The sequence below is a fragment of the Streptomyces sp. NPDC086787 genome, assembly GCF_044745865.1.
Classification (GTDB): domain Bacteria; phylum Actinomycetota; class Actinomycetes; order Streptomycetales; family Streptomycetaceae; genus Streptomyces.
In genome coordinates this window covers 341899-399569 of sequence record NZ_JBIVBC010000004.1, presented here as the reverse complement: position 1 = coordinate 399569, position 57671 = coordinate 341899, and the positions used below count along the sequence as shown (strand labels likewise).

At 70.4% G+C, this 57671-nt stretch carries 45 protein-coding genes (2 of these 45 only partly in view); 25 read left to right on the top strand and 20 right to left on the bottom strand.

What is annotated here, in order from left to right; genetic code table 11:
- Positions 1 to 1439, top strand: the 3' portion of a protein-coding gene (locus ACIPK3_RS13895) for a polynucleotide kinase-phosphatase (RefSeq protein WP_402569312.1). 1108 nt of this gene lie to the left of the window's left edge; 1439 of the gene's 2547 nt are visible here — the last part of the coding sequence; its start codon lies beyond the left edge, outside the window; it ends in the stop codon at positions 1437 to 1439.
- A 49-nt stretch (positions 1440 to 1488) separates the two neighbouring features.
- Here the strand turns inward: ACIPK3_RS13895 and ACIPK3_RS13890 are convergent, their stop codons facing one another.
- Positions 1489 to 2388 (bottom strand): hypothetical protein, encoded by a 900-nt coding sequence (locus ACIPK3_RS13890; protein ID WP_402569310.1) that lies wholly within the window; start codon positions 2386 to 2388, stop codon positions 1489 to 1491.
- Positions 2385 to 3467 carry an SPFH domain-containing protein gene (locus ACIPK3_RS13885; protein WP_402569308.1) on the bottom strand — a complete coding sequence of 361 codons (1083 nt, stop codon included), beginning with the start codon at positions 3465 to 3467 and terminating at the stop codon, positions 2385 to 2387. Before ACIPK3_RS13885 ends, ACIPK3_RS13890 begins: the two co-directional genes overlap by 4 nt.
- A 137-nt stretch (positions 3468 to 3604) precedes the next feature.
- On the opposite strand from ACIPK3_RS13885, the gene ACIPK3_RS13880 reads away from it, so the two are divergent.
- The 3 genes from ACIPK3_RS13880 to ACIPK3_RS13870 all read left to right on the top strand — a co-directional run bounded on the left by ACIPK3_RS13880 (position 3605) and on the right by ACIPK3_RS13870 (position 7577).
- Positions 3605 to 4831 carry an arginine deiminase gene (locus ACIPK3_RS13880; RefSeq protein WP_402569306.1) on the top strand — a complete coding sequence of 409 codons (1227 nt, stop codon included), beginning with the start codon at positions 3605 to 3607 and terminating at the stop codon, positions 4829 to 4831.
- 137 nt (positions 4832 to 4968) lie between these two features.
- Positions 4969 to 6000, top strand: a complete 1032-nt coding sequence (argF, locus tag ACIPK3_RS13875; RefSeq protein ID WP_402569304.1) for an ornithine carbamoyltransferase — start codon at positions 4969 to 4971, stop codon at positions 5998 to 6000.
- Positions 6001 to 6110: 110 nt separating this feature from the next.
- The gene (locus tag ACIPK3_RS13870) at positions 6111 to 7577 is read left to right on the top strand and encodes an amino acid permease (RefSeq protein WP_402569302.1); all 1467 of its coding nucleotides are present in this window, start codon (positions 6111 to 6113) and stop codon (positions 7575 to 7577) included.
- Here the strand turns inward: ACIPK3_RS13870 and ACIPK3_RS13865 are convergent.
- Positions 7534 to 7974: an ATP-binding protein gene (locus ACIPK3_RS13865; RefSeq protein ID WP_402569300.1), complete on the bottom strand. Its 441-nt coding sequence runs from the start codon at positions 7972 to 7974 to the stop codon at positions 7534 to 7536. The genes ACIPK3_RS13870 and ACIPK3_RS13865 overlap by 44 nt on opposite strands.
- 150 nt (positions 7975 to 8124) lie before the next feature.
- Between ACIPK3_RS13865 and ACIPK3_RS13860 the strand changes: the two genes are divergently transcribed.
- Positions 8125 to 8952 carry an enoyl-CoA hydratase family protein gene (locus tag ACIPK3_RS13860; protein ID WP_402569298.1) on the top strand — a complete coding sequence of 276 codons (828 nt, stop codon included), beginning with the start codon at positions 8125 to 8127 and terminating at the stop codon, positions 8950 to 8952.
- Positions 8953 to 8957: 5 nt separating this feature from the next.
- On the top strand, positions 8958 to 11258 hold the full coding sequence (locus ACIPK3_RS13855; protein WP_402569296.1) for a bifunctional salicylyl-CoA 5-hydroxylase/oxidoreductase: 2301 nt from the start codon (positions 8958 to 8960) through the stop codon (positions 11256 to 11258).
- A gap of 7 nt (positions 11259 to 11265) precedes the next feature.
- Here the strand turns inward: ACIPK3_RS13855 and ACIPK3_RS13850 are convergent, their stop codons facing one another.
- Together ACIPK3_RS13850 and ACIPK3_RS13845 are read right to left on the bottom strand one after the other, a co-directional pair.
- Positions 11266 to 12078, bottom strand: a complete 813-nt coding sequence (locus ACIPK3_RS13850; protein WP_402569294.1) for a PaaX family transcriptional regulator C-terminal domain-containing protein — start codon at positions 12076 to 12078, stop codon at positions 11266 to 11268.
- 15 nt (positions 12079 to 12093) lie between these two features.
- Positions 12094 to 13686, bottom strand: coding sequence for an AMP-binding protein (locus ACIPK3_RS13845; protein ID WP_402569292.1), 1593 nt, complete (start codon positions 13684 to 13686; stop codon positions 12094 to 12096).
- A gap of 138 nt (positions 13687 to 13824) precedes the next feature.
- Here ACIPK3_RS13845 and ACIPK3_RS13840 point away from each other — a divergent pair, with 138 nt between their 5' ends.
- Positions 13825 to 14976 (top strand): acyl-CoA dehydrogenase family protein, encoded by a 1152-nt coding sequence (locus ACIPK3_RS13840; protein WP_402569290.1) that lies wholly within the window; start codon positions 13825 to 13827, stop codon positions 14974 to 14976.
- Entirely contained in the window at positions 14973 to 15371 is a 399-nt protein-coding gene (locus tag ACIPK3_RS13835) for a RidA family protein (RefSeq protein WP_402569288.1), read from the top strand. The genes ACIPK3_RS13840 and ACIPK3_RS13835 overlap by 4 nt, the downstream gene beginning before the upstream one ends.
- Positions 15372 to 15406: 35 nt before the next feature.
- Here ACIPK3_RS13835 and ACIPK3_RS13830 read toward each other — a convergent pair whose 3' ends face one another.
- Positions 15407 to 15598: a DUF5999 family protein gene (locus ACIPK3_RS13830; protein ID WP_402569286.1), complete on the bottom strand. Its 192-nt coding sequence runs from the start codon at positions 15596 to 15598 to the stop codon at positions 15407 to 15409.
- A gap of 247 nt (positions 15599 to 15845) precedes the next feature.
- Between ACIPK3_RS13830 and ACIPK3_RS13825 the strand changes: the two genes are divergently transcribed.
- On the top strand, positions 15846 to 16271 hold the full coding sequence (locus ACIPK3_RS13825; RefSeq protein WP_402569445.1) for a DUF6299 family protein: 426 nt from the start codon (positions 15846 to 15848) through the stop codon (positions 16269 to 16271).
- Between the two features lie 111 nt (positions 16272 to 16382).
- Positions 16383 to 16961 carry a flavoprotein gene (locus ACIPK3_RS13820; protein ID WP_402569284.1) on the top strand — a complete coding sequence of 193 codons (579 nt, stop codon included), beginning with the start codon at positions 16383 to 16385 and terminating at the stop codon, positions 16959 to 16961.
- Here the strand turns inward: ACIPK3_RS13820 and ACIPK3_RS13815 are convergent.
- Positions 16918 to 18447 carry a helix-turn-helix domain-containing protein gene (locus ACIPK3_RS13815; RefSeq protein WP_402569282.1) on the bottom strand — a complete coding sequence of 510 codons (1530 nt, stop codon included), beginning with the start codon at positions 18445 to 18447 and terminating at the stop codon, positions 16918 to 16920. The genes ACIPK3_RS13820 and ACIPK3_RS13815 overlap by 44 nt on opposite strands.
- Positions 18448 to 18746: 299 nt before the next feature.
- On the opposite strand from ACIPK3_RS13815, the gene acnA reads away from it, so the two are divergent.
- Positions 18747 to 21476 (top strand): aconitate hydratase AcnA, encoded by a 2730-nt coding sequence (acnA, locus tag ACIPK3_RS13810; RefSeq protein WP_402569280.1) that lies wholly within the window; start codon positions 18747 to 18749, stop codon positions 21474 to 21476.
- Positions 21477 to 21599: 123 nt separating this feature from the next.
- Here acnA and ACIPK3_RS13805 read toward each other — a convergent pair whose 3' ends face one another.
- A complete protein-coding gene (locus ACIPK3_RS13805; RefSeq protein WP_402569278.1) occupies positions 21600 to 24371 on the bottom strand; it encodes a SpoIIE family protein phosphatase in 2772 nt (923 codons plus the stop codon).
- Positions 24372 to 24767: 396 nt separating this feature from the next.
- Positions 24768 to 28511: a GH92 family glycosyl hydrolase gene (locus ACIPK3_RS13800; protein ID WP_402569443.1), complete on the bottom strand. Its 3744-nt coding sequence runs from the start codon at positions 28509 to 28511 to the stop codon at positions 24768 to 24770.
- Between the two features lie 397 nt (positions 28512 to 28908).
- On the opposite strand from ACIPK3_RS13800, the gene ngcE reads away from it, so the two are divergent.
- From ngcE to ACIPK3_RS13750, 10 genes are all read left to right on the top strand, one after another.
- Entirely contained in the window at positions 28909 to 30405 is a 1497-nt protein-coding gene (gene ngcE, locus ACIPK3_RS13795) for an N-acetylglucosamine/diacetylchitobiose ABC transporter substrate-binding protein (RefSeq protein WP_402569276.1), read from the top strand.
- A gap of 70 nt (positions 30406 to 30475) precedes the next feature.
- The gene (locus tag ACIPK3_RS13790) at positions 30476 to 31411 is read left to right on the top strand and encodes a carbohydrate ABC transporter permease (protein ID WP_402569274.1); all 936 of its coding nucleotides are present in this window, start codon (positions 30476 to 30478) and stop codon (positions 31409 to 31411) included.
- Between the two features lie 17 nt (positions 31412 to 31428).
- Positions 31429 to 32352, top strand: a complete 924-nt coding sequence (locus ACIPK3_RS13785) for a carbohydrate ABC transporter permease (protein ID WP_402569272.1) — start codon at positions 31429 to 31431, stop codon at positions 32350 to 32352.
- Positions 32353 to 32494: 142 nt separating this feature from the next.
- Positions 32495 to 33694, top strand: coding sequence for an ROK family protein (locus tag ACIPK3_RS13780; RefSeq protein WP_402569270.1), 1200 nt, complete (start codon positions 32495 to 32497; stop codon positions 33692 to 33694).
- Positions 33695 to 33815: 121 nt separating this feature from the next.
- A complete protein-coding gene (locus ACIPK3_RS13775) occupies positions 33816 to 34907 on the top strand; it encodes a sugar ABC transporter substrate-binding protein (RefSeq protein WP_402569269.1) in 1092 nt (363 codons plus the stop codon).
- Between the two features lie 248 nt (positions 34908 to 35155).
- On the top strand, positions 35156 to 35947 hold the full coding sequence (locus ACIPK3_RS13770) for an ATP-binding cassette domain-containing protein (RefSeq protein ID WP_402569267.1): 792 nt from the start codon (positions 35156 to 35158) through the stop codon (positions 35945 to 35947).
- Complete coding sequence (locus ACIPK3_RS13765) at positions 35944 to 37275, top strand: sugar ABC transporter permease (RefSeq protein ID WP_402569265.1); 1332 nt, start codon at positions 35944 to 35946, stop codon at positions 37273 to 37275. Before ACIPK3_RS13770 ends, ACIPK3_RS13765 begins: the two co-directional genes overlap by 4 nt.
- Before the next feature lie 192 nt (positions 37276 to 37467).
- Positions 37468 to 39387, top strand: a complete 1920-nt coding sequence (gene dxs / locus ACIPK3_RS13760) for a 1-deoxy-D-xylulose-5-phosphate synthase (protein ID WP_402569263.1) — start codon at positions 37468 to 37470, stop codon at positions 39385 to 39387.
- 168 nt (positions 39388 to 39555) lie between these two features.
- The gene (locus ACIPK3_RS13755) at positions 39556 to 41073 is read left to right on the top strand and encodes an amino acid permease (protein ID WP_402569261.1); all 1518 of its coding nucleotides are present in this window, start codon (positions 39556 to 39558) and stop codon (positions 41071 to 41073) included.
- Between the two features lie 68 nt (positions 41074 to 41141).
- Positions 41142 to 42587: an ArnT family glycosyltransferase gene (locus tag ACIPK3_RS13750; protein WP_402569260.1), complete on the top strand. Its 1446-nt coding sequence runs from the start codon at positions 41142 to 41144 to the stop codon at positions 42585 to 42587.
- A 22-nt stretch (positions 42588 to 42609) separates the two neighbouring features.
- Here the strand turns inward: ACIPK3_RS13750 and ACIPK3_RS13745 are convergent, their stop codons facing one another.
- The 6 genes from ACIPK3_RS13745 to ACIPK3_RS13720 all read right to left on the bottom strand — a co-directional run bounded on the left by ACIPK3_RS13745 (position 42610) and on the right by ACIPK3_RS13720 (position 49842).
- Entirely contained in the window at positions 42610 to 42990 is a 381-nt protein-coding gene (locus tag ACIPK3_RS13745) for an NTP pyrophosphohydrolase (RefSeq protein ID WP_402569259.1), read from the bottom strand.
- A gap of 183 nt (positions 42991 to 43173) precedes the next feature.
- On the bottom strand, positions 43174 to 45303 hold the full coding sequence (locus ACIPK3_RS13740; protein WP_402569257.1) for a 3-hydroxyacyl-CoA dehydrogenase NAD-binding domain-containing protein: 2130 nt from the start codon (positions 45301 to 45303) through the stop codon (positions 43174 to 43176).
- Positions 45300 to 46517 carry a thiolase family protein gene (locus ACIPK3_RS13735; RefSeq protein ID WP_402569255.1) on the bottom strand — a complete coding sequence of 406 codons (1218 nt, stop codon included), beginning with the start codon at positions 46515 to 46517 and terminating at the stop codon, positions 45300 to 45302. The genes ACIPK3_RS13740 and ACIPK3_RS13735 overlap by 4 nt, the downstream gene beginning before the upstream one ends.
- Positions 46518 to 46715: 198 nt before the next feature.
- Entirely contained in the window at positions 46716 to 48005 is a 1290-nt protein-coding gene (locus tag ACIPK3_RS13730; protein ID WP_402569254.1) for a ribonuclease D, read from the bottom strand.
- Positions 48006 to 48163: 158 nt separating this feature from the next.
- Positions 48164 to 48826 (bottom strand): LuxR C-terminal-related transcriptional regulator, encoded by a 663-nt coding sequence (locus ACIPK3_RS13725; protein ID WP_402569252.1) that lies wholly within the window; start codon positions 48824 to 48826, stop codon positions 48164 to 48166.
- 338 nt (positions 48827 to 49164) lie between these two features.
- Positions 49165 to 49842, bottom strand: a complete 678-nt coding sequence (locus ACIPK3_RS13720) for a DUF3000 domain-containing protein (RefSeq protein WP_402569250.1) — start codon at positions 49840 to 49842, stop codon at positions 49165 to 49167.
- Between the two features lie 109 nt (positions 49843 to 49951).
- Here ACIPK3_RS13720 and hemE point away from each other — a divergent pair, with 109 nt between their 5' ends.
- On the top strand, positions 49952 to 51019 hold the full coding sequence (gene hemE, locus ACIPK3_RS13715; protein ID WP_402569248.1) for a uroporphyrinogen decarboxylase: 1068 nt from the start codon (positions 49952 to 49954) through the stop codon (positions 51017 to 51019).
- Between the two features lie 8 nt (positions 51020 to 51027).
- Here the strand turns inward: hemE and ACIPK3_RS13710 are convergent, their stop codons facing one another.
- From ACIPK3_RS13710 to ACIPK3_RS13700, 3 genes are all read right to left on the bottom strand, one after another.
- Positions 51028 to 51852: a rhomboid family intramembrane serine protease gene (locus ACIPK3_RS13710; RefSeq protein WP_402569246.1), complete on the bottom strand. Its 825-nt coding sequence runs from the start codon at positions 51850 to 51852 to the stop codon at positions 51028 to 51030.
- A 192-nt stretch (positions 51853 to 52044) separates the two neighbouring features.
- Positions 52045 to 52275, bottom strand: coding sequence for a hypothetical protein (locus tag ACIPK3_RS13705; protein ID WP_402569244.1), 231 nt, complete (start codon positions 52273 to 52275; stop codon positions 52045 to 52047).
- Between the two features lie 104 nt (positions 52276 to 52379).
- Entirely contained in the window at positions 52380 to 52769 is a 390-nt protein-coding gene (locus ACIPK3_RS13700; protein ID WP_402569243.1) for a hypothetical protein, read from the bottom strand.
- Between the two features lie 187 nt (positions 52770 to 52956).
- On the opposite strand from ACIPK3_RS13700, the gene ACIPK3_RS13695 reads away from it, so the two are divergent.
- Positions 52957 to 53241, top strand: coding sequence for a hypothetical protein (locus ACIPK3_RS13695; RefSeq protein ID WP_402569241.1), 285 nt, complete (start codon positions 52957 to 52959; stop codon positions 53239 to 53241).
- Between the two features lie 155 nt (positions 53242 to 53396).
- Here ACIPK3_RS13695 and ACIPK3_RS13690 read toward each other — a convergent pair whose 3' ends face one another.
- Positions 53397 to 54275, bottom strand: a complete 879-nt coding sequence (locus ACIPK3_RS13690) for an SDR family oxidoreductase (protein WP_402569239.1) — start codon at positions 54273 to 54275, stop codon at positions 53397 to 53399.
- Between the two features lie 66 nt (positions 54276 to 54341).
- On the opposite strand from ACIPK3_RS13690, the gene ACIPK3_RS13685 reads away from it, so the two are divergent.
- Positions 54342 to 54803 (top strand): MarR family winged helix-turn-helix transcriptional regulator, encoded by a 462-nt coding sequence (locus ACIPK3_RS13685; protein ID WP_402569238.1) that lies wholly within the window; start codon positions 54342 to 54344, stop codon positions 54801 to 54803.
- Between the two features lie 37 nt (positions 54804 to 54840).
- Here the strand turns inward: ACIPK3_RS13685 and ACIPK3_RS13680 are convergent, their stop codons facing one another.
- Positions 54841 to 56232, bottom strand: a complete 1392-nt coding sequence (locus ACIPK3_RS13680; RefSeq protein WP_402569237.1) for an FAD-dependent oxidoreductase — start codon at positions 56230 to 56232, stop codon at positions 54841 to 54843.
- Between the two features lie 73 nt (positions 56233 to 56305).
- Here ACIPK3_RS13680 and hemG point away from each other — a divergent pair, with 73 nt between their 5' ends.
- A protein-coding gene (gene hemG / locus ACIPK3_RS13675) for a protoporphyrinogen oxidase (RefSeq protein ID WP_402569235.1) crosses the window boundary here: on the top strand, positions 56306 to 57671 show its 5' portion. 131 nt of this gene lie beyond the right edge of the window; 1366 of the gene's 1497 nt are visible here — the first part of the coding sequence; the start codon lies at positions 56306 to 56308; its stop codon lies beyond the right edge, outside the window.

The following is a 57671-nucleotide window of genomic DNA, read 5'->3' as shown; positions in this document are numbered from 1 at the left end:
TCTACGGCCACACCCCGGTCCCGGACGCCACCTGGCTGAACAACACCATCTGCCTGGACACCGGCGCCGTGTTCGGCGGCAAACTGACGGCGCTGCGCTGGCCGGAACGCCAACTGGTCGACGTAGCGGCCGAGCAGGTCTGGTACGAGCCGACCAGGCCGCTGCGCGCCGAGGCGCCCGGCGGCCAGGACGGACGGCCGCTGGACCTCGCGGACGTGCACGGCCGACGGGCCGTGGAGACACGGCACGCGGGCCGGGTCGCGGTGCGCGAGCAGAACGCGGCCGCCGCCCTGGAGGTCATGAGCCGGTTCGCGGTCGACCCGCGCCTGCTGCCGTACCTGCCGCCGACCATGGCGCCCACGGCCACCTCGCGGGTGGACGGCTATCTGGAGCACCCGGTCGAGGCCTTCGCGCAGTACGCGGCGGACGGCGTCGCGCGGGTCGTGTGCGAGGAGAAGCACATGGGCTCCCGGGCGGTGGCCCTGGTGTGCCGGGACGCGGAGGCGGCACGCACCCGGTTCGGTGTGGAGGGCCCCACGGGCTCGCTGTACACCCGCACCGGACGGCCGTTCCTCGACGACGAGAAGGTGACCGAGGAGATCCTCGGCCGGCTGCGCACGGCCATCGCCGACGCCGGGCTGTGGGACGAACTCGCCACGGACTGGCTGCTGCTGGACGCCGAGCTGATGCCCTGGTCGCTGAAGGCGTCCGGACTGCTGCGCTCGCAGTACGCCGCGGTGGGCGCCGCCTCCGGTGCGGTGTTCCCCGGTGCGCTGGACGCCCTGGACAGCGCGGCGGCGCGCGGTGTGGACGTCACGGAGCTGCTGTCCCGGCAGCGTGAACGCGCCGCCGACGCGGCCGCGTTCACCGACGCCTACCGACGCTACTGCTGGACCACCGACGGTCTCGAGGGGGTGCGCCTCGCGCCGTTCCAGATCCTCGCCGTGCAGGGCCGCAGCCTCGCCGCGCTGCCGCACGACGAGCAACTGGCGCTGATCGACCGGATGGTGGAGCACGACGGCACCGGACTGCTCCAGACCACCCGCCGGCTGTACGTCGACACCGGCGACCCGGAGTCGGTGCGCGCGGGTGTCGACTGGTGGCTGGAGATGACCGGGCGCGGCGGTGAGGGCATGGTGGTCAAACCGGTCGGGGCGGTGGTCCGGAGCACGGAGGGCCGACTGGTCCAGCCGGGCATCAAGTGCCGCGGCCGCGAGTACCTGCGGATCATCTACGGCCCGGAGTACACCCGGCCGGACAACCTGGCCCGGCTGCGGCAGCGGTTCCTGAACCACAAGCGGTCGCTGGCCATCCGCGAGTACGCCCTCGGCCTCGAGGCCCTGGACCGGCTCGCGGAGGGGGAGCCGTTGTGGCGGGTGCACGAGGCGGTGTTCGGGGTTCTGGCACTGGAGTCGGAGCCGGTCGACCCGCGGCTGTGACCTCGCTGACGCCCCGCCCGACGCACCTCCCGGTGCGGCGGGCGGGGCGTCAGCCGACCAGCCGCAGCCGCTGTCCGCACACCCCGATCCGTACCGTCTGACCCCAGGTGAGTTCCAGCGCGTCGCTCTCGATCCCGTCGCCGAAGGCGGTCAGCCGGTCGGACTCGACGGTGACCGACAGGGCTGCGGAGGACGGGAGTTCACCCGCCACCAGTGAGGTGCCGGTGGCCGGGGACGGCCAGGCCTCCCGTACGAACCACAGGAGCCGGTCCTCGGTGGGGGAGGGCAGCGTCAGGCGGCTGGCCCGCTCCTGCCACACCGACCGGAGCCATCCGGTGGCGCCCGTCCCGGTCCCCACCAGCACACCCGACGACGCCTGGGTCTCCACGGCGCCCCCGTCGCCGTGGAGACCCAGGCGGTAGCGGGCCGTCTGGTGCCCGGTCGCGCCGAGATAGATCTCGTTGAGCGCCACCAGCCGCTGTGTGTCGTCCGCGACAGCCTCGACCATGGTGAGTTCGTCGACGCAGGTGCTCCGGGTGAGGGCGGCCGGCAGCAGGGTCCCGGCGTCCGTGGGCCGGTGCCGTACGAGCACGCCGGTGTTGCGGCCGGGATCGGCGTCGATGCCGACGACCGGCTGGCCCGCGAGGTACTTGGCGGCGTTGGCCACCAGCCCGTCCTGGCCCACCACGACCACCACGTCCTCGGGCGCGAACAGAAACCGGTGCAGGTCGGACCGCTCCACCTGGCTCTGCCGCCAGGACAGCGGCACCGCCGAGGCGACCTCGGCGAGCGCCCGGCGGGCACGCTGGTGGCGCTCGGCGACCTCGGCGATGTCCCGGCCGCGGGAGGCGAGGAAGAACGCGGCCTGGCCGTGTGTGCCGTGCCGGGCCACCAGTTCCTCGTACTCGGAGGTGCGATGGACCAGCACGGCACGCGGGGCCAGGCTCACTGCGCGTCTCCCGGGCCGCCGAGCCTGGCCAGCAGGCCGGTGAGCACGTCCGGCGACAGGGTCACGCTGTCGATCCGGGGCAGGTTCTCCGCGAGCCGGGTCGCGGTGAGGGCGTGCAGCGTCGCGGCGCCGTCGACTCCGGCGTCCGCGTGCGCCCGCAGCCACGCGGCCTGGGCCTGCGCCCGCGCCTCGCCGACCTCGCGCGCGCCCTCGGCCTCGGCGCGGGCGAGCCGGAGTGCGCGGTCCGCCTCGGCCTCGGCGAGTCTCACCGACCGGTCCGCCTCCGCCTTGGCGAGCCGGACCGTCCGGTCCGCCTCGGCCTGTGCGCGCACCGCGTCCGCCGCCGCGTGCTCCTCCGCCTCACGGCGGGCGTTCGTGCCGCGCTGGTCGACCAACTGCTCTTCGCGCCTGGCCAGTTCGATCTGGCTGGCCAGCTCGTTCTCGGCGATGGCGCGTTCCCGCTCGACGGCCACGGCCCGCCGTTCGTAGGTGGCCCGGTCGGCCTCCTGCTGGATCTGCTCGCGGGCCGGAGTGCGCAGCGCCCGCTCCACCTCGGGCTCGGGCCTGAGCGCCACCACGCGGACCGCGACCACCTCGATGCCGGTGGCCGGCAGCCGGGGCTCGGTGCCCAGTCCCTCGGCGACCCGCTCCCGCACCGAGCTCACCCCGTCGACCAGCGCCGCCGACAGCGGTGTGCGGGCCAGCACGGCAAGCGCGTGCTGCTGGGCCGTCTCCGTGAGCAGCGTGCCCAGTTGCTCCAGCGGTGTGCCCCGCCAGCCGCCGGTGTCGGGGTCTATCGAGAAGTCCAGGCGGGCGGCGGCGACGGCCGGGTCGCTGATCCGGTAGGTGACCGTCGCCTGCACGGTCACGTCCTGGAAGTCGGAGGTGCGGGCGTGGAAGGCCATCGCCAGCTCCCGGTCGTCGACCGGTACCTCGGACAGCGCGGCGGTCAGCGGCCGGAACCAGAAGCTGAGGCCGGGCCCGTCGTGCGCGAGCTTCCCCGAGCGGTGGTGCCGTATGTGCGCCGTCGGAGCGCCGCGCAGATGACGCCATCCCAGGCGCCGGGTGATGTCGGCCATGGGGCCACCCCCTCGTTCCGTTTTCGTCATGTGGACGATAATGGAGAACTCTGATTTTCGTCAAGGAGACGAAAACAGAAGTCGCAGAAACGGTCGAGCCGGGGGTGAAGACGGTCGCCGATGGTCAGGATGGAGACATGGGATTCCATGTCGACTCCGAGGCCGGGCGGCTGCGCCGCGTCATCCTGCACCGGCCTGATCTAGAGCTCAAAAGGCTCACCCCCAGCAACAAGGACGCCCTCCTCTTCGACGACGTCCTGTGGGTGCGCCGCGCGCGCGCCGAGCACGACGGATTCGCCGACGTGCTGCGCGACCGCGGTGTCACCGTCCACCTCTTCGGTGACCTGCTCACCGAGGCGCTGGAGATCCCGAAGGCGAGGACGCTCGTCCTCGACCGGGTCTTCGACGAGAAGGAGTACGGCCCCCTGGCCACCGACCACCTCCGGGCGGCCTTCGAGGCCCTGCCCGCCGATGAGCTGGCCCAGGCGCTGGTCGGCGGCATGACCAAGCGGGAGTTCCTGGACGCCCACCCGGAGCCGACCTCCGTCCGCTTCCATGTGATGGACCTGGACGACTTCCTCCTGGGCCCGCTGCCGAACCACCTCTTCACCCGGGACACGTCCGCCTGGATCTACGACGGGGTGGCCGTCAACGCCATGCGCCTGCCCGCCAGGCAGCGCGAGGCCGTGCACTTCGAGGCGATCTACCGCTATCACCCGCTGTTCCTCGACGAGACGTTCCGGGTCTGGTCCGAGGGGCAGGCCGACTACCCGTCCACCATCGAGGGCGGCGACGTCCTGGTGATCGGCAACGGCGCCGTCCTCGTCGGCATGAGCGAGCGCACCACCCCGCAGGCCGTCGAGATGCTCGCCCACAAGCTGTTCGCGGCGGGCTCGGCCCGGACGATCATCGCGCTCGACATGCCCAAGCGGCGCGCCTTCATGCATCTCGACACCGTGATGACGATGGTCGACGGCGACACCTTCACCCAGTACGCGGGCCTCGGCATGCTCCGCTCGTACACCATCGAACCCGGCGCCGGGGAGAAGGAGTTGAAGGTCACCGACCATCCGCCGGAGCAGATGCACCGCGCGATCGCCGCCGCCCTCGGGCTCAGTGAGATCCGCGTCCTGACCGCCACCCAGGACGTGCACGCGGCCGAGCGTGAGCAGTGGGACGACGGCTGCAACGTCCTCGCCGTCGAACCCGGCGTCGTCGTCGCCTACGAGCGCAACTCCACCACCAACACACATCTGCGCAAGCAGGGCATCGAGGTGATCGAGATCCCCGGCAGCGAACTGGGCCGGGGCAGGGGCGGCCCGCGCTGCATGAGCTGCCCGGTGGAGCGTGAGCCTGTCCAGTAGCTCACAGTGATGCGTGACGCTCACGGTGATGTCTGAGTGCACAGCGACACATGCCGCCGTATAGAAATGTGGTCCATCGTATAGACTTCCAGTCGTTCCCCCGCCGTCCCGTGTCCCCGTCCCCCTGGAGCGCCCTCATGGCGACAGTCCCGACCGCCCTCGCCGGCCGCCACTTCCTCAAGGAGCTGGACTTCACCGAGGAGGAGTTCCGCGGCCTGGTCGAGCTGGCCGCCGAGCTGAAGGCCGCCAAGAAGGCGGGGACCGAGACGCGGTACCTCCAGGGCCGGAACATCGCGCTGGTCTTCGAGAAGACCTCGACGCGCACCCGCTGCGCGTTCGAGGTCGCGGCCGCCGACCAGGGCGCCTCCACGACGTATCTCGACCCCGCGGGCTCGCAGGTCGGCCACAAGGAGTCCGTCAAGGACACCGCCCGCGTCCTCGGCCGCATGTTCGACGCCATCGAATACCGCGGTCACGGCCAGGGCGTCGTGGAGGAGCTGGCCGCCCACGCCGGTGTCCCCGTCTACAACGGCCTCACCGACGAATGGCACCCCACCCAGATGCTCGCCGACGTGCTCACCATGACCGAGCACAGCGACAAGCCGCTGAACCGGATCGCCTACGCCTACCTCGGCGACGCCCGCTACAACATGGGCAACTCCTACCTCGTCACCGGCGCCCTGCTCGGCATGGACGTCCGTATCGTCGCCCCCCGGCTGCTCTGGCCGGCCGACACCGTCGTCCAGGTGGCCCGGCAGCTCGCCGAGACGTCCGGCGCCCGGATCACCCTCACCGAGGACGTGGCCGCGGGCGTGCGCGGCGCCGATTTCGTCGCCACCGACGTATGGGTGTCCATGGGCGAGCCCAAGGAGGTCTGGGACGAGCGCATAGCGCTGCTCGGCCCGTACGCCGTGACCATGGACGTGCTGCGCGCCACCGGAAACGCCGACGTGAAGTTCCTGCACTGCCTGCCCGCCTTCCACGACCTCGGCACCGCCGTGGGCCGCGAGATCCACGAGCGGCACGGTCTGACCGAACTGGAGGTCACCGACGAGGTGTTCGAGTCCGAGCACTCCGTCGTCTTCGACGAGGCGGAGAACCGTATGCACACCATCAAGGCAGTCCTGGTGGCCACCCTCACCCGGCCCACCACACACGACGTTGCCTGACGCCCCTCACCTCCCCTTATCCTGACCGGCGGCCCGGAGCCACCCCCTCCGCGGCCGCCATCGCGCCCGACCCCGGTCGCACCGCACCACCAGAAACGAGCACCACCCGCATGCCCGCTCAGCCCTCCAAGCTGCGAACAAAGTCCCCCGCCCTGCTGGTGGCCGAATCCGGCGCCGACCGCGACGGCCACGGCCTCAAGCGCACGATGGGCCTCTTCCAGCTGATCTGCTTCGGCGTCGGCGCGATCGTCGGGACCGGCATCTTCGTCGGCCTCTCCGACTCGGTCGCCCAGGCCGGCCCGGCCGTCGTCGTCTCCTTCATCCTCGCGGCGATCACCTGCGTCTTCACCGCCTTCTCCTTCGCCGAGCTGGGCGGCGCGATCCCGGTCTCCGGCTCGTCGTACTCCTTCGCCTACGCCGGCCTCGGCGAGACCACCGCCTTCCTGGTCGGCTGGTGCCTGCTCCTGGAGTACGGCATCTCGATCTCGGCCGTCGCCGTCGGCTGGAGCCAGTACGTCAACGAACTGCTCGACAGCCTCTTCGGATGGCACTTCCCCCGGGCGCTGTCCGGCGGTCCCGCCGAGCACGGCGTCGTCAACCTGCCCGCCGTGATCGTCATCGCCATGGCCTGCGTGCTGCTGGTGCGCGGAGTGCGCGAGAGCGCCCGTGCGACCGCCACCATGGCCGCGGTCAAGCTCGTCATCCTCGTCGCCTTCTGCGCCATCGGCTACAGCGCCTTCAAGGACGGCAACCTCACCCCGTTCTCCCCGGCCGGGCTCGGCGGCATCGGCGCGGGCACCACGGCGGCCTTCTTCTCGTACATCGGCTTCGACGCGATCACCACCGCCGGTGAGGAGGCGAAGAACCCCCGCCGTGACATCCCGGTCGCCATCCTCGTCTGCATGGGCATCGTGACCCTGCTGTACTGCGCGGTCGCCGTCGCCGCCATCGGCGCCATCGGCGGTGACCAGGTCGCCGACCGGCCGGCCGCGCTGTCGTACGTCGTCAACCAGGTCACCGGCTCCACGGTGGGCGGCGGGGTCATCGCCTTCGGCGCGGTCGTCGCCATCGCCTCCGTGGTGCTCGCCGTGATGTACGGCCAGACCCGCATCCTGATGTCCATGTCCCGCGACGGACTCGTCCCCCGCGTCTTCGAGAAGGTGTCCCCGCGCACCTCCACGCCCGTGACCGGCACCCTGATCGTCGCCGCCGTCTTCGCGCTCCCGGCCGCCTTCGCGCCGCTGGACGCCGTGATGAACCTGTGCACCATCGGCACGCTCGCCATCATGGCCGTGGTCAACATCACGGTGATCGCCCTGCGCCGCCGCGAACCGGGCCTCGCCCGCAGCTTCCGGGTGCCGCTCTACCCGGTCGTGCCGGTGCTCGGCGTCGGCTTCTGCCTGTACCTGATGTACGAGACGGGCTGGCGGACCTGGATCCAGTTCGCCGCGTTCCTCGCGGCCGGGTTCCTGGTGTACGTCCTCTACGGACGCCGGAACTCCACGCTGACCAGGACGGCCGCCGCGGCCGGGGTCACGCCGGTCGACGCCGCTGAGCGGGAACCACAGGGAGTCTGAACCACACGGCCTTGCCCGACTCGGTCGGGCGGTGACCGCAGGACGAGCTGAGGGCGCGGATCAGCAGCAGACCGCGCCCGTGCTCCTGCCACGGGTCCGGCGCCTCGAGGACGGGCCGGGCCAGCTGACCGGGCGGCGCCGGGTCCGGGTCGTGCACCTCGACCTGGCAGCCGGTCGGCAGCATCTCCACCACCAGCTCGATCGGGCCGCTCCCCGTGGCGTGCTCCACCGCGTTGGCGACCAGCTCCGCCGTGAGCAGCTCCGCCGTGTCGCTGTCGGCCAGGTGCCGCTGGTCCGCCAGCGCCGAACGCACCAGGGCACGCGCCACCGGCACCGCGGCGGCGGTGTGCGGCAGCGCGACGCGCCAGGAGGCGGGGACGGGTCCGGGATCGTGCACGAGGAGATGGTACGGCCCCGAACTAAAGAAGCCCTCGTGCGGGTGCCTCTGTTGCGTACTCGTGACGACAGTCACAAATGGGTGATAGCTTCATGGGGTAGAGCATGTGCAGAGCAACGTGAGGCAGTGCCCCCGAGGAGGCCGCCCGTCATGAGTCCGTTCACCGGCTCCGCCGCCCGCACCGCCCACTGGGAGCATCTGCGGGTCGAGATCGCCGAGGGAGTGGCCACCGTCACCCTCGCGCGCCCCGAGAAACTCAACGCCCTCACCTTCGGTGCCTACGCCGACCTGCGCGACCTGCTCGCCGAGCTGTCCCGCGAGCGGGCGGTGCGCGCCCTGGTGCTGTCCGGCGAGGGGCGCGGCTTCTGCTCCGGCGGCGACGTCGACGAGATCATCGGCGCCACCCTGTCCATGGACACGGCCCAGCTGCTCGACTTCAACCGGATGACCGGCCAGGTCGTGCGGGCCGTGCGCGAGTGCCCGTTCCCGGTGATCGCCGCGGTGCACGGCGTGGCCGCCGGGGCCGGAGCCGTGCTGGCGCTCGCGTCGGACTTCCGGGTGGCGGACCCGAGCGCGCGCTTCGCCTTCCTCTTCACCCGCGTCGGTCTCTCCGGCGGGGACATGGGCGCCGCCTATCTGCTGCCCCGGGTCGTCGGCCTCGGCCACGCCACCCGCCTCCTGATGCTCGGCGACCCTGTGCGGGCGACCGAGGCCGAGCGGATCGGCCTGATCAGCGAACTGGCCGAGGAAGGCCACACCGACGAGGCCGCCCAGTCCCTGGCCCGCCGCCTGGCCGGCGGCCCGGCCCTCGCGTACGCCCAGACGAAGGCCCTCCTCACCGCGGAGCTGGACATGCCCCTGGCGACCGCGATCGAACTGGACGCCTCCACCCAGGCCCTGCTGATGAACGGCGAGGACTACGCGGAGTTCCACGCGGCGTTCACGGAGAAGCGGCCCCCGAAGTGGCAGGGCCGGTGACTCCCATGGCCGACACGCGGATGCCGACCTCACCGGCGCGACGAATCGCGATCATCGGCGGCGGCCCGGGGGGTCTGTATGCCGCGGCCCTGCTGAAACGCCTGGACCCCAACCGGGAGATCACCGTCTGGGAACGCAACGCCCCGGACGACACCTTCGGCTTCGGAGTGGTGCTCTCCGACGAGACCCTGGGCGGCATCGAACACGCGGACCGGGCCGTGTTCGAGTCCATGCAGAGGGACTTCGTCAGATGGGACGACATCGACATCGTCCACCGCGACACCCGCCAGACCTCCGGAGGACACGGGTTCGCCGCCCTCGGCAGGAAGCGCCTCCTGGAGATCCTCCACGAGCGCTGCCGCGACCTGGGAGTGGAGCTGCGCTTCCGCGCCGAGGCCCCCCACCCGGACCGGCTCCGCGAGGCATACGACCTCGTCGTCGCCGCCGACGGCGTCAACAGCAGCACGCGCGAGGCATACGCCGAGGTGTTCCGGCCGCACGTGACCACGCACCGCTGCCGCTACATCTGGCTCGCCGCCGACTTCGCCTTCACATCGTTCCGTTTCGAGATCGCCGAGACCGAGCACGGCGTGATGCAACTGCACGGCTACCCCTACGCGGCCGACGCGTCCACCGTGATCGTCGAGATGCGCGAGGAGGTGTGGCAGGCCGCCGGCTTCGCGGAACTGGACGAGGAGGGGTCGGTCGAACGCTGCGCCAAGATCTTCGCGGACGCGCTCGGCGGCCGACCGCTGCGCTCCAACAAGTCGGCGTGGACGACGTTCCGCACGGTGGTCAACGAACACTGGTCGCACGGCAACCTCGTCCTGCTCGGCGACGCCGCGCACACCGCCCACTTCTCCATCGGCTCCGGCACCAAGCTGGCCGTGGAGGACGCCCTGGCGCTGGCCGCATGCCTGGAGGAACAGCCCTCCCCGGCCGAGGCGTTGGCGGCCTACGAGCAGGAACGCAAGCCCGTCGTCGCCTCCACCCAGCGAGCCGCCCGCGCCAGCCTTGAGTGGTTCGAGGACATCGCCCGCTGTCTCGACCGGCCGCCCCGCCAGTTCGCGTTCAGCCTGCTCACCCGCAGCCGCCGCGTCACCCACGACAACCTCCGGCTGCGCGACGCCGGTTTCACCGAGGCCGTGGAGCACGAGTTCGGCTGCCCGCCCGGTACGCCCCCGATGTTCACCCCGTTCCGGCTGCGCGGTCTGACCCTGCGCAACCGGGTCGTCGTCTCGCCCATGGACATGTACTCCGCCGAGGAGGGCGTCCCCGGCGACTTCCACCTGGTCCACCTGGGCTCCCGGGCGCTCGGCGGCGCCGGTCTGCTGATGACCGAGATGGTGTGCGTCAGCGCGGAGGGCCGTATCACCCCCGGCTGCACCGGCCTCTACACCGGCAGACAGGCCGAGGCCTGGCGGCGGATCACCGAGTTCGTGCACACTCGGGCACCGGGCACGGCGATCGGCGTGCAGCTCGGCCACAGCGGCCGCAAGGGCTCCACCAGGCTGATGTGGGAGGGCATGGACGAGCCGCTGCCCGACGGCAACTGGCCGCTCGTCGCCGCCTCCCCGATCCCGTACAAGCCCGGCAGCCAGACCCCGCGCCAGCTCTCCCGCGCCCAACTGACCGACATCCGTGAACAGTTCACATCCGCCGCCTGGCGTGCCGCCCGCGCGGGCTTCGACCTGCTCGAACTGCACTGCGCCCACGGCTATCTGCTGTCCGGCTTCCTCTCCCCGCTCACCAACCAGCGCACCGATGCCTACGGCGGCTCGCTCGCCAAACGGCTGCGCTTCCCGCTGGAGGTCTTTGACGCGGTGCGCGCGGTGTGGCCGGAGGAACGGCCCATGACCGTCCGGATCTCCGCCACCGACTGGGCCGAGGGCGGCACCACGGCCGAGGACGCCGTGGAGATCGCGCGTGCCTTCGCCGGACGTGGCGCCGACGCGATCGACGTGTCCACCGGCCAGGTGGTGGCCGAGGAGCGGCCGGAGTTCGGGCGGTCCTACCAGACGCCGTTCGCCGACCGGATCCGGCACGAGGCGGGCATCCCGGTGATCGCTGTCGGCGCGATCTCCTCCTGGGACGACGTCAACTCCCTGATCCTGGCCGGACGCACCGACCTGTGCGCACTCGCCCGCCCCCACCTCTACGACCCGAACTGGACCCTGCACGCGGCCGCCGAACAGGACTACGACGGCCCCGCCGTCAGCTGGCCGTCCCCCTACCGGGCGGGCAGCCGCCGCCCGCAGACAGGGCGCACGGACGCCCCCAAGCCGCGGCTGACCCTGGGGACCTGACGGAGGATCACAGCCCGGCGAACTCGGCCCCGGCGTCCCGCAGTCGCGCGTGCAGCCCCCGGAACACCTCCGTCGAGCGGGCGCCCGGCCAGTCCGCGGGGAGCAGGTGCGGGGGCAGGCCCGGGTCGGTGTAGGGCAGGTGGCGCCAGCTGTCCAGGGCCGGCAGATAGTCGCGGTACGCCTCCTCGGGCGGGGTGTCCGGGCGGGCCTCCCAGGCGTGCAGCACCCGCGCATGGGCGTCGAGGAAGGCCTCGTGCTGCTTGGCGATGGCGGCCAGGTCCCACCAGCGGGCGACCGCCTCCGCCGTCGGCGCGAAACCGAGGTGCTCGCCGCGGAAGAAGTCGACGTACGGGTCGAGCCGCAGCCGTCGCAGGGTGTGCCGGGTCTCCTCGTACAGCCGTGCCGGGGCGATCCACACCCCCGGGGCGGCCGTGCCGAAGCCCAGGCCCGCCAGCCTGGAGCGGAGCACGTGCCGCTTCTGCCGTTCCGACTCGGGGACCGAGAAAACGGCGAGCACCCAGCCCTCGTCCTCTGGCGTAGCGGTCGGGTAGATGCGCCGGTCACCGTCGTCGAGCAACTGACGTGCCTCGGGCGACAGTTCGTAGCCGGCGGCGCCCGCCTCGGTGCGTGCGGGCAGCAGCAGGCCCCGCCGCTTCAGCCGCGACACCGACGAACGCACCGAGGGCGCGTCCACGCCGACCGCGGCGAGCAGCCGGATCAGCTCGGCGACGGGTACGGGGCCGGACACGAAGCGGCCGTACGCGCCGTAGAGCGTGACGATGAGGGACCGTGGTGCGTGCTGCTCGGACACGTTGATCATCTTAGGTCTTCGGAATCACTGCTGGTCCTCGCCGGTGCGCAGCCGGAAGCGCTGGAGTTTGCCGGTCGCCGTGCGCGGCAGCGCGTCGAGGAAGACGATCTCGCGCGGTGCCTTGTAGGGCGCCAGCTCGGACTTCACGAAGCCGCGCAGCTCGTCCGCGTCCCGTTCGGCACCCTCCTTCAGCACGGCGTATGCCACGACCACCTGACCGCGGTCCTCGTCGGGCCGCCCGATCACGGCCGCCTCGACCACGTCGGGGTGGCGCAGCAGCGCGTCCTCCACCTCAGGTCCGGCTATGTTGTACCCGGCCGAGATGATCATGTCGTCCGCCCGGGCGACGTACCGGAAGTAGCCGTCGCTCTCCCGGACGTACGTGTCGCCGGTGACGTTCCAGCCGCCGCGTACGTACTGCCGCTGCCGGGGATCGGCGAGGTACCGGCAGCCGACCGGCCCGCGCACGGCGAGCAGCCCGGGCTCGCCGTCCGGCAGCGGCTCCCCGTGCGCGTCCTGCACGCGCGCCTGCCAGCCGGGCACCGGGACCCCCGTCGTCCCGGGCCGGATCCGCTCGTCGGCGGCGGAGATGAAGATGTGCAGCAGTTCGGTGGCGCCTATGCCGTTGATGATCCGCAGCCCGGTGCGCTCGTGCCAGCCCCGCCAGGTGGCGGCGGACAGGTTCTCGCCCGCGGACACACAGCGCCGTAGCGACGAGACGTCGTGCCGGTCCAGGTCGTCGAGCATCGCGCGGTAGGCGGTGGGCGCGGTGAACAGCACGGAGACCCGGTGCTCGGCGATCGCGGGCAGCAGCTGCCGGGGGCCGGCCTGTTCGAGCAGCAGGGCGCTCGCTCCGGCGCGCATCGGGAACACCACCAGTCCGCCGAGCCCGAAGGTGAAACCGAGTGGGGGACTGCCCGCGAACACGTCGTCCGCGCGCGGTGCGAGCACATGCCCGGAGAAGGTGTCGGCTATGGCGAGCACGTCCCGGTGGAAGTGCATGCACCCTTTCGGGCGGCCGGTGGTGCCGGAGGTGAAGGCGATCAGTGCCACGTCGTCGGCCGCGGTCGGCACGGCGGCGTACGGGGTGCCGGGCGCGGGCCTGCGCAGCAGGTCGTCGGGGGCGTCACCGCCGTAGGTGGCGATACGCAGCCCGGGTATCTCGGCCTTGGCGAGGTCGTCGACGGACCTGACGTCGCACAGCGCGTGCTCCACCCGGGCTATCGAGCAGATCGTGGCCAGCTCGTGCGGGCGCTGCTGGGCCAGTACGGTGACGGCCACAGCGCCCGCCTTCAGTACGGCCAGCCAGCAGGCCGCGAGCCAGGGCGTGGTGGGGCCGCGCAGCAGGACGCGGTTGCCGGGGACCACCCCGAGGTCGCCGGTGAGGACGTGCGCGATCCGGTCGACGCGGGCACGCAGCTCGCCGTAGGTCCAGGAGGCATCGGTGGGCGTGTGGAACACCGGCCGCGCCGGGTCGGCGTGGTCCAGAAGTTCCGCGGCGCAGTTGAGCCGCTCGGGGTAGTGCAGCTCCGGCAGGTCGAAGCGGAGTTCCGGCCACTGGTCGGCCGGCGGCAGATGGTCGCGCGCGAAGGTGTCGACGTGCGCCGAGTCGTACATGACGGTTCGCCCCCTTGCCTGGTGGGCTCGCGGGTGGGGTCGCGCAAGGAGCGTATCGTGTTGGTGACGGCAGTCAACAGTCCGCGATACCGTCGAGTGTGGGCCGGTGGCGGCCCACAGTGGAGGGAGGACCGGCCCGTGCCCGCATTCTCGCTCGGACCCGAACAGACCGCCTGGTGTGCCGAGCTGCGCACCCTGGCCGCACAGCGGCTGCGCCCGCTGGTGGAGAAGGGCGAGCCGGGACACGTCAACCGGCCGCTCCTCGCCGAGCTGGGCCGCCTGGGCCTGCTGTCCAGACTGTTCACCTCCGGCGCCCTCGACCTGTGCCTGATGCGTGAATCCCTGGCACAGGCCTGTACGGAGGCCGAGACCGCGCTCGCTCTCCAGGGCCTCGGCGCCCACCCGGTGCACGCCCACGGCACCCCGGCCCAGCGGGAACGCTGGCTGCCCCGGGTGGCCGACGGCGACGCCGTGGCGGCGTTCGCGCTGAGCGAGCCGGGCGCGGGCTCGGACGCGGCGGCACTGGAACTCAGGGCGGAGCCGGAGAGCTCCGGGCGCTGGCGGTTGTCCGGACGCAAGTGCTGGATCTCCAACGCCCCCGAGGCCGACTTCTACACGGTCTTCGCCCGCACCACCCAAGGCGCGGGCGCCCGCGGCGTGACCGCGTTCCTCGTCCCCGCCGACCGTCCCGGCCTGACCGGCAACGCACTGGAGATGCTCTCCCCGCACCCCATCGGCAGCCTCGACTTCGAGGCCGTACCCGTCACCGCGGACGATGTGCTCGGCGAGGCCGACCGGGGGTTCCGGGTCGCGATGGGCACCCTCAACCTGTTCCGCCCCAGCGTCGGCGCGTTCGCGGTCGGCATGGCACAGGCCGCGCTCGACGCGACCCTCGACCACACCGCCCGTCGCGACGCGTTCGGCGGCAAGCTGATGGACCTTCAGACGGTCGCCCACACGGTCGCGGAGATGGCCCTGCGCACCGAGTCCGCCCGTCTGATGGTCTACGCGGCGGCGACCGCCTACGACGATGCCGCCCCCGACGTCCCCAAGCGGGCCGCCATGGCGAAGCTGCTGGCCACCGAGACCGCCCAGTACGTCGTCGACGCGGCCGTCCAACTGCACGGCGCCCAGGCCCTGCGACTGGGCCACCCACTGGAGCACCTGTACCGCGAGGTGCGCGCTCCGCGCATCTACGAAGGCGCCAGCGAGGTCCAGCGTGGCATCATCGCCAAGGAGTTGTACGCCGCCGCGCGCACCGCGCCGCAGACCGCCGGGGAGGCACCATGACGGCTGAACGCATCAACCCGCCCGAACTCTCCCCGCCCCAGGGGTTCTCGCACGCCGTGGTCGCCACCGGCAGCCGCCTGGTCTTCCTCGCGGGCCAGACCGCCCTGGACACCGACGGCAAGATCACCGGCGACACCTTCCCCGAGCAGTTCGAGAAGGCCCTGACCGGCCTGCTGACCGCCCTGACCACCGCCGGCGGCACCCCCGCCGACCTCGCACGCGTCACCGTCTACGCCACCGACGTCGCCGCCTACCGCGCCCACGCCCGCGAAATCGGCGCCATCTGGCGCCGGTTGGCGGGCCGGGACTACCCGGCGATGGCGGTCGTGGAGATCGTCCGCCTGTGGGACGCGGAGGCACTGATCGAACTGGACGGCTTCGCGGTGCTGCCCTAGGGGGTGTCCGACGGCAGGGCCGGGTTCGTGGACGGTCAGGCGGCGGCCGTCAACGGGTGGTTCGCCGGTGCCCGGTGCGGAGGCACCACGCTTCCGTCGGCGTGCAGTTCGCCCGTGTCGTCGAAGACGATCCCCCCGTCGCACCGCAGGGTCCACCCCTGCTCGGGGTGGGCGGCGACGATGTGCGGGGCGCCGCTGTCGTGGGCTGGGGTCTGGTGAGAACACATGGCGCACCTCCGCGTCGGGTGTGACGGGTGCCGACGGCCAGTTCACCGCCCGGCACGAGTAGACCATGCCCCACTCGTGAACGGCTCGGAACGGGCTGCGGCGCAACGTGACAACACATGGACAATTCCCGGACCGTTCCACGACCGCGGTGACGCGCCACCGACCGAGTGAAGGTCACACCTCGCGCCGCGCCCGCCCGGTACGAGTGGAGTCCCCGCCCGCACGACCCGAAGGGTAGCCATGCCCGTGCCCCCGCGCCCCGCCCTCGCCGCGACCGTCGGCGCCCTCGTACTGCTTCTCACCTCCGCCGCCGCCGCCTCCGCAGGCTCCGGCGAGACCGTGACGGTGGACCCGACCGGCCGCATCGCCTCCGACGGCACGATCACCCTGTCCGGCACCTACCGCTGCACCGGCGGCCGGGGACCGGTGTTCATCAGCTCCTCCGCCGGTCAGAGGGCCCGGTCGGTCCAGCACGCCATCGGCGGCACCGCGGCCGTGTGCGACGGCGCCGAACACGCCTGGAGGAACTCCGGCAAGGTCACCCCCAACCCGCTCCGCCCCGGCAGGGCCCACATCGAGGCCGCCGTCATGGAACTGCGTCCCCTGGGCGGCCTGCCACTGCCGCACTTCCACGCCGAACGTCGGCGGGACGTGACGTTGAAGAGGGGCTGACCGGCCGCCTGCACCGCCGCCCGGTGCCCGAGGCTCCCTTGGCGGCCGACGCGGCCGTCGCCGTACGCTGCCCGAACCGCACCGCTTCAGCAGCCGATGGGGAGTTCCCGCGTGACCGAGCCGACTGCCCCGGACAAGAAACCCTTTCTGTACGTCGTCGTCTGCGCGAGCGGGATCGCCGGCGAGGTCGGCACACTGATCACCGCCGCGCAGCAACGGCACTGGGAGGTGGGAGTCGTCGCCACCCCGCAGGGACTGGGCTTCCTCGACACGGAAGTGATCGAGGCGCGGACCGGCCATCCGATCCGGTCCGCCTGGCGCCGCCCCGGCGAGGCCCGGCCGCTTCCTCCCGCGGACGCGATCGCCGTGGCCCCGGCCACGTTCAACACGGTCAACAAATGGGCCGCCGGGATCTCCGACACCCTCGCGCTGGGCATCCTGTGCGAGGCCTACGGCATGGGTGTCCCCACCGCCGTCCTGCCGTACCTCAACGCCGCCCAGGCCGCCCACCCTGTCTACCGGCAGAGCCTGGCACGGCTGACCGGGATGGGCGTCCTGGTCGGCTCGTACGAACCGCACGAGCCGAAGGCCGGGGGAGGCGTCCAGCGCTTCCGCTGGACGGAAGCGCTGGACCTGCTGGAGCCGGTCAGATATCTCGGAACGTCTCGATCTGCGCCCCCACCGAGTTGAGCCGCTCGGCGAGCTCCTCGTAACCCCGGTTGATGACGTACACGTTGCGCAGCACCGACGTGCCCTCGGCCGCCATCATCGCGAGGAGGACGACCACGGCGGGGCGCAGGGCGGGCGGGCACATCATCTCGGCGGCGCGCCAGCGGGTGGGGCCCTCGACCAGCACGCGGTGGGGGTCGAGGAGCTGGAGGCGGCCGCCCAGGCGGTTGAGGTCGGTCAGGTAGATGGCCCGGTTGTCGTAGACCCAGTCGTGGATCAGCGTCTTGCCCTGCGCCGCCGCGGCGATGGCCGCGAAGAACGGGACGTTGTCGATGTTGAGGCCGGGGAACGGCATCGGGTGGATCTTGTCGATCGGCGCCTCCAGCTTGGAGGGGCGCACGGTCAGGTCGACCAGCCGGGTGCGGCCGTTGTCGGCGACGTACTCGGGGGTGCGGTCGTGGTCGAGGCCCATCTCCTCCAGGACCGCCAGCTCGATCTCCAGGAACTCGATGGGAACCCGGCGCACCGTCAGCTCCGACTCGGTCACCACGGCGGCGGCGACCAGGCTCATCGCCTCGACCGGGTCCTCGGAGGGGAAGTAGTCGACGTCCGTGTCGATGTCCGGCACGCCGTGCACGGTGAGGGTCGTGGTGCCGATGCCCTCGACCCTGACACCCAGCGCCTCCAGGAAGAAGCACAGGTCCTGGACCATGTAGTTGGAGGAGGCGTTGCGGATGACGGTGACGCCGTCGTGCCGGGCGGCGGCCAGCAGCGCGTTCTCGGTCACGGTGTCGCCGCGCTCGGTCAGTACGATGGGGCGGTCGGGGCTGACGGACCGGTCCACCTGGGCGTGGTACTGGCCCTCGGTGGCGGCGATGTCGAGCCCGAAGCGGCGCAGCGCGATCATGTGCGGCTCGATGGTCCGGGTGCCGAGGTCGCAGCCGCCGGCGTACGGCAGCTTGAAGTGGTCCATGCGGTGCAGCAGCGGGCCGAGGAACATGATGATGGAGCGCGTGCGTACGGCGGCCTCGGCGTCGATGGCGTCCATGTCGAACTGGGCCGGCGGCACGAGCTCCAGGTCGGTCCCGTCGTTGATCCACCGGGTCCGTACGCCGATCGAGTTCAGGACCTCCAGCAGACGGTAGACCTCCTCGATCCTCGCGACCCTGCGCAGCACCGTGCGTCCCTTGTTGAGGAGGGAGGCGCACAGGAGGGCGACACACGCGTTCTTGCTCGTCTTCACGTCGATGGCGCCGGACAGCCGGCGCCCGCCGACCACGCGCAGATGCATCGGGCCCGCGTAGCCCAACGAGACGATCTCACTGTCCAGCGCTTCACCGATTCGGGCGATCATCTCAAGGCTGATGTTTTGGTTGCCGCGCTCGATACGGTTCACGGCGCTCTGGCTGGTGCCGAGCGCTTCCGCGAGCTGTGCCTGTGTCCAGCCGCGGTGCTGGCGGGCGTCACGGATGAGCTTGCCGATGCGTACGAGGTAATCGTCTGCCATGAGGTCGAGGCTATCTCAGATATGAGATGGCGCTCGCTGCGGGGGGCTGTTCGGGTGAAGGGGCGTGTCGTCGCAGGTGACATCCGGGGTGGACGCCGGGGTGGGTCCGGGCATGACCATCCGGCCCCGGTGTACTAGAGTTATCTCGACATCGAGATATCTGCCGAGGCGCACCGCAGCCGCACGCATCGTCAGAGTGGCGGTAAGGCTTACCTAACTTAGCCTTACCTTAGCGGATCGGCCAGTACAGCGTGGCGGCAGGATGCGGTGGTACGCGCACATCAATGAAGGAGACTGTCGTGTCGGCGAACAGCTTCGACGCCCGCAGCACGCTGCAGGTGGGCGACGAGTCGTACGAGATCTTCCGGCTGGACAAGGTGGAGGGCTCGGCCCGGCTGCCGTACAGCCTCAAGGTCCTGCTGGAGAACCTGCTCCGCACGGAGGACGGCGCGAACATCACCGCCGACCACATCCGCGCCCTCGGCACCTGGGACTCCCAGGCCCAGCCCTCGCAGGAGATCCAGTTCACGCCGGCCCGCGTGATCATGCAGGACTTCACCGGCGTCCCCTGCGTCGTGGACCTCGCGACCATGCGTGAGGCCGTGAAGGAACTCGGCGGCGACCCGGCCAAGGTCAACCCGCTCTCCCCGGCCGAGCTGGTCATCGACCACTCCGTCATCGCCGACAAGTTCGGCACGAAGGAAGCCTTCGGCCAGAACGTCGAGCTGGAGTACGGCCGCAACAAGGAGCGCTACCAGTTCCTGCGCTGGGGCCAGACCGCCTTCGACGACTTCAAGGTCGTCCCCCCGGGCACCGGCATCGTCCACCAGGTGAACATCGAGCACCTGGCGCGCACGGTCATGGTCCGCAACGGGCAGGCCTACCCCGACACCCTCGTCGGCACCGACTCGCACACCACCATGGTCAACGGCCTCGGCGTCCTCGGCTGGGGCGTCGGCGGCATCGAGGCCGAGGCCGCGATGCTCGGCCAGCCGGTCTCCATGCTCATCCCGCGCGTCGTCGGCTTCAAGCTCACCGGTGAGCTCAAGCCCGGCACCACCGCCACCGACCTCGTGCTCACCATCACCGAGATGCTCCGCAAGCACGGTGTCGTCGGCAAGTTCGTCGAGTTCTACGGCGAGGGCGTGGCCGCCACCTCCCTCGCCAACCGCGCCACCATCGGCAACATGTCGCCGGAGTTCGGTTCCACCGCCGCGATCTTCCCGATCGACGGCGAGACCCTGAACTACCTGCGCCTGACCGGCCGCTCGCAGCAGCAGGTCGCGCTGGTCGAGGCGTACGCCAAGGAGCAGGGCCTCTGGCTGGACCCGGCCGCCGAGCCGGACTTCTCCGAGAAGCTGGAGCTGGACCTCTCCACGGTCGTCCCGTCGATCGCCGGCCCGAAGCGCCCGCAGGACCGCATCGTCCTCGCGAACGCCGCCGAGCAGTTCAAGACCGACGTCCGCAACTACGTCGACACCGCCGACGAGGCGGGCAAGGAGTCCTTCCCGGCCTCCGACGCCCCGGCCACCGCCAACGGCGTCCCGTCCAACCCGGTCGTCGTCACCGCCCCCGACGGCTCGACCTACGAGATCGACCACGGCGCGGTCACCGTCGCGGCCATCACCTCCTGCACCAACACCTCGAACCCGTACGTCATGGTCGCCGCCGCCCTGGTGGCCAAGAAGGCGGTCGAGAAGGGCCTGACCCGCAAGCCGTGGGTCAAGACCACCCTCGCCCCGGGTTCGAAGGTCGTCACGGACTACTTCGACAAGGCCGGTCTGACCCCGTACCTCGACAAGGTCGGCTTCAACCTCGTCGGCTACGGCTGCACCACCTGCATCGGCAACTCCGGCCCGCTGCCGGAGGAGGTCTCCAAGGCCGTCAACGAGCACGACCTCGCGGTCACCTCGGTCCTCTCCGGAAACCGGAACTTCGAGGGCCGTATCAACCCCGACGTCAAGATGAACTACCTGGCCTCCCCGCCGCTGGTCGTCGCGTACGCCCTCGCGGGCTCCATGAAGGTGGACGTCACCAAGGACGCCCTGGGCACCGACCAGGACGGCAAGCCGGTCTACCTGGCCGACATCTGGCCGACCGAGGCCGAGGTCAACGACGTCGTGGCCAACGCCATCGGCGAGGACATGTTCAACAAGTCCTACCAGGACGTGTTCGCCGGTGACGCCCAGTGGCAGTCGCTGCCGATCCCGACCGGCAACACCTTCGAGTGGGACACCGAGTCCACCTACGTCCGCAAGCCCCCGTACTTCGAGGGCATGCAGATGGAGCCGGCCCCGGTCACCGACATCGCCGGTGCCCGCGTCCTCGCCAAGCTGGGCGACTCGGTCACCACCGACCACATCTCCCCGGCCGGCGCCATCAAGGCCGACACCCCGGCCGGCAAGTACCTCACCGAGCACGGTGTGGAGCGTCGTGACTTCAACTCCTACGGCTCCCGCCGAGGCAACCACGAGGTCATGATCCGCGGCACGTTCGCCAACATCCGCCTGCGCAACCAGATCGCGCCGGGCACCGAGGGCGGCTACACCCGCGACTTCACCCAGTCCGCCGAAGGTGAAGGAGGGGCGCCGGTGTCGTTCATCTACGACGCCTCGCGCAACTACATCGAGCAGGGCATCCCGCTGGTCGTCCTGGCCGGCAAGGAGTACGGCTCCGGCTCGTCCCGCGACTGGGCCGCCAAGGGCACCGCGCTGCTCGGCGTGAAGGCCGTCATCGCCGAGTCGTACGAGCGCATCCACCGCTCGAACCTCATCGGCATGGGCGTGCTCCCGCTCCAGTTCCCGGAGGGCCAGACCGCCGAGACCCTCGGCCTGACCGGCGAGGAGACCTTCTCCTTCACCGGCGTCGAGGAGCTGAACAACGGCACCACGCCGCGCACGGTGAAGGTCACCACCGACTCCGGTGTCGAGTTCGACGCGGTCGTCCGCATCGACACCCCCGGTGAGGCCGACTACTACCGCAACGGCGGCATCATGCAGTACGTGCTGCGCAACCTGATCCGCAACTAGGCAGTGCGGTACACAGCGCGGCAAGCGGTGAAGTAAGCGGTACGGCTCAGCCGTTCAGGGCCGCATCCCCGGCAACGGGGGTGCGGCCCTTCGCCGTTCCCGATCCCCGGCGGGGTTCCCCGTTCACGCCAGGGCGTCCAGTCCGTCCAGATCGTCCAGGTCGTCGAGGTCCGCCAGGTCCTCCAGGACGTCCGACGGCAGTTCACAGAGCGCGTCCGCGGTGTCCGCCAGCGTCTGTTCGGCCCAGATGGTCTTGCCCTGGGGGGTGTAGCGGGTGCCCCAGCGCTCGGTCATCTGGGAGACGAGGAAGAGGCCGCGGCCACCTTCGTCGGTGGTGGCGGCATAGCGCAGATGCGGTGACGTACAGCTGCCGTCGGTGACTTCGCAGGTGAGGGTGCGGTCCAGGATGAGGCGCACATGGATGGGCGGCGTGCCGTAGCGGATCGCGTTCGTCACGAGTTCGGTGAGGACCAGCTCGGTGGAGAAGGCGAGGTGGGGCAGACCCCACTCGTTGAGCCGGCGGGTGACGTCGCTGCGCATACGCGACACGGCGGCGGGGTCGCAGGGGATGTCCCACTCCGCGATGTGGTCGGGCGCCAGCGCGTGGGTGCGGGCGATGAGGAGGGCGACGTCGTCCTTGGGGCGGGTGGGCAGGAGCTGGTCGAGGACGGCCTGGCAGGTGTCCTCGGGGGTCCGGTGGGGGTGGCCGTGGAGGGCCTGCCGGAGGAGTTCCATGCTGTCGTCGAGGTCGCGGTTGCGGTCCTCGATGAGACCGTCGGTGTAGAGGACGAGCTGGGTGCCCGGAGTGAGGTGGAGGGTGGTGGTCTGGAAGGGCAGGCCGCCGAGACCCAGGGGCGGACCGGTGGGGATGTCCGGGTAGGTGGTGGTGCCGTCGGGGTGGACGAGCGCGGGAGCGGGGTGCCCGGCGCGGGCGACGGTGCACGTCTGGTTGATCGGGTCGTAGACGGCGTAGAGGCAGGTGGCGCCGATGATCTCCGGGCTGGAGTCGGCGGTGGTCTCGCCCTGGTCGATGCGGGCGACGAGGTCGTCGAGGTGGACGAGGAGCTCGTCGGGGGGAAGGTCGAGGGTGGCGAAGTTGTGTACGGCGGTGCGCAGCCGGCCCATGGTGGCGGCGGCGTGCAGGCCGTGGCCGACGACGTCGCCGACGGCGAGGGCGACCCGGCTGCCGGGCAGCGGGATGACGTCGAACCAGTCGCCGCTGACGCCGGAGTGGGCGGGCAGGTAGCGGTAGGCGACGTCCAGCGCGGTGTGCTCGGGCAGGGCCCGGGGCAGCAGGCTGCGCTGGAGCGTGACGGCGACGGCGTGCTCGCGCGTGTACCGCCGGGCGTTGTCGATGCTGACCGCGGCCCGTGCGACCAGTTCCTCGGCGAGCGACAGCTCCTCCTCGTCGAACGGCTCGGGCCGCTTGGCCCGCCAGAAGTGCGCCATCCCCAGCACCACACCCCGCGCCTTGATGGGCGCCGAGATGAGGGAGTGGATTCCGAACGCGACTATCTCCTGCGCCCGCGGCGGGTCCTGCATCTGCCAGTCCTCCGCCTCCGCCAGGTCCGCGACCAGTTCGGAACGCCCGCTGTCATAGCTGCGGGCCATGGGGGTGAACGGCAGGAAGTCGATCAGCTGGTCCTTGGGGTACAGCGGGGCGTCGTCGCGGATCCCGCACACCGCCACCCGCCGGATCCCGGTGGCCGTGGGGGTCGGCTCCTCTCCCTGGAGCACCGAATCGGCCAGGTCCACGGTCACGAAGTCCGCGAACCTCGGTACCGCGACCTGCGCCAGCTCGTCGGCCGTACGCACCACGTCCAGGGTGGTACCGATCCCCAGCCCGGCGTCGTACAGCAGCTTCAGCCGCTCCCGCGCGAGCTCCGCGCGCCCGGACACCGCCTGGAGCTCGGTGGAGTCGCGCAGGGTCACCACCGTCGTCCCGCAGTCACTGCCGGGGTTGGTCGGACGCTGGTTGACCGCCAGCAGGCGCTCGCCGGCCAGGTGCACCTCGTCCGTGGCCTCACGCCCGGAAGTCAGCAGGGCCACCATCTCGGCGGCCAGGCCCGACAGCTCCCAGACGGGGGAGCCCTCCGCGTCGGGCGGCAGTTCCAGCAGCCGGCGCGCCTCGTCGTTGACGAGCAGCAGCCTGCCGTCCTCGCCGACGATCAGCACCCCTTCGCGCACCGAGTGCAGCACCGTGTCGTGATGTTCATACATACGGGACATCTCGTCCGGGGCGAGGCTGTGCGTCTGGCGCCGCAGCCGCCGTCCCACCATGGCGGTGCCGCCGGTCGCCACCACGAGCGCACCGGCGCCGGAGCCCATGATGATCGGCAGCTGCCGGTTCACCTCGCTGGTCACGTTCTTGACCTTCAGGCCCGCGGACACCAGGGCCTTCACCCTGCCGTGGGAATCGTCGATGGGCACGGTGGCCTGCACCTCGTGCCCGAGCGGGCCGTGGACGCTCTCGGTGTAGACCTTTCCGGCCAGGGAGGGTTCGATCCGGCCGACGAACCGCTGGCCGATCTTGCTCGGCATGGGGTGGGTGTAGCGGATGCCCTTGGTGTCCATGACCACGATGAAGTCGACACCGGCGGCCCTGCGTCCGGCCTCGGTGAGGGGTTGGAGCACCTTCGACGGATCAGAGGTCTTCAGTGCCGCGAGGACACCGGGCGAGTGCGCGAAGGTCTGCGCGACAGCGACGGACCGCCGCTTGGCCTCTTCGCTGGTGTCACGCTCCGACTGCAGAACGAGGGCGATGACCGCGCCGAGGACGAGCAGTACCACCAACGCGACCTGGAGCACGAAAACCTGTCCGGCAACGCTGCGCGGGCTTCTGCCGGTGACTGAACGCAATGAGAAGCGTCGAAACCGGACGAATCTGTCCGCCATAGCGACATTTGTAGCATCGGCGGCTCGCGGTGGCTATGGCCTGGGCAGATTTTGGATTCTTCGTGAGCAGCCGCGAGCCGCCGTGAGCGGCTCTGGGCGGACCCGGTGGCGATGTGCGCACCGGGTCCGCGAGCCGGGCGGATGAGGGGGGTTCGGGCCCGCCCGGAGGGTGCTTCCCCGCTCGGCGGAGCCGAGAGACTCGGGAAGCGTGCTTGTGCCGACTTCGGGCACCGACAACGTTGTCGAGTGATCTGCCATGACTTTACCGCGCCAACCGACAACGATGTCAAGCGACTTCGGGTCGCTCAACAGAGTGAGCCGGGGGCGTGTCGGCGCGGGTGCGCGCGACCCTCCGTGCTACCTGTGTGCGACCCTTTCGTGCCGCTTCGTGCCGGGTCAGGCGAGCAGCTCCACCTCCGCCAGCGTCGACTCACTGTCGAGGACCAGCCGGTACTTCCGGTACGAACCCGGTGCGGCGACGGTGAACGCCCGGGTCTGGCGGTCCCACCTGAACGGTTCGCCGGAGCGGTGGTCCAGGGTCCGCCAGGCCTCGCCGTCCGCGGACCCCTGGAGAGTCCAGCCCGCCGGAGCCGTGGCATGGTCCGCGGACGAGGTCAGCGTGTACTGGACCGCCCTGGTGGCTCCGCTCACCGGCAGGTCCACGGAGGTCACCGCGGCGTCCGTCGCCGAGGTGTCGTCGAACAGGGCACCGGCGCCCCGCAGCACGTCCGCACGTGGCGTCGGCACCTGGTCGTCCCGGGTGACGGAGACCGGGGCCGCGTTCCGTCCGGTGCCCCACTTCGAGGGCGTGGCGCCCATCCGGAACTCCAGCACCCCGCCCTTGGCCAGCAGTGCGTGCGGAAGCGAAGTCGACGTCCAGGCACGGCCGTTGACCGTCAGGCTCTGCACGTACACGTTCTTCGCGCTGTTCTTCGGTGCCTTGATCACCAGGTCCCGGCCGTTCTCCAGGTGGACGGTCGCCTTCCTGAACAGCGGGGAGCCGATGGCGTATTCGCCGCTGCCCATGACCAGCGGGTAGAAGCCGAGGGCCGAGAAGAGGTACCAGGCCGACTGCTCGCCGTTGTCCTCGTCGCCGTGGTAGCCCTGCCCGATCCCGCTGCCCGTGTAGAGGCGGGAGAGCGCCTCGCGGACGTTGCGCTGCGCCTTCCAGGGCTCGCCGGCCGCGTCGTACATGTAGATCGCGTGGTGCGCGACCTGGTTGGAGTGGCCGTACATGCCCATCCGCACGTCCCGCGCCTCGGTCATCTCGTGGATGACGCCGCCGTAGGAGCCGACGAATTCGGGGGAGGCGGTCTCCGGGGTGCTGAAGTACCGGTCGAGCTTGTCGCCCAGTCCGCCGCGGCCGCCGTAGAGGTTGGCGAGACCGCGGCTGTCCTGCGGGACGCTGAAGGCATACCCCCAGCCGTTGGTCTCCGTGTAGTCGTAGCCCCACACCCGGGGGTCGTAACCCGCCGACCCGACACGCCAGTTGCCCTTCGGGTCCCGGCCCTGGAAGAAGCCCGCGCGGGTGTCGAACAGGTCGACGTAGTTCCGGGCGCGGTTGAGGAAGTACGCGGACTCTTCCTGGTAGTGCCGCTCGCCGGTCTTCCGGTGGAGGGCCTCGCCCATCTTCGCGATGCCGTAGTCGTTGACGTAGCCCTCCATCGCCCAGGACAGACCCTCGTCCGTGGCGGTGCTGGTGTAGCCGAGGAAGGGCGAGGTGCTCATGCCCTTGCGGCCCACGCCCGAGGACGGGGGCACCACGGTGGCGTTCTTCAGGGCCGCCTCGTACGCGGCCTTCGCGTCGAAGCGGACGCCCTTGACATACGCGTCCGCGAACGCGACGTCGGAGGAGGTGCCGGTCATCAGGTCGGCGTAACCGGGGGAGGACCAGCGCGAGGTCCAGCCGCCGTCCTTGTACTGCTGCACGAACCCGTCGACCATCGAACCCGCTTGACCGGGTGTCAGGAGTGAGTAGGCGGGCCATGTCGTGCGGTAGGTGTCCCAGAAGCCGTTGTTGACGTATACCCTGCCGTCGACGATCTTCGCACCGGTGTGCTCCGGGGTGTCCGGACCGGGCATGGGGGAGAAGGGCGAGGCGTACCGCTCCCTGCCGTCGGCCTTCTCGAAGCCGGAGTTGGGGTACAGGTACAGCCGGTACAGCGAGGAGTACAGCGTGGTCAGCTGGTCCGGGGTGGCGCCCTCGACCTCGACCTTGCCGAGCAGCCGGTCCCAGGCCCGCTGGGCCCGCGTCCGCACGGTGTCGAAGGAGGTGCCGTCGGGGATCTCCTGGCGCAGGTTGTCCTTCGCCTGGTCGACGCCGATCAGCGAGGTCGCCAGCCGCAGGGTGACGGTGCGGTCGGCGCCCGCGTCGAACCGCAGATGGCCCTTGACGCCGCTGGAGGCGCCGTCCGTCACCGGCTTGTCGAACGTGCCGTAGACGAAGAGCCGGGTCGCGCCCGTCGACAGCCCCGACTTGACGTCGGAGTAGCCGGTGACGATCCCGTGCTCCCGGTCGAGGGTGAGCCCCGCCTGCTCGGTGACGTTGTCGAAGACCACGCTCGCGTCGTCGCCGGGGTAGGTGAAGCGCAGCGCGGCGGCGTGGTCGGTCGGCGTCATCTCGGCCTTGAGGCCGTTCTCGAAGCGGACGCCGTAGTAGTAGGGGCGCGCGGTCTCGCTCTCGTGCCGGAAGGCCAGCGCCCGTGCCGTGCGGCCGGTGGGCGGAGTGCCGGCGGCGGCGGACGGCATCAGCTGGAAGGTCTGCCGGTCGCCCATCCAGGGGCTGGGCTCGTGGCTCACACTGAACGCCTGGATCGTGGGCAGGTTGGCGTCGTTGTTCGCGCGCGCGTATTCGTACAGCCAGCTCAGGGAGGACGCGTTGGTCACCGGCGTCCAGAAGTTGAAGCCATGCGGTACGGCGGTCGCCGGGAAGTCGTTGCCGCGCGAGAAACCGCCGCTGGAGTTGGTGCCGCGGGTGGTCAGCGCGTAGTCGGACAGATGTGCCCTGGGCTTCTCCGGGGCCACCGCCTTGAGCGCGACGTCGTCGATCCAGCCGCGGAACCTCGCGGGCCCGGACGGGGAGTCGTAGGCGAGCAGGATCCGGTCGACGGTCCTGCCCGCCGCCACGGAGCCGATCCGCGCGGCCACGTCGTTCCACTGATTCACGTACAGCGCCTTCGACGCGCCCTGTCCCCGTGGTGACAGCGGGAAGCCGTGCTGGTCGGTCGCGCCCAGGTCGCTGAGGTGGGTGCCGTCGGAGAAGGCCAGGTCGACGGAGACGTTCGTGGCGTCGTAGTCGCGGTCGCCGTCGGCCATGGCCGGGAAGATCCGGTACGACAGCCGGGTTTCGCGGCCGACCCGCACATGCACGTCGAAGACCTTGTTGTACGAGTACGCCCGCCCGGCCGCCGTGTGTCGTCCCGCGTACCGCAGGGCCCTGGTGCCGGTGAAGCCGACGCGGGCCTTGGCCGTCGGCGATCCGCCGGGGCCGTGGTCGACCAGGGACAGCATGTCCTGTGGGATCGGCCCGCCGCTGCCGCCCGTGGAGAACTGGACGTCGGCGAGCTGCACGATGTCCGGGGCGCCGTTGTTCCTCGTGATGTCGAGCCGGAAGTGCTGGTACTCGGCCGGTTCGGCGAGGTCGTACGACACGGTCCGCAGCCGTTCGGAGAAGGACTCGCCCGACCGGGTGTCGAGGGTCTTCCAGTCCTTGCCGTCCGTGGAGCCCTGGAGGGTCCAGTCCCTCGGGTCGCGCTCGGCGTGGTCGTTGGCCGAGGTGAGGGCGTACGTCACGACCCTGACCGGTCTGTCCAGGTCGAACTCGGCCCAGCCGGTGGGCTCGAACGCCAGCCACTTGGTCTCCGGCTCGCCGTCGGTGAGGTTCTCCTTCACCTCGCCCGCGCCCTTGTTCTCGGCGCTCGCGCGTACCTCGGTGACATGGTCGGTCGCGTTGCCGGGGATGCCGGTGGTGTATCCGCCGTCGACTCCCGAGGCGCGCCTGCTTCCGTCCGGTCCGGTGTCGACGGTGTTCAGCCAGTCCGGTGCCGGGTCGCCGGCTTCGAACGAGGATGCGAACTCCCGGGCGGCTGCCGGTGTCTGGGCGGGCAGGGCGACCACGGCGCCCTGCGAGCCCACCGCCATGACGAAGGCGGCCGTGAGAACGGCCGCCGGAGCCCATCTGTGCCGAGTTCTCCGCTGCAAAACGGGTCCTCTCCGCGCGTACGTCGGACAACGTTGTCAAGTTCGTGCGCAGAGACCAGTAGGAGTCAAGTGGTCCTTGATGTCAAGGGTGTTGGGCGTGGCATTCAGGGGTCAATGGGGCGGAACCAGCCGGGGTGGCGCGCGCGGCGGGCTCATATTTCCGCGAGGTCTCAACTCGGAAAAGACCCACGGCCAACCTTGCGCCCGATCTTGCCCCTTCGGCCGGAAGTGGACTATACCTGTCGGCGTTTCCTGCACGCCCCAGCACTACCCCGACAGCGGTGCCGGGAGGGTCCGGTGTACCGCCTGAGTCCTGGAGAAGGCGAGGACTTTGAGCATGGGATCCACTTCCGCAGCGAACGAAGGCACCACTTCCGCAGAGAGCCACGGCACCACTTCCGCGGGGAGCCACGGCACCGACGGTGTGGGCCGTCGCGATCTGATCAGGCGGTCCGTCGCACTCGGCCTGGTCTCCGTACCCGCGATGGGTCTGCTGTCCGCGTGCGCCAGCGGCGGCGGGGGCGACGACAGCGGCGACGGACAGGGCAAGGGCAAGACGTCCAAGGCGAACCCCTTCGGCGTGGAGAAGGGCGGCAAGCTCGACGTCGTGATCTTCAAGGGCGGGTACGGCGACGACTACGCGAAGGCGTGGGAGGCGAGCTTCCAGAAGGATCTCGGTGTCACCTCCACGCACACCGGCACCCAGGAGATCACCGGCAAGCTCCAGCCCCGCTTCAACGCCGGCAACCCGCCGGACATCGTGGACGACTCGGGGGCCCAGCAGATCAAGGTCGACGTCCTCTACAAGAACGGTCAGCTGCTCGACCTCGCCTCGGTGCTCGACGCGCCCTCGGTCGACGACCCGGGCAAGAAGGTCCGCGAGCTGATCATTCCCGGCACCCTGGACGCCGGTATGCAGGAGGGCAAGATCGTCGCCCTCAACTACATCTACACCGTCTGGGGTCTGTGGTACTCCGGCAAGCTCTTCAAGGAGAAGGGCTGGGCGGAGCCCAAGACCTGGGACGACTTCCTCGCGGTCTGCCAGGAGGCCAAGAAGCAGGGCATCGGCGGCCTCGCCCACCAGGGCAAGTTCCCCTACTACATCAACGTCGCCATCATGGACCTGATCGCCAAGAAGGGCGGTCTGGACGCCATGAAGGCGATCGACAACCTCGACCCCAGGGCGTTCGTGGGATCCGACGCGGCACAGGCGGGCATCGAGGCGATCTACGAGATCGTCGAGAAGGGCCTGCTGATGCCCGGCACCAACGGCCTGACCCACACCGAGTCGCAGACCCGCTGGAACCAGTACAAGGCCGCCTTCATCACCTGCGGCTCCTGGCTGGAGAACGAACAGCTCAAGCAGACGCCCGCCGACTTCGACATGAAGTTCATGCCGATGCCGCTGCTGTCCGGCAGCAAGCTGCCGTACGAGGCGATCCGGGCCGGATCCGGCGAGCCCTTCGTCATCCCGGCGAAGGCGGGCAACCTGGCCGGGGCAAAGGAGTTCATGCGGCGCATGCTCTCCAAGGAGTGGGCGACGACGTTCGCCAAGGAGGCCAACTCCCTCACCATCCTCAAGGACGGCGTCGACCCGGGTGTGAAGCTGCGCCCGGGCACCCAGTCCACCGTGGAGGCGTCCAAGGCGGCCGGTGACAACACCTTCCGCTATCTGTACCCCGAGTGGTACAGCGAGATGGACGCGACCATCCAGAACGCGTCGAACGAGCTGATGGCCAAGCGCATTCAGCCGAAGGAGTGGCTGAAGCGGGCCCAGGCCGCGGTCGACAAGCAGGCCAAGGACCCGGCCGCCAAGAAGAACCACCGGGACTGACCGACCGCACGCCGTGTCCCGGGCCGGTCCCGCCGGCCCGGGACAGGCCCATCAGGGGCAGGAAACGCCGATGCGCAAAGGGCAGTACAGATTCGTCACGGGATTTCTCCTCGTCCCCGTGGCGCTTTATCTGATCTTCGTGATCTGGCCATACCTCCAGACGTTCGGCTATTCGCTGACCGACTGGAAAGGACAGTCGCAGACCTTCAAGTTCGTCGGTCTGGACAACTACATACAGCTGTTCAAGGACGACGTCTTCCTCCAGGCCGTCTGGCACAACGCCCTGTTCCTGATCTTCATCCCGGTGATCACCATCCTGCTCGCCCTGTTCTTCGCCTTCATGGTGAACGCGGGCGGTCGCGGCCGGGCGGGCGGAGTGCAGGGCGTCGCCGGATCCCGGTTCTACAAGGTCGTCTACTTCTTTCCGCAGGTGCTTTCGCTGGCCATCGTCGCGGTGCTGTTCAACGCGGTGTACCGGAGTGACGGCGGTGGACTTCTCAACGGTTTCCTGATCAAACTCGGCCTGGTCGACGCAGCGAATCCGGTCGAATGGCTGAACGAGCCCGACATGGTGCTGTGGGCGCTGATGGCGGCCGTGGTCTGGCACGGCGTCGGTTTCTATCTGGTGCTGTTCTCGGCCGCCATGCAGTCCATACCGAAGGACATATACGAAGCCGCGCTCATCGACGGCGCCGGCCGCAACCAGTCCTTCTTCCGCATCACCCTGCCGCTGCTGTGGGACACCGTGCAGACCGCCTGGGTGTATCTGGGCATCGTCGCGATGGACATGTTCGTACTGGTCTCCTCCATGACCCAGAACATGGGCGCCTACGGAGGCGGTCCCGACCACCACAGCGACGTGATGTCGACGGTGATGATGCGCAACTTCCAGTACTTCGGAAAGAGCGGCTACGCCTGCGCCATGGGCGTGGTCATGCTCCTGCTCACCCTGATCCTGTCCGTGGTCATGCTGCGCGCCACCCGCCGCGAGCGCGTCGAGTACTGAGCGGGAGACACGACGACATGAGCGCACCTCTCAAGGAATCCACGGCCGCGTACGACGAGCGGACCGTCGGCAAGGAACCCACCCGGCCCGCCGCCCGGCGCGGTGAGGGCATCGCCCTGAACGTGTTCTCGCACGGCTTCCTCGCCCTGTGGGCGCTGCTGATCGTGCTGCCGCTGCTGTGGCTGGTGATCGGCTCCTTCAAGACCGACGCCCAGATCGGCGGCTCCGCGTTCGGCTGGCCGCACGACTGGTCCTTCGACGTCTTCCGGCGGGCCTGGGACAAGGGCATCGGCGACTACTTCCTGAACACGGTCATCGTGCTGGTCTTCAGCGTGCCGCTGACCATGCTCTTCGGCTCGATGGCCGCGTACGTGCTGGCCCGCTACCGTTTCCCGGGCAACCGGCTCCTCTACTACTTCTTCGTCGCCGGCGCGATGTTCCCGGTGTTCCTGGCCCTGGTCCCGCTGTTCTTCATGGTCAAGCGGCTGGACATGCTGAACACCTACCAGGGGCTGATCCTGGTCTACGTCGCCTACTCGATGCCGTTCACCGTGTTCTTCATGCACGCCTTCTTCCGGACCCTGCCCACGGCGGTCTTCGAGGCGGCGGTCCTGGACGGCGCCTCGCACACCCGGACCTTCTTCCAGGTGATGCTGCCGATGGCGAAGCCGGGACTGATCAGTGTGGGGATCTTCAACACGCTGGGGCAGTGGAATCAGTTCATCCTGCCGACGGTGCTGATGCAGCCGCAGAGCGGCTCGGACCCCGAGCGTTACGTCCTCACCCAGGGCCTCATCCAGCTTCAGCAACAGCAGGGGTACGCCTCCGACCTGCCCGTTCTGTTCGCCGGGGTGACCATCGCGATGGTCCCGATGCTGGTGGTCTATCTGTCCTTCCAGCGGCAGGTCCAAGCGGGCCTGACCTCGGCGACGCTGAAATAGCGCAGAGCCCGCACTGTGTGCAAGACCCCGGAAACCGTTCAACCTCTTGACGGGAGGCGACCCCAACGGCTCAGCTTAGGGTTCACTAGTTGGACATAGACGGGGCCTCATCGCAGCGGTCCCGCGCGCGCAGGAGGTCGTCGTGGAGACTCCGGGGTCGCAGTCGTCACTGCACCGAGCCAACCTGGAGCGGGTCGTGCGCGCCGTGAGGCTCGCCGGTTCGCTCACACAGGCGGAGATCGCCAGGAGCACCGGCCTGTCGGCCGCAACCGTCTCCAACATCGTACGAGAACTGAAGGATGGCGGGACCGTCGAGGTCACGCCCACCTCGGCGGGCGGCCGCCGGGCCCGCAGCGTGTCCCTGAGCGGGGACGCGGGCATCGTCATAGGGGTCGATTTCGGGCACGCGCACCTACGGGTCGCCGTCGGCAACCTGGCTCATCAGGTGCTCGCCGAGGAGTCCGAGCCGCTGGACGTGGACGCCTCCGCAGCACAGGGCTTCGACCGGGCGGAACAGCTGGTCAACCGGCTGATCGAGAGCACCGGCGTGGACCGCGCCAAGATCGCCGGAGTGGGCCTCGGCGTGCCCGGTCCGATCGATCTGGAGTCCGGCTCGCTGGGATCCTCCGCCATCCTGCCCGGCTGGATCGGCACCCGCCCCGCCGAGGAGCTGCGGGGGCGGCTCGGCGTACCCGTGCACGTGGACAACGACGCGAACCTCGGCGCCCTCGGCGAGATGGTCTGGGGCAGTGGCCGCGGAGTTCGTGATCTTGCTTACATCAAGGTCGCGAGCGGTGTCGGTGCCGGTCTGGTGATCGAGGGGAAGATCTACCGCGGCCCCGGCGGCACGGCCGGCGAGATCGGCCACATCACCCTCGACGAGTCCGGCCCGGTCTGCCGCTGCGGCAACCGGGGCTGTCTGGAGACCTTCGCGGCGGCCCGCTACGTGCTCCCGCTGCTCCAGCCGAGCCACGGCACCGATCTGACCATGGAGGGCGTCGTACGCCTGGCCAGGGATGGAGATCCCGGCTGTCGCCGTGTGATCGCCGACGTCGGCCGCCACATCGGCAGCGGCGTGGCGAACCTCTGCAATCTGCTCAATCCCAGCAGGGTGGTGCTCGGTGGCGACCTCGCGGAGGCGGGGGAGCTGGTCCTCGGGCCCATCAGGGAGTCCGTGAGCCGCTACGCGATCCCGAGCGCGGCACGTCAACTCACCGTTCTTCCAGGGGCACTTGGCGGCCGCGCCGAGGTGCTCGGCGCGCTCGCCCTCGCTCTCGGCGAGATGGGCGATTCGACCCTTTTGGACGGTAGTCTGGCCGGGGTCGCACCCGCCTTCACTTAGAGAACGAATGACGCCGTTGCCATCTCGTTAAGTATTTACTTCTTGACGTCGAACTTGCGGCCGAGTTGACTTCGAGCCACCTCGGCCGCAGCGTTGCGGCCCTGTCAGGGAGGCACCCCCAATGAACGCAACGATGCGCAGAGTCGTCATCGGCACCGCCGCGGTATCGATGGCCCTTTCCGTGGCCGCCTGTGGCAAGGCCGGCGACAAGGACAACGACTCGTCGAGCTCCGGTGGCAAGTCCATCGGCCTGCTCCTTCCCGACAGCGTGACCGCGCGCTACGAGAAGTTCGACAAGCCGTACTTCGAGGCGAAGGTCAGCGAGCTGTGCTCGGACTGCAAGGTCGAGTACGCCAACGCCGCCGGTGACGCGAACAAGCAGGCCCAGCAGGTCCGCACCATGATCACCAAGGGCGTCAAGGTCCTCGTGGTCAGTGCCCAGGACTCGGCCGCCATCAAGTCGTCCATCCAGGCCGCCGTCAAGAAGGGCATCAAGGTCGTCGCCTACGACCGCCTCGCCCAGGGCCCGGTCTCCGCCTACGTCTCCTTCGACAACGAGAAGGTCGGCCAGCTCCAGGGTCAGGCGCTGCTCGACTCGCTCGGCGCCAAGGCCACCAAGTCGTCCAAGGTCGTCATGATCAACGGTCTGGACGCCGACCCGAACGCCGCGCTGTTCAAGAAGGGCGCCCACTCCGCCCTCGACGGCAAGGTCGACATCGCCTACGAGCAGTCCGGCGAGTGGAGCGACGTCACCGCCGCCTCGAAGATGAAGACGGCCATCACCCAGCTCGGCGCCAAGAAGATCGCGGGCGTCTACTCCGCCAACGACGGCATGGCCGGCGGCATCGCCACCACGCTGAAGGGCGCGGGCATCAGTGGCATCCCGCTGACCGGCCAGGACGCGGAGCTCGCCGGTATCCAGCGCATCGTCGCCGGCACCCAGTCCAGCACGGTCTACAAGGCGTTCAAGCCGGAGGCCGACGCGGCCGCCCAGCTCGCGGTCAACCTGCTCCAGGGCAAGGACATCAAGTCCCTCGCCACCTCGGAGCAGACCAGCGGCTCCGGCGACAAGGTGCCCTCGCAGCTGCTGACCCCGGTCTCGGTCACCAAGGCCAACATCAAGGACACGGTCGTCAAGGACAAGCTGTACACCGTCGCGGAGATCTGCGCCGGCGAGTACGCGAGCGCCTGCAAGACCGCCGGTCTTCAGTAGTCCCCAGGCCTCCCTGGCCGAGGCTCGTGCGAGCCGCACGAGCACCCGACCGCCCCGGCGGTCCCGCGAAGCCCCTCCGACGCCCGCCCCGGCCTACCTACCCCGCTGCCGGGACGGGCGTCGGACGGAACCGCTGCCCAGTGCCGCGGATTCGCGCACGTTCATCCTGTAAACCTCGTGCCCTGTGCACGTCCCTCCGCGCCTGACTGTCCAAGCGCGGCATCCCCGCCGGTCAGGCGGCGAAGGAGATGGTTCACGTGTCCGCTACGCCCGTGCTGGCGTTGCGCGGAGTCTCCAAGCGATTCGGTGCGGTCCAGGCCCTCACCGACGTCGAGCTGGAGGTCCACGCCGGAGAAGTGGTCGCCCTGGTGGGCGACAACGGCGCAGGAAAGTCCACCCTGGTCAAGACGATCGCGGGTGTCCACCCCATCGATGAGGGCGTCATCGAGTGGGAGGGCAGGCCGGTCGGCATCAACAAGCCGCAGGACGCCCAGTCACTCGGCGTCGCGACCGTCTACCAGGACCTCGCGCTGTGCGACAACCTCGATGTCGTCGCCAACCTCTTCCTCGGCCGCGAGCTGCTGCACCGCGGCGTCGTCGACGAGGTCGAGATGGAGAAGCAGGCCCGTGAGCTGCTGAGCACGCTGTCGATCCGCATCCCCAGCGTGCGCATCCCGATCGCGAGCCTGTCCGGCGGCCAGCGCCAGGTCGTCGCCATCGCGCGCGCCCTGATCGGCGACCCCAAGGTCGTCATCCTCGACGAGCCCACCGCCGCCCTCGGCGTCGAGCAGACCGCGCAGGTCCTCGACCTGGTCGAGCGGCTGCGCGAGCGCGAGCTGGGCGTCATCCTCATCAGCCACAACATGGCGGACGTGAAGGCGGTCGCGGACACCGTCGCCGTCCTGCGCCTGGGCAAGAACAACGGCTCCTTCCCGGTGAAGAGCACCAGCCAAGAAGAGATCATCGCCGCGATCACGGGAGCCACGGACAACGCCGTGACCCGTCGTGCGGACCGTCGCACCACGGAGGCGGCAAAGTGACTGACACGTCCAAGGTCGAGAAGGCCGAGAACGCCGACCCCCTGGTGAAGAGCCAGGACACCGTGGCCCCCGCCGACGACCCCACGGCCGCGCCGGTCGAGGTCGTCGACCCCCGGCTGCTGGTCCGCGACGAGGGCTTCAAGGGCTACATCACCGAGTTCAAGCGGAAGATCAAGGGCGGTGAGCTGGGCTCGCTCCCGGTCGTCATCGGCCTGATCATCATCTGGACCATCTTCGAGCTGAAGAACGACCGCTTCCTCAGCGCCGGAAACCTCTCCAGCATCAGCTACTTCATGGCCGCCACCGGCATGCTCGCCATCGGCCTGGTGTTCGTGCTGCTGCTCGGTGAGATCGACCTCTCCGTCGGCTCGGTCAGCGGTCTGTCGTCCGCGCTGTTCGCCGTCTTCGTCGTGCAACACGGCATGAACGAGTGGCTCGCACTCGTCCTCACGATCGTCACCGGCGTCGGCATCGGCGCCCTGCACGGCTGGTTCTTCGCCAGGATCGGCGTACCCGCGTTCGTCGTCACGCTGGCCGGCTTCCTCGGCTGGAACGGCCTGATGCTCTGGCTGCTGGGCGCCAGCGGCAGCATCAACATCCCGGACGCCACCGGCCCGGCCCACCTGCTCGGCCAGAGCAGCTACTTCATGGACCAGGCCATCATCGGCGCCTACCTGCTGGCGGGTCTCGGTGTGGTGCTCTCGCTCGTCGGCAACTTCGGCGAGCAGCGCCGTCGGCGCGCCGCCGGTGTGCCCTTCCGGCCCACCAGCGAGATCCTGCTCCGCGTCGGTCTGCTCGCCGTCGCGTCCTTCGCCGCCGCGGCCGTGCTGAACAACGCCGAGGGTGTCTCCAACGCGCTGGTGATCTTCCTGGCCGCGCTGGTCGTCGTGGACTTCGTGCTGCGCCGTACGACCTACGGCCGCAAGGTCTTCGCGGTCGGCGGCAGCATCGAGGCCGCGCGCCGCGCCGGTATCAGCGTGCCCATGGTCCGGATCACGGTGTTCGCCATCTCCGGCGGCTTCGCCGCGGTCGGTGGCATGTTCTTCGCCGGCCAGACCGCCACCGCCTCGCTCGGCTCGGGCGGCGGCAACACCCTGATGCTCGCCATCGCGGCCGCCGTCATCGGCGGCACCAGCCTGTTCGGCGGGCGCGGCAGCGTCTGGTCGGCGCTGCTGGGCATGCTGGTCATCCAGTCCATCCAGACCGGTCTCGACCTGCTGAACATGAGCCAGTCGATCCAGTACATGATCACCGGCGCGGTGCTGCTGGCCGCGGTGGTCATCGACTCGGTCTCCCGCAAGAGCCAGAAGGCGGCCGGCCGCGCGTAGCGGCAACGCCCCCTGAGCCTGTGCCCGGCGCCAACGGCGGCGCCGGGCACAGCCGCGTTCGGGAACCACCACGATGGGTACCGCCGTTCGAGTGATGTACGACGCAGAGCCCGGACACCGACCGCCGAGGCGGAACATTAGACTCGACAAGCCCGGCAACTGCTCGATCAGCTCAACTGCAAGGAGGCACGGGTGCCGCTGCTGACCCGCATCAGGGGACCGCGCGATCTGGACCGGCTCAGCCCGGAGGAGCTGGACCGGCTGGCAGAGGAGATCCGGACCTTCCTGGTCGACGCCGTCGCCAAGACAGGCGGCCATCTCGGCCCCAACCTGGGCGTGGTCGAGCTCACCATCGCCCTGCACCGCGTCTTCGAGTCCCCGAAGGACAAGGTGCTGTGGGACACGGGCCACCAGTCCTATGTGCACAAGCTGCTCACGGGGCGACAGGACTTCTCCCGGCTGAAGATGAAGGGCGGCCTGTCCGGCTACCCCTCCCAGGCCGAGTCCGAGCACGACATCATCGAGAACTCGCACGCCTCGACGGTCCTCGGCTGGGCCGACGGTCTGGCGAAAGCCAACCAACTGCACAAAAGGGACAGCCATGTGGTCGCCGTCATCGGTGACGGAGCCCTCACCGGCGGCATGGCCTGGGAGGCGCTGAACAACATCGCCGACGCCAAGGACCGCCCCCTGGTCATCGTCGTCAACGACAACGAGCGCTCGTACGCGCCGACCATCGGCGGCCTCGCCAACCACCTGGCGACCCTGCGCACCAGCGACGGCTACGAGCGCTTCCTGGCCCGCACCAAGGAGGTCCTGGAGCGCACCCCGGTCCTCGGCAGGCCGCTCTACGAGACCCTGCACGGCGCGAAGAAGGGCCTCAAGGACTTCATCGCCCCACAGGGCATGTTCGAGGACCTGGGCCTCAAGTACGTCGGCCCCATCGACGGTCACGACATCGAGGCGCTGGAGTCGGCGCTCGCCCGCGCCAAGCGGTTCGGCGGCCCGGTGATCGTGCACTGCCTGACCGAGAAGGGCCGCGGCTACCAGCCCGCCCTCCAGGACGAGGCCGACCGCTTCCACGCCGTCGGCAGGATCCACCCCGACACCGGTCTGCCGATCGCCAGTTCCGGCGCCGACTGGACCTCCGTCTTCGGCGACGAGATGGTGAAGCTGGGTCACGAGCGGGAGGACGTCGTCGCCATCACCGCCGCGATGCTCCAGCCCGTCGGTCTCGACCGGTTCGCCAAGGCCTTCCCCGACCGGGTGTACGACGTCGGCATCGCCGAACAGCACGGCGCCGTCTCCGCGGCCGGCCTCGCCACCGGCGGGGTGCACCCCGTCTTCGCCGTGTACGCCACCTTCCTGAACCGCGCCTTCGACCAGGTGCTGATGGACGTGGCGCTGCACAAGTGCGGAGTGACGTTCGTCCTGGACCGGGCCGGCGTCACCGGCACCGACGGCGCCTCCCACAACGGCATGTGGGACATGTCGATCCTCCAGGTGGTCCCCGGGCTCCGGCTCGCCGCACCCCGGGACGCCGACCAGGTGCGCGCCCAGCTGCGCGAGGCCGTCGAGGTCGAGGACGCGCCTACCGTGGTCCGCTTCTCGAAGGGCGCCGTCGGTCCCGCCGTACCGGCAGTGGGTCGCGTCGGCGGCATGGACGTGCTGCGCGAGCCGGGCACCGACACCCCGGACGTGCTGCTGGTCTCCGTGGGCGCGCTCGCCCCGATGTGCCTGGAGATCGCCGGGCTGCTCGACAAGCAGGGCATCTCCACCACCGTCGTCGACCCGCGCTGGGTCAAGCCCGTCGACGAGGCCATGGCCCCGCTCGCCGAGCGGCACCGCGTCGTCGTCACCGTCGAGGACAACTCCCGGGTCGGCGGCGTCGGCTCGGCCGTCGCCCAGGCCCTCAGGGACGCCGGGGTGGACGTCCCGCTGCGCGACTTCGGCATCCCGCCGCGCTTCCTCGACCACGCCTCCCGCGCCGAGGTGATGGCCGAGATCGGGCTGACCGCCCCCGACATCGCCCGGCAGGTCACCGGCCTGGTCGCCAGGCTGGACGGTCCCGCCGAACGCGAGACCGCCGAGGTCGAGTCCGCACGCGACTAGGCCTGTCCCACAACGCGCCCATTTGGGCCGGTTTCACCCCTTTCGAGGGTGGTGAAACCGGCCCATTTGCGTGAATCGGTGTGCGCGGGGCATACGTACCACGCCCCCTCTTGATCAGGTCGAGCCGGGTCGAGGCAGGTCGAGGACGACAAGCGTGGGAGGTACCTCGTGAGCAGAACCGTCTTCCGGACGAAGAACGTAGAACAGTCCATCCGCGACACCGAGGAGCCGGAGCACGCGCTCAAGAAGTCCCTGTCCGCGCTGGACCTGACCGTCTTCGGCGTCGGTGTCATCATCGGCACCGGCATCTTCGTCCTGACCGGCAAGGTCGCCAAGGAGAACGCGGGCCCCGCGGTCTCCCTGTCCTTCGTCGTGGCCGGCGTGGTCTGCGGGCTCGCCGCCCTCTGCTACGCGGAGTTCGCCTCCACCGTGCCGGTGGCCGGATCCGCCTACACCTTCTCGTACGCCTCCCTCGGCGAACTGCCCGCCTGGATCATCGGCTGGGACCTGGTCCTGGAGTTCGCCCTCGGCACGGCGGTGGTCGCCGTCGGCTGGTCCGGCTACATGCGCTCACTCCTCGACAACTGGGGCTGGCACCTGCCCGGCTACCTCTCCGGGCGGGACGGAGCCCACGGCTTCGGCTTCGACATCCTGGCCGCCGCCCTCATCCTGGTGCTCACCGCCATCCTGGTGATCGGCATGAAGCTGTCCGCCCGGGTCACCGAGGTGGTCGTCGCCATCAAGGTGGCCGTCGTCCTCATCGTGATCGTAGCGGGCGCCTTCTTCGTCAAGGGCAGCAACTACGAGCCGTTCGTCCCCGAGTCGGCGCCCGCGCCCGCCGCGAGCAGTCTGAAGGCGCCCCTCGTGCAGCTGATGTCCGGCTTCACGCCCTCCAACTTCGGCGTGATGGGCATCTTCACCGCCGCCTCCGTGGTGTTCTTCGCCTTCATCGGCTTCGACGTCGTGGCCACCGCCGCGGAGGAGACCAGGAACCCGCAGCGCGACATGCCACGCGGCATCCTCGGCTCCCTGTTCGTCTGCACCGCGCTGTACGTGGCGGTGTCCATCGTCGTCACCGGCATGCAGCACTACAGCAAGCTCTCCGTCGACGCCCCGCTCGCCGACGCCTTCAAGGCCACCGGGCACCCCTGGTACGCGGGCGCGATCAGCTTCGGCGCCGTCATCGGCCTCACCACGGTGTGCATGATCCTGCTGCTCGGCCAGACCCGCGTGTTCTTCGCGATGAGCCGCGACGGCCTGCTGCCCCGCTTCTTCTCCGTCGTCCACCCCCGCTTCCGCACCCCGCACCGGCCGACCATCCTGCTCGGCGTGCTCATCGCGATCATCGCCGGGTTCACCAGCCTGAGCGAACTCGCGGAACTGGTGAACATCGGCACCCTGTTCGCCTTCATCGTCGTCGCGCTCGGCGTGATCATCCTCCGCCGCACCCGCCCGGACCTGCCCCGCGCCTTCCGCACCCCCTGGGTGCCGTTCGTCCCGATCGTGTCCGTCCTCGCCACCTTCTGGCTGATGCTCAACCTGCCCGCCGAGACCTGGCTGCGGTTCGCCGTCTGGATGATCATCGGATTCATCGTGTACTTCATGTACGGCCGCACCCACAGCCGCCTCGCCGAACGGCAGCAGCCCGCGACGACCGGCGACCGGCCGGCCGACGGCCCGCGATAGCACCGTAGTCCCGCGGTCCCGTATGTCCTGCCCCGGCACGGACCACCGAGCCGGATAGCGTGCTCCCCATGCCCGCCGTCGCGCTCGCCCCACGAACCACAGCCGAGCGGAAGGCGTACTGGGCGCGGCTGCTGCCCGCCCTCGCGGTCCTCGCCGCCCTCACCCGGGCACCGTCCTTCGCCCGCCCGCTGTGGAACCCGGACGAGGGCTATCTCGCGGTACAGGCCCGGATACTGGCCCAGGGCGGACAGCTGTACGAGACGGTGGTGGACCGCAAACCGCCGTTCGTACCGTGGCTCTACCAGGCCGCGTTCGCGCTGGGCGGCTCCGGATCGCTCACCACCGTACGGATCCTCGCCGTCCTCGCCCAGCTGCTCACCGCCGTCCTGCTGGCCTCGCTGGCCCGGCGCCGCTGGGGCGACACCGCGGGCCGCACGGCCGGGCTGCTCCACCTGCTGATCTCCGTGGGGCTCAACCCCGAGGACGCCCAGGCCGCCGGCTTCGAGGTGTTCATACTGCCGTCCACGGCCGCAGCGATGTGGTGTGCGGACCGCCGCCGCTGGGGTGCGGCCGGGACGGCCGTCGCCGCCGCCTTCCTCACCAAGCAGACCGGCGGAGCCGTACTGCTGCCGGTGGTGTGGCTCGCCCTCCGGCACGGGGCGCCGCGCACCGCCCTGCCCCGGCTCGCAGCCGGCGCGGTCCTGCCGGTGCTGGGCGCGGCCCTGGCCACCAACCCGGCCGGCTTCGTCTTCTGGACGGTCACCGGCTCCGGGTCCTACGCCACCTTCACCGGCTCCGAACTCCACGTCCTGTCCCGGGGGCTGGCCAACACGGCCATCCTGGCGGTGGCCTGCGCGGGCCTGATCCCACCGGTGGTACGACTCCTGCGCACGCCGCGCACCGGCACGGCACCGGCGGACCTGTGGCTGTGGCCGGCCTCATCGGCGCTCGCCGTGGCCCTCGGCCTCCACTTCTTCGGCCACTACTACCTCCAGCTCACCCCGCCCCTCGCCCTGCTCGCGACCGCCGCCCTTCAGGTCCTGCCCCGGAAACGGCTCACGGCCGCCGTCCTCACCTCGGTCGGCTGCTGCGCCCTGTTCCTGGCCTGGGGCCTGCTGGCCCCCCGCCCCGAGCTCACCCACGCCCAGCGCCTGGCGTCCGCCGTCGCGAGCCGTACGGCACACGCCGACCGGGTCCTCGTCTGGGGCATACACCCGGAGACGTACTGGCTCGCCGCCCGCACCCCCGCGAGCCGCTACCTCACCGCCGGACTCCTCACCAACTACAGCGGCGGCCGCGACGGCCCCAGGATCGGGGAGAAGTACGGCGTGGAGGGCGCCTGGCCCGTCTTCCGCGCGGAAATGACCACCCACGCCCCCGCCCTGGTGGTCGACGACTCCCGCGGCAAGCCCTACGCCCCGGCCCGGGTTCCCACCCTGCGCCGCCTTCTGACGGCACGGTACGAACAGGTGGGCGAGGTGGACGGGGCGGTGCTGTACGCACGGGTGCGTTGACGCCGTAGCGGGCTCTGCGGGTCTATGGCCGCCCGCCCAGGGCCGCCCGGGGGCCGGTGACCTCCGCGTTCAACTCCGTCACCCGGCGCCGCAGTTCCCGGTCGGCCGTGATGACCAGGCAGGGGCGGCCGGGATTCGCGGCCACCAGTTCGGCGATCCGGTCGTCGCCGCTGCCCGACGCCGGCTCCACCCGCACGCCCGGCGCGGACTCCACCTCGCGGGCCGCCCCCTCGACGACGAGCACGATCTCCACCGGATCGGGTCGGCCGGGCAGCCCCTCCGAGGCCAGCCGGTCCCGCAGCCGCTCGGTGGCACCCTTGCGGTCCCGCCACCAGCCGTCGGGCACCGACCCGACCACGTTCGCCGCGTCCACGATCACCAGCAGCGAGGTGTCCTCGTCCATGGGTCGATTTTCCCACGGCCACAGCTGCCCGCGGCGCGGCGCGGCTCCGGTGGCCGTGCCGACCGGAGCGACCTCCGGGACCGGGACGCCCTGAACGCCTGGCTACCTCAACGCCGATGCCCGGCGCACCCCCCTCGGTGCGCCGGGCATCGTGCGTTCGCGTGGAACGCCGTGGATCTCCGGTTACGCCGGGACGCTCGCCACGCCCGGGGCCAGGAACTTCTTGCCGGTCACGCGCTCCGAGACGCCCTCGCGGTCCAGGTACGGCGTGACGCCGCCCAGGTGGAAGGGCCAGCCGGCGCCCGTGATCAGGCAGAGGTCGATGTCCTGGGCCTCGGCCACGACGCCCTCGTCCAGCATCAGACCGATCTCCTGGGCCACCGCGTCCAGGACACGGGCCCGGACCTGCTCCTCGGTCAGGACGGTGTCGCCCTGCTTCAGCAGCGCGGCGACCTCCGGGTCCAGCTCCGGCTTGCCGCTGTCGTAGACGTAGAACCCACGCTTGCCCGCCTCGACGACCGCCTTGAGGTTCGGGGAGACCGTGAAGCGGTCCGGGAAGGCCCGGTTGAGGGTCTCCGAGACGTGCAGGCCGATCGCCGGACCGACCAGCTCGAGGAGGACCAGCGGGGACATCGGCAGGCCGAGCGGCTCCACCGCCTTCTCCGCCACGGCCACCGGGGTGCCCTCGTCGATGACGTTCTGGATCTCGCCCATGAAGCGGACCAGGATGCGGTTCACGACGAACGCCGGGGCGTCCTTGACCAGAACCGCCGTCTTCTTCAGCTTCCTGGCGACCGCGAAGGCGGTGGCCAGCGAGGCGTCGTCGGTCTGCTCGCCCCGGACGATCTCCAGGAGCGGGAGGATGGCGACGGGGTTGAAGAAGTGGAAGCCCACGACCCGCTCGGGGTGCTTGAGCTTCGACGCCATCTCCGACACCGAGAGGGAGGAGGTGTTGGTGGCGAGGATCGCGTGCGCCGGGGCGACGGCCTCGACCTCGGCGAACACCTTCTGCTTGACCGACATCTCCTCGAACACGGCTTCGATGATGAAGTCCGCGTCGGAGAAGCCCTCGGCCTTGTCCAGGACACCGGAGACCAGCGCCTTGAGGCGGTTCGCCTTGTCCTGGTTGATACGGCCCTTGCCGAGCAGCTTGTCGATCTCGGCGTGGACGTAGCCCACACCCTTGTCGACGCGCTCCTGGTCGATGTCGGTCAGGACGACCGGCACCTCGAGGCGGCGCAGGAAGAGCAGGGCGAGCTGCGAGGCCATCAGACCGGCGCCGACCACACCGACCTTGCTGACCGGACGCGCCAGCTTCTTGTCCGGGGCGCCGGCCGGGCGCTTGCCGCGCTTCTGCACCAGGTTGAAGGCGTAGATGCCGGACCGCAGTTCGCCGCCCATGATCAGGTCGGCGAGCGCCTGGTCCTCGGCGTCGAAGCCCTGCTGGAGGTCGCCGTTCTTGGCGTCGGCGATGATGTCGAGGGCGCGGTAGGCGGCCGGGGCCGCGCCGTGCACCTTGCTGTCCGCGATGAAGCGGCCCTTGGCGACGGCCTGGTCCCAGGCCTCGCCGCGGTCGATCGCCGGGCGCTCGACCGCGGTGTCGCCCTTGAGGACGTTCGCCGTCCAGATCAGCGACTGCTCGAGGAAGTCGGCGCCCTCGAAGATGGCGTCGGCGATGCCCAGGTCGAAGACCTGCTGGCCCTTGAGCTGCTTGTTCTGGTTGAGGCTGTTCTCGATGATGACCGAGACGGCCTTGTCGGCACCGATCAGGTTCGGCAGCAGTGCGCAGCCGCCCCAGCCCGGGACCAGACCGAGGAAGACCTCGGGCAGGGAGAACGCCGGGATGGCCTTCGACACGGTCCGGTAGGAGCAGTGCAGACCGACCTCGACGCCACCGCCCATCGCGGCACCGTTGTAGTAGGCGAAGGTCGGCACGGCGAGGCCCGCGAGGCGCTTGAAGACCTCGTGACCGCCCTTGCCGATGGCGAGCGCGTCCTCGTGGTTCTTCAGCAGCTCGACGCCCTTGAGGTCGGCGCCGACCGCGAAGATGAACGGCTTGCCGGTGATGCCGATGCCGACGACGTCGCCCGCGGCGGCCTCCGCCTCGACCTGGTCGATCGCGGTGTTCAGGTTCGCGAGCGAGGCCGGGCCGAAGGTGGTCGGCTTGGTGTGGTCGAAGCCGTTGTCCAGCGTGATGAGCGCGAAGCGCCCGGCACCGAACGGCAGGTCGAGGTGGCGTACGTGCGCGGACGTCACGACCTCGTCGGGGAACAGCTCGGCCGCACCCTTCAGAAGCTCAGCGGTGGTGCTCACTTGTCCCCCTCGAAGTGCGGGTTCTCCCAGATGACGGTCGCGCCCATGCCGAGGCCGACACACATGCTGGTCAGGCCGTAGCGGACGTTCGGCTGCTCCTCGAACTGGCGGGCCAGCTGCGTCATCAGACGGACGCCGGAGGAGGCCAGCGGGTGACCGAAGGCGATGGCGCCGCCGTACTGGTTGACGCGCGGGTCGTCGTCGGCGATGCCGTAGTGGTCGAGGAAGGCCAGCACCTGGACGGCGAAGGCCTCGTTGATCTCGAACAGACCGATGTCGGAGATGCTGAGCCCCGCCTGGGCGAGCGCCTTCTCCGTGGCCGGGATCGGGCCGTAGCCCATGACCTCGGGCTCGACACCCGCGAAGGAGTAGGAGACCAGACGCATCTTGACCGGCAGGTCGTTCTCGCGGGCGAAGTCCTCGCTCGCGATGATCGAGGCGGTGGCGCCGTCGTTCAGACCGGCCGCGTTACCGGCGGTGACCCGGCCGTGGACGCGGAACGGGGTCTTCAGACCGCTCAGGTTCTCCAGGGAGGTGCCCGGACGCATCGGCTCGTCGGCCGTGACCAGGCCCCAGCCGGTCTCGCCGGCCTCGGGGTTGGTGCGGCGCACCGAGATCGGCACCAGGTCCTGCTGGATCTTGCCGTCGGCGTACGCCTTGGCGGCCTTCTCCTGCGAGCGCACCGCGTACTCGTCCGCGCGCAGCTTGGTGATCTGCGGGTAGCGGTCGTGCAGGTTCTCGGCGGTCATGCCCATGAACATGGCGGACTCGTCGACCAGCTTCTCGCTGACGAAGCGCGGGTTCGGGTCCACGCCCTCACCCATCGGGTGACGGCCCATGTGCTCGACACCACCGGCGATGACGGCGTCGTAGGCGCCGAAGGCGATCGAACCGGCGACGGACGTCACGGCGGTCAGGGCGCCGGCGCACATGCGGTCGATCGAGTAGCCGGGCACGGACTGCGGGAGGCCCGCGAGGATGCCGGCGGTGCGACCGAGGGTCAGCCCCTGGTCACCGATCTGGGTGGTCGCGGCGATGGCGACCTCGTCGAGCTTCTTCGGGTCGAGACCGGGGTTGCGGCGCAGCAGCTCCCGGATCGCCTTCACGATGAGGTCATCGGCACGGGTCTCGTGGTAGATGCCCTTCGGACCCGCCTTGCCGAACGGGGTGCGGACGCCGTCGACGAAAACGACGTCCCTGACGGTACGAGGCACGATGGCTCTCCTCCAGGGTGCGGGGTGGCACTGCTGCGACACGCAGGCGCTGGGCGCTGAGCGCGCGCTCAGGACCCATGCTACTTGTGGGTAACGTAGCTGCACACCCCTGACGCGGGGAGCGGCGAACGTCACACCGTGACCGCGGACGACTCGGTGGATCCCGGTGCGATGTGCGCCCCTCCGGCAGCGACCGTCCTACTCGCCCTTCGCCACAAGGGTCGCCACCAGCGCCGGTGTCACCTGTTCGACCTGCCACGGCCGGGCGCCGTAGCCGGTCAGGGCGGCGGCCACCACGTCGGCGTCGGGGGACTTGGGGGGCTCCCAGCACAGGCGGCGGACGGCGTCGGGGGCGATGAGGTTTTCCTGGGGCATGTTCAGGCGCTCCGCCAGCGCGGTGACCGCGGTGCGGGCGGCGGAGAGGCGAGCCGCGGCGGCCGGGTCCTTGTCGGCCCAGGCCCGGGGCGGCGGCGGTCCCGCCACCGGCTGGCCGGGCAGGGGCAGCCGGGCCTCCGGCAGGGCCTTGGCGCGGTCCACGGAGGCCTGCCACTGCTCCAGCTGCCGACGTCCCATGCGGTGCCCGAACCCGCTCAGCGCGGCGAGCGCGCCCGCGTCCGCCGGCAGCGCCAGCGCCGCCTCGACGATCGCGGCGTCGCTGAGCACCTTGCCCGGCGACACGTCCCGCCGCTGGGCGATCCGGTCACGGGCCTCCCACAGCTCCCGCACCACGGCGAGCTGCCGGCGCCGGCGCACCTTGTGCATGCCCGAGGTACGCCGCCAGGGGTCCTTGCGGGGCTCGGCCGGGGGAGCGGACGCGATGGCGTCGAACTCCTGGCGGGCCCACTCCAGCTTGCCCTGCCGGTCCAGCTCCTTCTCCAGGGAGTCCCGCAGGTCGACGAGCAGTTCGACGTCGAGCGTCGCGTACCGCAGCCACGGCTCGGGCAGCGGTCGGGTCGACCAGTCGACGGCGGAGTGCCCCTTCTCCAGGACGAAGCCGAGCACGCTCTCGACCATCGCGCCGAGGCCGACCCGGGGGAACCCGGCGAGCCGGCCGGCCAGCTCGGTGTCGAACAGCAGGGTGGGCACCATGCCTATCTCGCGCAGGCAGGGCAGGTCCTGGGTGGCCGCGTGCAGCACCCACTCGACGCCGGACAGCGCCTCGCCGAGACCGGACAGGTCGGGGCAGCCGACGGGGTCGATCAGCGCGCTTCCGGCGCCCTCGCGGCGCAGCTGCACCAGATAGGCGCGCTGCCCGTAGCGGTAGCCGGAGGCGCGCTCGGCGTCCACGGCGACGGGGCCGGAGCCTGCGGCGAAGGCGGCGATCACCTCGGCCAGTGCGGACTCGTCCGCGATCACCGGCGGAATGCCCTCACGGGGTTCGAGCAAAGGGATCGGCGCCTCGGCCGCAGAAGTTCCGCCGTCGTCCGGAGGGGTTCCACCGGGGGTGCGCAGTGGCATGTCTGCTGCGGTCTCTTGGGCGTCGGTCACATGTCAAGGGTATCTGTGTGGAGACAGGGCCCGTCGACGGAACGTTCCGTCGACGGGTGTCAGGGGGTCGTAAATCAGTCAGGTCGGTGAAACATCCCGTTCACGCGGGTGAACGGCCAAGGCAGGGCGCGAGGTGTCCTCCGGGTCGCTCAACGGGTTCAGTGGATGATTCCGGTACGCAGGGCCACCGCCACCATCCCGGCGCGGTCACCCGTGCCGAGCTTGCGGGCGATACGGGCGAGGTGGCTCTTCACGGTCAGTGCGGACAGGCCCATGGACACGCCGATCGCCTTGTTCGACTGTCCCTCCGCGACCAGTCGCAGCACCTCGACCTCACGGCCGGAGAGCTCGCGGTAGCCACCCGGGTGGCTCGGGGAACCCGGGGGGCGGCGGTGCATACGGGCGGCGGTGGCGCCGAGGGGAGAGGTACCCGGTCGGGTGGGGAGCCCGATGTTGGTCCGGGTGCCGGTGACGACGTAGCCCTTGACTCCGCCGGCCAGTGCGTTGCGCACGGCGCCGATGTCGTCGGCGGCGGACAGCGCCAGCCCGTTGGGCCAGCCGGCGGCGCGGGTCTCGGAAAGGAGGGTCAGGCCGGAACCGTCCGGGAGATGGACGTCGGCGACGCAGATGTCACGGGGGTTGCCGATGCGGGGACGAGCCTCCGCGATGGACGAGGCCTCGATGACATCGCGCACGCCGAGCGCCCACAGATGGCGGGTGACGGTCGATCGGACGCGAGGGTCGGCCACGACCACCATGGCGGTCGGCTTGTTCGGGCGGTAGGCGACCAGGCTTGCGGGCTGCTCAAGGAGAACGGACACCAGGCCTCCTGGGGTGCGGGTCGGAGCCGGCTATGGGGATCAAGCCGGGACGAACCGTGCTTTCAAGGTCACAGTCGTCTTCGGCAGTAAACCCGTCCGCCTTTAGGGAATGATCACGATCTAGTGAGTAACAATCCGCGCAATTCGGACGCGCGATCGATCACCCGAAGATCGAGTCGGTTCGGGCGATGTCGATTACGGAACTGAAAGTGGCCGTATCGACAAAGAGATGGTCAACGAGATGATGATCGACTGACACCCGTCGAAAACCGGCCGACCTGCGTGCGCTCCAGCGTCCTTCGCGTGCCTCCGCGTGCCTTCGCGTGCCTCCGCGTTCCTCAGCGGGACTGCGGCCCCCGGCGCTGCGGCAGGGTCACCACCGACGCGTCCCCCGGAGCGGCGGGCGGCAGCCCGCCGACCTGGGCCAGCAGATCGCACCAGGACGCCATGTGGGCCGCGGTGTCCGGAACCCCGCCCAGACCCTCCCGAGGTGTCCAGGACGCCCGGATCTCGATCTGCGACGCGGCCGGACGCGCGGACAGCCCGCCGAAGTAGTGCGAACTCGCGCGCGTCACCGTGCCGCTCGGCTCGCCGTACGACAGTCCGCGCGCCTGGAGCGCCCCGGTCAGCCACGACCAGCACACCTCCGGGAGCAGCGGATCCGCCGCCATCTCCGGCTCGAGCTCGGCGCGTACCAGCGTCACCAGGCGGAACGTGCCGTGCCAGGCCTCGTGCCCGGCCGGGTCGTGCAACAGCACCAGACGCCCGTCGGCGAGATCCTGGTCGCCGTCCACCACCGCCGCCTCCAGGGCGTGCGCGAAAGGCGCGAGCCGTCGGGGCGCGGGGCAGGGGTCCACCTCGACCTGCGGCCGCAGCCGCGCGCTTCTGAGCGCCTCGACCGCGGCCCGGAAGGCCGGCGGGGCAGCCCCGTCGGTATGCCGCTCCGCCTCCCCCTTGTCCCTCTCGTCGTCCATTCCGCCAGCGCCGTCCGACAGTCGTCCCTGAGCCGCAGCCATGCGGGGAAGATTAAGGGGAAGCGGCGCTCCGTGCAGGGAGAGACACCACCTAAGAGCCGCATAAGGACCGGGGCCGTGCCGACTCCGGGGCCGTGGGAGACTTGCCGTCGTGAGTGCCAACGGAAGCCCCACGGGCCAGCAGCCGACAGCGACGTATGACAGCGCCTTCCTCAAGGCGTGCAGGCGTGAACCCGTGCCGCACACCCCCGTGTGGTTCATGCGGCAGGCCGGGCGCTCACTGCCGGAGTACCGCAAGGTGCGCGAGGGCATCGGGATGCTGGACTCGTGCATGCGGCCCGAGCTGGTCACCGAGATCACACTCCAGCCGGTGCGTCGGCACGACGTGGACGCGGCGATCTACTTCAGCGACATCGTCGTACCGCTCAAGGCCATCGGCGTCGACCTCGACATCAAGCCCGGTGTCGGCCCGGTCGTCGAGCGCCCGATCCGCACCCGCGCCGACCTCGCCCAGTTGCGCGACCTGACCCCCGAGGACGTCTCCTACGTCACCGAGGCCATCGGCATGCTCACCGGGGAGCTGGGCGCCACCCCGCTCATCGGCTTCGCCGGCGCCCCGTTCACCCTCGCGAGCTACCTCGTCGAGGGCGGTCCGTCACGCACGTACGAGAACGCCAAGGCGATGATGTACGGCGACCCCGAGCTGTGGGCCGACCTCCTCGACCGCCTCGCCGAGATCACGTCCGCCTTCCTGAAGGTCCAGATCGAGGCGGGCGCCAGCGCCGTCCAGCTGTTCGACTCCTGGGCCGGCGCGCTCGCCCCGGCCGACTACCGCCGCTCGGTGCTGCCCGCCTCGGCGAAGGTCTTCCGCGCCGTCGAGGCGTACGGCGTCCCGCGCATCCACTTCGGCGTCGGCACCGGCGAGCTGCTGAACCTCATGGGCGAGGCCGGCGCGGACGTCGTCGGCGTCGACTGGCGCGTCCCGCTGGACGAGGCCGCCCGCCGCGTCGGCCCCGGCAAGGCGCTCCAGGGCAACCTGGACCCGACGGTCCTGTTCGCCACCAGGGAGGCCGTCGAGGCCAAGACCCGCGAGGTGCTCGACGCGGCCGAGGGCCTGGAGGGCCACGTCTTCAACCTCGGCCACGGTGTGATGCCGTCCACCGACCCGGACGCGCTCACCCGGCTCGTGGAGTACGTGCACACCCACACCACCCGCTGACTGACGCCTCACCACGTCTGCCGGGGCCGGGCCTTCCTGCCGAACAGCAGGCCGGGCGGCTCCGGCGGCGGGGGAGTGCCGGGCCGCAGCGGCATCGCCAGCAGCATGCCGGCGACGAACCCAACGACATGTGCCGCGTACGCCACCGTCCCGGCGTCCGACATGGCGCGCCCGGACGAGTACACCGCCTGCAACACGAACCAGAAGCCCAGCACCACCCAGGCGGGCAGCCGGAGCGGCAGGAACACCAGGAACGGCACCAGCACCCACACCCTGGCCCTCGGATACAGCACCAGATAGGCGCCCAGCACCCCGGCTATCGCCCCGGAGGCGCCGATCAGCGGGTCGGTGGAGCCGTCGTTGAGTACGGCGAAGCCGTAAGCGGCCGCGTAGCCGCAGACGACATAGAAGAGCGCGTAGCGGACGTGACCCATCCGCTCCTCGACGTTGTTCCCGAAGATCATCAGAAACAACATGTTCCCGAGCAGATGCAGCCAACCGCCGTGCAGGAACAGCGACGTGAACACCGACAGCGCAGGTGACTTGTCGTAGCCCGGCGCCCCCACCGCGCACTCCGGCCCGCGCGGCCCCAAGCCGACCCCTCCGGTCGGGACCCGCCGGGGCAGCTGATGATGGATCAGCTCGTTCGGTATCGCCGAGTAGTGGTCCATGAAGGCGTGCAGACGACACAGCCGAGCCAACTCTCCTCCACCCGCGACGGAGTCGGCTATGCCGGGGGTGGAGAGGAAGACCAGTACGTTCGCGGCGATCAGCGCGTAGGTCACCCAGGGGGTGCGGCTCACCGGATTCACGTCATGGACGGGAATGACCACAAGGAAGTAGTGCCCCGGATACGGTCCATGAACCGGCGAAGGCCTTCGACGGGCGCTGTCCGTGGTGCGACTTGTGCTCAAACCAGTCGCTGTCCGTGCCGGTAGGTCCAGTCGTTCAGGTTGCCGTGTGGTGCAGAGGTCGATGAAAAGGCGTATGCGGCGCTGAGGGCGCGCTCGGCGTGCCCTTCGGCCTCAGCCGACGCTGCCGTGCTCCACGGGGAAGTCCGGGGGCCAGGGCTGTGCGAAGTCGAACAGGGACGGGTCATCGAATTTGCGGTCCGCTTCGCGCCACGAGGGGTCGCCGGAGACGACGAAGCTGTCCCCGTCCGGTTCGATCATCCAGGTGAAGGCCGAATCGTCCGCGGGGAGGTCATACGGGCGACCGTGTGCCTTGCCTTCGGCTCGGTTCTCCGGGTCTGTCACCGGGGCAACTCCTGGTGTGAGGTCGTGGCTCGCCGAAGGGGCCGCGGCAGTCGACTGGGAGCAGTCGCGGCACTGGTCCAGGTCCGCGACTGCATCACGCTCGCTCAGGAAGTTTGGATCGCATGAGTGATCTCTGCGCCGGTGCGGGCGACGACCACGGTGTATCCGTCTTTCAGGGCCGGTGGAAGCAGCCCTCGATCCTCCTCCTGGAGGACCACGGATCCGCCCGGGACGACAAGCACCGCGTTGAGTCGCTTCAGCAGCCCGGCCAGGAGGTCCATGACACCTTCGCCTCCGAAGCGGGTGAAGGTGATGTTGACGGGGCTGCTGAGGTAGACGTCCGCTGTCTCTCCTTCTCCTGTGCTCACCAGAAGGAAATTCAAGCCGGGGTCCCGTGCCTCCACGTAAGGGTCAAGGACCTCGCGCGCGGCGCTCATGTCGAGCGGTGCTGGTTCGCCGTTCTCGAACCGGCATACGTAAATATCAAGACTCATGGTCGCTCTGGTCTCCCATGCTCGCCGTGTCCTCGTACCAGGGGTAAGAGTCACCTACCGGTACCGGCTCATCCCACAACGCAGCGCCGGTGGTCCGGTGGCCGCGAACCGGTGCTCATCGTCGGCGGTGAACATTTTCGATCGGTCTCGCGTATCTCCGGTCAACCGACGTGAGGAATCAGGCGACATGAACGACCGAGTTACTCCTCCCATGCATGCCCTGCCCGACGGTGAGGCGGAGCTGTCCCTAGTCGTGCGGCTCCCCTGGGAGGATGTGGCCAGGCTGGGCCAGGAGGCCGGGCGGCTGGCCGCGCAGATGAAGCGGCCGGTGACTCTGGACGAGGCCGTCAGTAACCGGTTGCGCTCGTCCAGGGCGTCCGCAGCGCACGCCAAGCCGGCAGGTGAGCAGCCCGCGCCGGCGGTGTCCGGCGCGGGCGTGACCTCCCTGCCGAGGATCAGCGGGACCGGCTGAGAAGTCGTCGTGGACGGGGGAGCGCAGGCGTTTCCGAAGGCAATCGTGGGTAGGCGCGCTGTCGTCGGAGGCGGGGACGGTGCGCGTGACGGGAACCCACGCGCTCTCCTGCCGTGACCCCGCCTCCGGCCTCCGCCCGATCCGAGCCGTCGGAGTCAGGCGATCCAGCCGTTGGTCAGGCCGAGGACTGCGGAGCCGTCCAGGTCGGTGAGCTTGGTGCCCACGAAGTCGCGTGCCCAGTCGGAGGTCTGGAGGCGGAAGGCGGGCTCGTCGGCGGTCAGCGCCTCCATCACCGACTCGGCGGCGCCCTCGGGGGTCTGGGCGGCGTCCGCGGAGAACTGCGCGATCGTACGGTTCAGATAGGTGCCCAGCTGCGGCGCGTACACCCCGGCCTCCGCGGCCGCGGCTTCGAGGTCGACGCCGACGTTCGTGACGAACTCGGTGGCCACGGCTCCGGGTTCGATCACCGAGACGGACACCCCGTGCTGCGCCGCCACGGGTGCGAGGCTCTCCATGTACCCCTCGACGGCGAACTTGGCCGCGCAGTAGGCCTCGTTGAAGGGCTGTCCGATGACGCCGCCGACGCTGGTGACGGTGACCAGCCGGCCGCCGGAGGCGCGAAGGTGGGGCAGGGCCGCCTTCGAGACGTTGAGCACGCCGAAGAAGTTGACCTCCATGACCTTGCGGACCTCGGCCACGGACTCGTTCTCCAGGGTGCCGAGGTGTCCGGCGCCCGCGTTGTTGACGACGGCGTCCAGGCGTCCGTGATCGGCGATCACGCCCTCGATCGCGGACCGGGCCGAAGCCTCGTCCGTGACGTCCAACTGACGGACGTCCAGCTCGACGCCCGCCTCGGAGGCCGCCTTGCGCAGGGCGTCGGAACGGCTCGGGTCACGCAGGGTGGCGACCGTGGTCCAACCGGCGCGGGCGGCGGCGACGGCGGCGGCGAGGCCGATGCCGGAGGAGGTGCCGGTGATGAGGACGACCTTCGGGGACTGGGCAGACATGGGGAGGTCCTTCGTTCGATCAAGCATTTGGGTGCGTGTACACACACCATAATGCACTTACGTGTGTGTGCACGCAACCGCTAAGCTGATGACATGACGAAGAAGAAGATCGCGCAGGCGGAGATGCCCGCGGCCGACTACGCCTTCTACGGGCTGGTGTGGGCCGGCACCGTCATGGCGGACCGGGTGGACCGCGTCCTCACCAAAGCGCACGACCTTCCCGTCTCCTGGTTCGAGGTGCTGCTCTGGCTGGCCTCCAGCACCGACCCCGTCCCGGCCTCGGTGCTGGGCAACAGCACGATGCTCAGCCGTAGCCAGGTCTCGCGCGTGGTCGACGCCCTCCAGGGCCGCGGCCTGGTCGTGCGCACCCCCTCGCCTCGCGACGCGCGCTCCGTCGAGGTCTCGCTCACTCCCGAGGGCCGCCGGCTCTTCGAGGCGGCCGACGCCACCCGCCGCGAGTGCCTGGCCCCCGTCTTCACGGACCTCCTCGACGAGGAGGAGCTGCGGACCCTCGGCAGGGTGTGGCAGAAACTCAAGGCCAACAAGAACGCATGACGCCGGCGAAGGCGACCTCGACAGGTCGCTTTCCGGCTCAGGGCGTTTTCGCCGCCACTTTCGCCGCCGCCTTCCTCGCCGCCACCAGGACCGGATCCCAGACCGGCGAGAACGGCGGGGCGTAACCCAGGTCCAGGGCTGTCATCTGTTCCACCGTCATGCCCGCGGTCAGCGCGACCGCGGCGACGTCGACCCGCTTCGCCGCCCCCTCCCGGCCGACGATCTGCACCCCGAGCAGCCGTCCCGTGCGGTGCTCGGCGAGCATCTTCACCGTCATGGGGGCGGCGCCGGGGTAGTAGCCCGCGCGGCTGGTCGACTCGATGGTGACCGCCTCGAAGCGCAGACCCGCCCGGCGGGCGTCCTTCTCGCGCAGGCCCGTGCGGGCGATCTCCAGGTCGCAGACCTTGCTCACCGCCGTGCCGACCACGCCCGGGAAGACGGCGTAACCGCCGCCCGCGTTCGTGCCGATGACCTGGCCGTGCTTGTTGGCGTGGGTGCCCAGCGCGATGTGCCGCTCCTGGCCCAGGACCAGGTCGCGCACCTCCACGCAGTCACCGCCGGCCCAGATGTTCTCGTGGCCGCGGACCCGCATCGCCAGGTCCGTGAGCAGACCGCCGTGCTCCCCGAGGGGCAGGCCCGCCCGCGCGGCGAGCGTGGTCTCGGGGCGTACGCCGATGCCAAGGACGACCACGTCCGCCGGGTACTCCGCGTCCTTGGTGGCCACCGCGCGCACCCGGCCGTCCGGCCCGGTGCGCAGCCCGGTGACCTCGGCGTCGCCGACGATCGTGATGCCCATCGCCGTCATGGCCCGGTGCACCAGCCGGCCCATGTCCGGGTCGAGCGTGGCCATGGGCTCGCTGCCCCGGTTGACCATCGTCACCTCATAGCCCCGGTTGACCAGGGCCTCGGCCATCTCGACGCCGATGTAGCCCGCGCCGATGACGACCGCGCGGCGTCCCGGCGTGTCCGCCAGGGTGTCGAGCAGCGCCTGTCCGTCGTCCAGGGTCTGCACGCCGTGCACCCCGTGCGCGTCCATGCCCGGCAGGTCGGGGCGGACCGGGCGGGCGCCGGTCGCGATCACCAGCTTGTCGTACGGCGTCCACGACTCGGCTTCGGAATCGAGTGCCCGCGCCCGTACCCGCCGCCCGGCCACGTCGATCTCCGTGACCTCGGTACGCAGCCGCACCTCGATCCCGCGCGCGCGGTGCTCCTCGGGCGCGCGCGCGATCAGCAGGTCGCGTTCGGGCACGTCGCCGCCCACCCAGTAGGGGATCCCGCAGGCCGAATAGGAGGTGAAGCCGCCGCGTTCGAACGCCACGATCTCCAACTCGCCCGGCCCGCGCAGCCGCCGCGCCTGCGACGCCGCCGACATCCCGGCGGCGTCCCCGCCGATCACCACCAGCCGCTCCGGCCCACCGTTCATGTCCATGGGAACACGCTACGGGGACCGCCGACTTCGGGCGGGACCGCCTCCTGTCGGTGCCGTCTGAGAAGGTGGAGCCATGAACGGCAAGAACGGATCCGGCGTGCATGGATCAGGTGTGTATGGATCCGGTACGGACGGGACGGGGCACGTCGTCGTCATCGGGGCGGGCATCGCGGGGCTCGCCGCCGCGCACCGGCTGCTGGGGCGCGGCGCGCGCGTCACCGTCCTGGAGGCCGCCGAGGGAATCGGCGGCAAGCTCCAGGTCGCAGAGATGGCGGGCGTCCGCATCGACCTCGGCGCAGAGTCGATGCTGGCGCGCCGCCCCGAGGCGGTCGGCCTCGCACGCGAGGTGGGCCTCGCCGACCGTCTGACGCCCCCCGGCACCGCGACCGCCTCGATCTGGACCCGTGGCGCCCTGCGCCCCATGCCCAAGGGGCATGTGATGGGTGTGCCGGGCACGGCCGCCGCCCTGTCCGGCGTGCTGTCGGACGAGGGTCTCGCCCGCATCGAGCGCGAAGCCGACCTGCCCCGCACGGAGGTCGGCGACGACGTCGGGGTGGGGGAGTACGTGGCGGACCGCCTCGGCCGCGAGGTCGTCGACCGCCTGGTCGAACCCCTGCTCGGCGGGGTCTACGCCGGTGACGCCTACCGCATCTCGATGCGCTCGGCCGTTCCGCAGCTCTTCCAGGCCGCCCGCACCCACGCCTCGCTGACCGAGGCCGTCCGCGGGATCCAGGCGAAGGCCGCGGCGAACCAGCATACCGGGCCCGTGTTCATGGGCATCGAGGGCGGCGTCGGCACGCTCGCCCAAGCGGTCGCGGCCTCGGTCACCGCGCAAGGCGGCGAGATCCTCACCCGCACTCCCGCGACGGAACTGCGCCGGGCCGGTGACGGCGGCTGGCGGGTGACGGCCGGCGACCGCGTGCTGCACGCCGACGCCGTGGTCGTCGCCGTACCCGCGCCCGCGGCCGCCGCCCTGCTGGCTGCCGAGGCCCCCGCGGCCGCCGCCGAACTGCGAGCCGTCGAATACGCCTCCATGGCCCTGGTGACCCTCGCCTACCACCGCGCCGACGTCACCCTCCCCGACGGCAGCGGATTCCTCGTCCCGCCCGTCGACGGCCGCACCATCAAGGCGTCCACCTTCTCCTCCCAGAAGTGGCGCTGGATGGCCGAGGACAACCCCGACGTGATCACGCTGCGCACCTCCGTCGGACGGTACGGCGAGACGGAGATCCTCCAGCACGAGGACGCCCACCTCGTCGACGTGTCCAGGAGGGACCTGGGGGCGGCCACCGGCCTTGACGCCACGCCGCTGGACACCCGGGTGGTCCGCTGGACCGACGGCCTGCCGCAGTACCCGGTCGGCCACCACGCGCGCGTCGCCCGTATCCGCGAGCATGTCGCCGCGCTGCCCGGCCTGGCCGTGTGCGGCGCGCAGTACG

Bases quoted from the DNA above. Each gene is read 5' to 3' on its own strand.
- ACIPK3_RS13770 (WP_402569267.1), top strand. From the start codon at position 35,156: ATGGTTCACGTGTCCGCTACGCCCGTGCTGGCGTTGCGCGGAGTCTCC.
- ACIPK3_RS13835 (WP_402569288.1), top strand. From the start codon at position 14,973: ATGACGGCTGAACGCATCAACCCGCCCGAACTCTCCCCGCCCCAGGGG.
- ACIPK3_RS13815 (WP_402569282.1), bottom strand. From the start codon at position 18,447: ATGGCAGACGATTACCTCGTACGCATCGGCAAGCTCATCCGTGACGCC.
- ACIPK3_RS13745 (WP_402569259.1), bottom strand. From the start codon at position 42,990: ATGGACGAGGACACCTCGCTGCTGGTGATCGTGGACGCGGCGAACGTG.
- ACIPK3_RS13750 (WP_402569260.1), top strand. From the start codon at position 41,142: ATGCCCGCCGTCGCGCTCGCCCCACGAACCACAGCCGAGCGGAAGGCG.
- ACIPK3_RS13775 (WP_402569269.1), top strand. From the start codon at position 33,816: ATGAACGCAACGATGCGCAGAGTCGTCATCGGCACCGCCGCGGTATCG.
- ngcE (WP_402569276.1), top strand. From the start codon at position 28,909: ATGGGATCCACTTCCGCAGCGAACGAAGGCACCACTTCCGCAGAGAGC.
- ACIPK3_RS13860 (WP_402569298.1), top strand. From the start codon at position 8,125: ATGAGTCCGTTCACCGGCTCCGCCGCCCGCACCGCCCACTGGGAGCAT.
- ACIPK3_RS13700 (WP_402569243.1), bottom strand. From the start codon at position 52,769: ATGAGTCTTGATATTTACGTATGCCGGTTCGAGAACGGCGAACCAGCA.
- ACIPK3_RS13690 (WP_402569239.1), bottom strand. From the start codon at position 54,275: ATGCTTGATCGAACGAAGGACCTCCCCATGTCTGCCCAGTCCCCGAAG.
- ACIPK3_RS13695 (WP_402569241.1), top strand. From the start codon at position 52,957: ATGAACGACCGAGTTACTCCTCCCATGCATGCCCTGCCCGACGGTGAG.
- ACIPK3_RS13845 (WP_402569292.1), bottom strand. From the start codon at position 13,686: ATGTACGACTCGGCGCACGTCGACACCTTCGCGCGCGACCATCTGCCG.
- ACIPK3_RS13830 (WP_402569286.1), bottom strand. From the start codon at position 15,598: ATGTGTTCTCACCAGACCCCAGCCCACGACAGCGGCGCCCCGCACATC.
- ACIPK3_RS13685 (WP_402569238.1), top strand. From the start codon at position 54,342: ATGACGAAGAAGAAGATCGCGCAGGCGGAGATGCCCGCGGCCGACTAC.
- ACIPK3_RS13870 (WP_402569302.1), top strand. From the start codon at position 6,111: ATGCCCGCTCAGCCCTCCAAGCTGCGAACAAAGTCCCCCGCCCTGCTG.
- ACIPK3_RS13805 (WP_402569278.1), bottom strand. From the start codon at position 24,371: ATGGCGGACAGATTCGTCCGGTTTCGACGCTTCTCATTGCGTTCAGTC.
- ACIPK3_RS13880 (WP_402569306.1), top strand. From the start codon at position 3,605: ATGGGATTCCATGTCGACTCCGAGGCCGGGCGGCTGCGCCGCGTCATC.
- ACIPK3_RS13885 (WP_402569308.1), bottom strand. From the start codon at position 3,467: ATGGCCGACATCACCCGGCGCCTGGGATGGCGTCATCTGCGCGGCGCT.
- ACIPK3_RS13850 (WP_402569294.1), bottom strand. From the start codon at position 12,078: ATGATCAACGTGTCCGAGCAGCACGCACCACGGTCCCTCATCGTCACG.
- ACIPK3_RS13790 (WP_402569274.1), top strand. From the start codon at position 30,476: ATGCGCAAAGGGCAGTACAGATTCGTCACGGGATTTCTCCTCGTCCCC.
- ACIPK3_RS13785 (WP_402569272.1), top strand. From the start codon at position 31,429: ATGAGCGCACCTCTCAAGGAATCCACGGCCGCGTACGACGAGCGGACC.
- argF (WP_402569304.1), top strand. From the start codon at position 4,969: ATGGCGACAGTCCCGACCGCCCTCGCCGGCCGCCACTTCCTCAAGGAG.
- ACIPK3_RS13800 (WP_402569443.1), bottom strand. From the start codon at position 28,511: ATGGCGGTGGGCTCGCAGGGCGCCGTGGTCGCCCTGCCCGCCCAGACA.
- ACIPK3_RS13855 (WP_402569296.1), top strand. From the start codon at position 8,958: ATGGCCGACACGCGGATGCCGACCTCACCGGCGCGACGAATCGCGATC.
- ACIPK3_RS13720 (WP_402569250.1), bottom strand. From the start codon at position 49,842: ATGGCTGCGGCTCAGGGACGACTGTCGGACGGCGCTGGCGGAATGGAC.
- ACIPK3_RS13680 (WP_402569237.1), bottom strand. From the start codon at position 56,232: ATGGACATGAACGGTGGGCCGGAGCGGCTGGTGGTGATCGGCGGGGAC.